Raw genomic sequence first — 57,671 nt, forward strand, 5'->3', positions numbered from 1 at the left:
CCGTACCCGCAGGCCGGGCCAGCCGACCACCTCGACCTTCTCGCCGGCGCCGATGGTGCTGCCGGCACCCAGCGGGCCGCGCACGGTGGCAACCTGCTCGCCGGCCTCGACGAGCGTGTGGACAGCGAGCGCGGCCGCTGTCGAGCGCAGCAACGACCGGGTCACCGCGAACACCCGGTCCAGCTGGACCGGGGTGTTGGCGCCGGGTTGGCCCAGGACGGCACCGACGACGCGGAGCTTCCGGCCGCCCACGGTGACCACCGCCGCGAAGACGAGACAGCCGCCGGCCTCGTCGGTGGAGCCGGTCTTGATGCCCACGACACCGTCGCGGCCGACCAGCTCGTTGTAGTTCCGCACCGTGCCGGCCACCGGAATGGTCGCCTGCTTCTGCTTGACGATCTCGGCGAACGCCGGCAACGCCATCGCCCGGCTCGCCAGGATCACCTGGTCCCGCGCCGTACTCACGGTCTCCGGGTCGAGGCCGGAGGGGTCGGTGTAGTGGGTGTCGGACATGCCGAGGTCGTCCGCCACTGCGTTCATCTTCTCGACGAAGGCGGCGACGCTGCCCGAGTCCCAGGCCGCGAGGATCCGCGCCATGTTGTTCGCCGAGGGCAGGAGCACCGCCTGCAACGCCTGCCGCTCGGTGATCACCTCCCCGGCCCGCACCTCCACGAGCGACTCGCCGCGTGCATTCTCGGCCGGGTACGCGGCCGCCTGCGCGGCACTGACCGTCAGTTTCGGCCCCTGCTCACCGACAGCGAGAGGGTGCTCGGTGAGGATCACGTAGGCCGTCATAACCTTCGTCACGCTCGCGATCGGCAGCCGCTTCGACCCGCCGAAGGCGCCCATCGTCCCGAGCCCGTCCACCGAGATCATCGCCTGGCCCGTACGCGGCCAGGGCAGTCGCGGCGCCGTACCGGGAATGGCCATCGACGCCGGCAGGGTCAGCTCGACCGTCGGGGCGGGCAGCGGGTCGCGCAGCGGCGCGACGGCGTACAGCCCGCCACCGAGGAGCAGCAGCAGGACCAGCAGGCTGCCCAGCGCCCACGGCAGGCGACGCCGGCCGCCCCGGACCGGCGACGCTGCGAGCAGCTCGCTGAGATGCTCGGTCGGCGATTCCGTCGGACCACCCATCGTGTACCTCCCCCGTGATGGAACCCCGGAGGTTAACAGTCCCGGTCGGCCCGTAGCTGGCCGCGCTTCGGCCCGGTGGTCACCGGTCCGGCGCGGCCGCCGGCTCCTCAACGCGTGGCGCCGCCCGGGCGACCCGGGCCGGTCCCGGAGCGCCGGTGACCGACGCGTGGCGCCCGTACCACCGGCGAATTGCCCGCTCCCGGGCGGAAGCTCCGCGCCGCGTCGGCCACCGTCTCGTCAGGGTCACGCCCGAGAGCGTGCCGGATCCGCGACGGGATGACCTCGGACTTCGCCATCGCCAGTCGGACCTGCACCGAACGGTCGTCGACCAGGCGTTCCAGATCCGCCTCGTCCAGCTCGACCGCCCGCACCAGCGCGGCGCGGACGTCGACCACCGGGTCCTGGGCGAGCACGCTGCGCTGCGCGGCGGTGGTCCGCGGGTTGCGGGCGACCCCCTTGCGTACGCGCGCGGTGCGGTCGGCCATCAGGGCGGTGATCACGTCGGGGTCGTGGGTGTGGGTGGCGAGTCGTTCCCGTACCTCGGGTGAGACGTCGTCGATCAACCTTGCGGCCAGGTCGGGCTCCAACCCCCGGGTCTCCGCGAGGAGACCGCGAAGCTCCTTGTCGGGCGCCGCCGCCATCACCTGGCGAACCGACTCATCGCAGGCCGGGTTGCCGGCGACCGCCCAGCGGACCCACCGGTCGGCGTCCTTGACGAGACGCAGGAGATTGCCGACCGAGGTCGACGTGTTTCTCGCAACGGCCTCCCGGACCTGACGATCAGCGTCCCGGGTCAGCGATCGCAGCGCCTGCGCGGGTGCGTCGGTCCGGGACGCGACCGCCTTACGAACCACCGCCGACGGGTCCGACGCCAGATCGATGAGGGTCATCTGTGGCGTGGCGGGGTCCTGCGCGAGCGCGAGCTGCGCGTCCGCGCTGCCACCGGTCACAGGATGGTTGGTGGTGCCTGAACCGCTCTGACGGTCGGGCCCGCCGACGTCCTGCTGCTTACCCATGGGCGCAATCATGTCACGGGCCGACCGGGCCAACACGAGCGTGACCAGCCCGTTCCCGCTCTGCCCGCCGCCGGACCGCGACGACCACCGCCAACGCGGCGCCGACGAGCACGCCGAGGGGCGCCAGGATCGAGGCGGCCAGCCCGGCCAGCGCCTCCGAACGCGCGCCGTAGAAGCGGGGAGGATCGCCGATCGACAGCGACGGCGTCCCGTCCGCCGCCGAGGCCGTGCAGGTCAGGGTGTACGTGCCGGTCGGCCTGGCGCCCACCAGCACCACCGCTTGCCAGCGTTCGCCGTCCGCCTCCAGGGTGAGGTCGTCGAAACGCATCGAGACCATCTGCCACTCCTCGAGCTCCTCGGCCTCCACCCGTGCCGGTGCGCAACTCACACCCGGTGCGTCCGGGCCGCTGGCCTTGGCCCACACCACCTTCCCGCCCTCGGGAAGGTGCACCGTGAACGGCTGTCCGGACGTGACCGGCTGCCCGAGTTCACCCCCGAACGGAACGAGGAACAGCGCCACCGCGGCGGCCAGCACACCGCCGGCGGCGATCAGCGCCGCGACGACGTACCAGATTCGGCGGGGCCGGAGCGGATCGGCGGAGACGGCGCCCGGAGCGGGATTCATGAAGGCATGATCGTCGGTCGCCGATGGCCGGGCCATCCCGTTCATCGTCGGATGTCGGCGGCGTTCGGTGGACGTCACCGGACCGAACCGGGCAGTCGGGCCCGTACCGCCCACCCGGCGCTCGACGTCCGCATTCGCGCGGCGCCACTGGCAGCGAATGCGGCGGGATGACTTGCGTGTGGCCGGGAACCCGGTGCGGTGACGTCAGGCAACCTGAGGAGGTGTGGGTGACCGCGACATCACGGCGGCCGACGCCCGTGGATCCGTGGCCGTACATGTCGGCGGGGCGGGTGTCCAGCGGCGCATCCCGAGACCTGCCTCCGGAGTTGGGCCCCGACGCGGTCGGTGTGCTGGAGGGCCGCACGTTCATGTTCTCCGACGCCGCGGGAAACGTGCCGAGGGGCTCGATCGGCGGTCTCGTCCACGACGACACCCGGTTCCTCAACCAGTGGGAGCTGACGATCGACGACGCACCGCTGCTGGTGCTCTCCTCCGGGACCGTCGACGCCTACTCGGCGGCGTTCTTCCTGGCGAATGCCGACCTGCCCCACCTGCCCGCGAATCGGGTCGGCGTGCGGCGGCAGCGCTTCGTCGGCGACGGCCTCTATGAGCGCGTCGAACTGCGCTATTTCGGCATCGAGCCGACATCGATCCGGCTGCGCCTGGCGGTCGGCACCGACTTCGCCGACCTGTTCGAGATCAAGGAGTCCGGCCGCGACCGCACCCCGGACATCACCCGCCAGGACGGACGGGACGCCTCGGCACTCGGGTTCCACTACCGCAACGGCAGCTACGCCGCCTCGGTGAGCGTCGAAGCCGACCCACCTCCCGACCTGGTCGACGGCGATGCCCTGGTATGGAACCTGCGCCTCGAGCGGGGACAGAAGTGGAGCTGTGAGTTGCGTGTGCCGCTGTGGTGCGGCGGGGAGGACCGCCGGCCCGTGGTGCGCGGGTTCGGCGAGACGTTCGATCATGGGCCGGAGGACCCGTCGACGCGGTGGGCGGCGGAGAAGCCGCGTCTGCACGCGGAGGCGGATCTGTTGCGCGACGTCTACCACAGGTCGGCGATCGACCTGGTGTCCATGCGGCTCGAGAAGACCATCGCCGGCGAATCGGTCGTCCTCTTCTCCGCGGGTCTGCCGTGGTTTCTGACCACCTTCGGCCGCGACACGCTGATCACGGCGTACCAGACCATAACCTGCGGCTCGGAGGTTGCCCGGGGAGCACTCATCGTGCTGGCCGACCACCAGGCCAGAGTGTTCGACGACTTCACCGACCAGGAGCCGGGCAAGATCCTGCACGAGTACCGCTCGGGTGAGCTCAGCCAGCTGGGCATCAAGCCCTACCGTCCCTACTACGGTGCCGCCGACACCACGCCACTCTGGCTGATCCTCCTGTCCGAATACTGGCGATGGACCCGGGACGCCGAGCTGGTGTGCCGGCTGCGCGAGAACGCCGAGGCCGCGCTGCGGTGGATCGACCGTCACGGTGATCGCGATGGCGACGGCTACGTCGAGTACGCCACCCGCTCCACCCAGGGCCTCGGCAACCAGTGCTGGCGAGACTCCCCCGACGGTGTGCAGTACGCCGACGGGACGATTCCCGTCCTGCCGATCGCCACCTGTGAGACACAGGGCTACACCTATGACGCGAAACTGCGCATGGCGGAACTGGCCGACGGGCCATGGCACGACCCCCCGATGGCCCACCGCCTGCGCGCCGAGGCCGCAGGCCTGCGCGAGAGGTTCAACCGGGACTACTGGATCCCCGAACGGGGCGGCCACTACGCCGTCGGCCTGGACGGCGACAAACGGCCCATCGACTCGATGACCTCGAACATGGGTCACCTGCTGTGGAGCGGCATCGTCCCCGAGGATCGAGCCGGACAGGTCGCGCGACAGCTCATGTCTCCGGAGATGTTCTCGGGATGGGGCGTACGCACCCTGTCGGCCCTGGACATCGGCTACAACCCGATCGGCTACCACGTCGGCACGGTGTGGCCGCACGACAACTCCATCATCGCCGCGGGGCTGGCCCGTTACGGCTACCGGAAGGAAGCGAACCGGATCGCGATGGCGATGCTGGAGGCCTCCCGGGACTCCGATCACCGGCTGCCCGAGGCGCTCTCCGGCTACGACCGGTCCTTCGGTCGCCAGCCCGTGCCGTACCCCACCGCCTGCAACCCGCAGGCCTGGGCCAGCGGGGCGCCCCTGCTGTTTCTGCGCACGATGCTCGGCCTCGAGCCGGGCGAGGACGGGCTCCTCGCCGACGCCCACGTCCCCGACGAACTCGGACGGGTCGGCCTGCACCGTGTGGCGGTGGCCGGCCGACACTGGAGTGTCGATGCCACCGGTTCCCACTGCCGCGTCTCGCCCGCCGACTAGGGCCGCGTCGGGCCGGCCACGCGTCTCGGCAAACCGGTAGCCATGACCGGTACGGGGTAGAACAGCGACATGAGCAGTCCCCGCGCGGTGGTGATCGGCCAACTCGCCCGCGATCTCGTCCTCGAGATCGACCACTGGCCGGAGGTCGGCCAGGCGGCCGACGTCCGGGGGCGGCGCGAGATGCTGGGCGGCAAAGGCGCCAACCAGGCGGTAGCGCTCGTCCAGCTCGGCGTGACGGTGGCGCTGGTCGCCGTGGCGGGCGACGACGACATCGGCGACCACCTGCTCGCGCAGGCCACCCGGGACGGGGTGGACGTCACTCAGGTGGCCCGCCGGCCCGACACCTCCACCGGGCTGATCGTGGAGGCGCTCGACGGAGCCGGGCGGTGGCGGTACCTGCAACACCTGACCGACGAGGTACTCCTCACCGCGGCCGACGTCGAAGCCTCCGCGGAGCTGCTGTGCGCCGCGGACGCCGTACTCGTGCAGTTGCAGCAGCCGCCCGTGGCGGCCCTCACCGCCGCGCGCCTGGCCCACGACGCTGGTCGGCTTGTGGTGCTGGACGGTGCACCGGCCAACGACAGCGACGGCCCGGCGTTGCTAGCCGCGGCCGACGTCGTCCGCGCCGACGCGCACGAAGCACGCTTGTGGACGGCAGCGCCGACCGACGACATCGACCGGCTGCTGACCGCCGCCGGCGACATCCTGGCGGCCGGGCCGCGGCTGCTCGCCTTCGGCGTGGACGCCGGGAACCTCTTCGTCTGGCGCGACCAGCAGTGGGGCGACGGGCACCTGCTCGTCCCGCTGGCCGCTCAGAAGGTGGTGGACACCACCGGAGCCGGCGACGCTCTCGTCGCCGCGCTGACCGCGGCGCTACTGCGGGGCGACCCGCCCCCGGTCGCCGCCCGATACGCCGTCGCCGCGGCCGGGGCAACCGTCCGACATCCCGGCGGGCGGCCGAACCTGACGGCAGACGAGCTTCGGGCCGCCCGTGCACCCCTACTCGGGGCCTGATCCCGGTGCTACGCGGACGTGCGCGCGTTCGCCCTGCTTGCCGATGAGGCTGAGGAACTCGACGGGACCGGAGCTGGTGGACCCGAACCAGTGCGGGGTTCGGGTGTCGAACTCCGCGGCCTCCCCCGGTTTGAGGATGAGATGGTGCTCGCCGAGGACCAGGCGCAGCGTGCCGTTGAGGACGTAGACCCAGTCGTAGCCCTCGTGGGTGCGCAGGTCGGGTTCGCGGTCGTCGGCCCCGGTCAGGAGGACGAACTTGTAGGCCTGGATGCCTCCGGGCCTACGGGTCAGGGGCAGGATGGTCGACCCGTCGCCGCCGGCGATGGGGCGCAGGTTGATGCGGGGGTCGCCGGTTGGTGGCGCGTCGACGAGCTCATCGAGAGTGACGCCGTAGGCGCGAGCGAGCGGGAGTAGCTGCTCGAGGGTGGGGCGTCGCAGGCCCGCCTCGAGCCTGGACAGCGTGCTGGCGGAGATGCCGGTCTCCTCCGCGAGGTCGGTGAGCGTGAGGCCGCGGCGGAGCCGCAGGTGCTTCAGCCTCGGCCCGACAGCGTCGAGCGTGCGGTCCAGGTCGTTGCCCATACCCCCATTTTGCCATTTGGCAAGAAGTTTTGCGTATCGCTCGACTGCCGGCCACAGTCGTCAAGGACACGCGAAGACGGTGAAGGGGTGGCCCGATGACGCACGGATTCGACAAGGACTACTGGGAGCGGCACTGGCACCAGGCGCACCGGGACGGACCCGCGGTGATGGCCGGGAGTACGCCGCAGCCGTACCTGGCCCGCGAGACCAGCAGCCTGGTCCCGGGCACGGCGCTGGATGCCGGGTGCGGCACCGGCGCCGGCGCGATGTGGCTCGCCTCGCACGGCTGGCATGTCACCGCGGTCGACATCGCCCCCGAAGCCCTCGCCCGCGCCGCCGAGCGCGCGGCGAACAGCGAGGTGTCCGAGCGCGTGCAGTGGGTCGAAGCGGACCTGACCGTCTGGGACCCGGGCGTGCGGTTCGATCTAGTCACGACGCACTACGCGCACCCGGCGATGCCGCAACTGGCCTTCTACGACCGCCTCTCCGCATGGGTGGCCCCCGGCGGCACCCTGCTGATCGTCGGGCACCTGCACACCCCGGGAGCCACCGGGCACGGGCACCACCCTCCCGCCGAGGCATCGGTCACCCTCGCGGACATCACCGCAGGCCTGGACAGCACCGCGTGGGACATCACCACCGCCGAGGAGCACGTCCGCACGGTCACCGGCCCCGGCGGCCACGCGGGTCCGCTGCACGACGTCGTCGTGCGCGCCACACGACGCCCCTGATCAACACCGCGTCCTCGACGCGGGAACGTCGCACCCCGAATCGGTCCGTGGGCGCCGTCCCGGCGCCATCTCGGCGAGCAGGCAACATGCCGTATCCCGGTGACTTATGGTGAAAAGCCGGCGCGGCCCCTGTCGTCCGAGGTGGTGCGACGCGGGCGTCCAGATCAGGACCATAGAGCTTTCACGTTGTTCAGCCGAAGGACGGACCGATGACCGAGAGAACGTCACGGTGCCGCGTGCCGACGGCTCGGAACCACTGTCCGGCCGTTCAGGCCCGGTCGCACCGCTGAAATGGACTGGGCCGGATGGGGTTTGTTCGGGCTGGTCGCCACCGCGGTGCTCACCGCGGCGCTGACCACTGCCCAACTGGCCGGCCTCACCCGCCTCGACTTTCCGCTGGTCCTCGGGACCCTCGTCACCGAGGATCCCGACCGGGCCCGAGTCGTCGGGTTCTTCATCCACCTCTGCGCCGGTCAGGGCTTCGCCCTCGGCTACGCGGCCACGTTCGCCCTGCTGCACCGCGCCACCTGGTGGATCGGGGCGCTGCTCGGGACCATCCACGTCGGGATCGCGCTGACGGTGCTCCTACCGCTGCTTCCGGGCGTACACCCGCGCATGGCCTCCCAGCGGGCGGGCCTGACCACCACGGCCGTGCTGGAGCCGCCCGGCCTGTTCGCCGTCAACTACGGCATCCAGACTCCCGCGGTCGTGGCCGCCGTCCACGTGCTCTACGGGGTGGTCCTCGGGCTGCTCCTACAGGCCGACTGACCCGCGCCGCACGACCCGTCCGGCGGCGATCTCCATGACCGGCGCGAACGACACGAACTGTCCCCGGGACCCGGCGCCGATCAGCGACTACGGGCTGCTCGGTGACACGCGCACCGCTGCCCTCGTCGCCGGTGACGGCGGGATCGACTGGCTCTGCGTGCCTCGCTTCGACGGCGAGCCCCTGTTCGGCAGGCTGATCGGGGGCGCCGACGCGGGAACGTTCCGGGTCGGCCCGGCCGGGCCAGCCACGGTCATCGAACGGCGCTACCGGCAGTACACCGCCACCCTGGAGACGACATGGGCGGTGGGCAGCGGCCGGCTCACCCTCACCGAGGCCATGGTGACCGAGGTCAGCGGCCGCCTGCTGCCCACGACACTGATCGTGCGGCGTCTGTCGGCCGCTGACGCGGCGGTCGACGCCGTCATCGAGTTCGATCCCCGCTTCGGTGTACGGCACCGTCGGCCCCGGATCCAGCGCCGGCGCGAGGCCCTGGTGTGTGAGTGGGGGTCCCTCGCGGTCTCGCTGGGCAGCACACCCGGGCTCACCATCGAACCAGGCCGGCCTACCCGGATCAGGGTCACGCCGGGCCGTCCGGTCACACTCGTGCTGGCCGTGGCCCATCGCGAACCGCTGATCCACGTCGAGCCGGCATCGGCCTGGGACCTGCTGAGCGAGGACGAAGACCGCTGGCGGTCCTGGACAGCCGACATCGACGGGTCACTGCCTTTCCGGGAACACGTCGTACGAAGTCTGTTGACCCTGCGGCTGCTGACGTACTCGCCCTCGGGGGCCCCAGTGGCCGCACCCACAACGTCTCTGCCCGAGGATCCCGGCGGGATACGGAACTGGGACTACCGCTATGTCTGGCCCCGGGACGCCAGCATCGGCGTCAGTGCCTTCCTCAGCGTGGGCAAACCCGACGAGGCCCACGGTTTCCTCGCGTGGCTGCTGCACGCCAGCCGGCTGGAGCGGCCACGCCTGCCGGCGGTGCTCACCCTGCACGGGCGCCACGTGCCGGCGGAACGGGACCTGGCCGGCTGGCCCGGCTACCTCGGCAGCGTCCCGGTACGGATCGGCAACGGCGCCGCCGGGCAACACCAGCTCGACGGTTACGGCTGGGTGACCGACGCCGCCTGGGCGTTCGCACAGGCAGGGCAGAGGCTCTCCAGCGAGACGTGGCGGGCGGTGCGCGGCTTCGCCGACGTGGTGGCCCGTTGCTGGCAGGATCCCGACGCCGGCATCTGGGAGGTCCGCGAACCTGCCCAACACGTCCATTCCAAGCTCATGGGCTGGCTCGCACTGGACCGCGCGCTGCGCATCGCCGACACGCACGCCCTGCCAGACCGCCAACGTCGACGCTGGCAGAAGGCACGAGACGCCATCGCCGCCGAGGTCCGGGCATCCGGCTTCGACCCCACGGCGGGCAGCTACATGCGCAGATACGGCTCGGAGGACCTCGACGCGGCCCTGCTCGTCCTGCCGCTGCTGAACATGGACAGCGTCGAGTCACCCCACGTGCAGGGCACCATCGACGCCATTCGGGACCAACTCTCCGCCGGCGGCCCGCTGCTCTACCGCTATCCGCCGGGGTCTGACGGCTTTCCGGGCACCGAAGGCGCGTTCCTGCCCTGCTCGTTCTGGCTGGTTCAAGCCCTCGCCCGCACCGGGCGCCGCACCGAGGCGGTCGAGTTGTTCGAGACCATGCTCGGCTACGCCAGCCCACTGGGCCTCTATCCCGAAGAGCTGGACCCGGCAACCGGCACCCATCTTGGCAACTACCCCCAGACGCTGACCCACGCCGCGCTCGTCCAAGCCGCACTCGCCATCCGGGACGCCCCCAACAGCCAGCTACCGCTTTGAGGGTTTTGCCTCGCCGTGCTGCTGACATCTGCTGAAAAGTCTGCACCGTTGGTTCAACGATACCGTTCAAGGCATGACTGCTGGCATCACAGACGCCGTCCACGCCGTCGACGCTTCTTCCGTCATGGCGTTGTTTCCGGCCAGACCACGGCTGCTCGCCCTGGGTGAGCCGACCCACGGCGCGGGAGGTCTGCTCGACCTGCGGAACGATCTTTTCCGGCAACTCGTCGAGCAGGAGGGCTACCGGACGATCGCCATCGAGAGCGACTGCCTGATGGGCCTGATCGTGGACGACTACGTCACCTCGGGCACGGGCAACCTCGACGAGGCCATGGAGCACGGCTTCAGCCACGAATGGGGCGCCTTCGCGGGCAACCGAGAGCTGGTGCGCTGGATGCGCGCGCACAACGACGGCCGGCCCGTGGCAGAGCGGTTGCGCTTCGCCGGTTTCGACGGCCCGCTGGAGATCACCGGCGCCGCGAGCCCCCGGCAGGCCCTCACCGCACTTCACGCCTACGTCACCACCTGGGTCGACGCCGACCTTCTTCCCTGCACCGCGGAGACGCTCGATCGCCTGCTCGGCGCCGACGACCGGTGGACCAACCCCGCCGCGATGATGGACCCGTCCCAGACCGTGGGGCGGACGCCCGACGCCGAACACCTGCGGCTGCTCACCGACGAGCTCGTAGCGCTGCTCGACGCGCAGACGCCCCACCTGATCGCGGCGTCCGCACGCGAGGACTGGCACCGGGCACGCCTGTACGGGCGCACCGCCATCGGCCTGCTGCGCTACCACTTCGCGATGGCCGACACGTCACCCAGCCGCATGGCGAGGCTGCTCGGCGTACGGGATTCCATGATGGCCGCCAACCTGCTCGCCATCGCCGAGCGGGGCCCGGCGCTGGTGAACGCCCACAACGGCCACCTTCAGCGGGACAGGAGCAGCATGCGGATGGGCGACCTGCCGGTCCAATGGTGGGGCGCTGGCGCGATCGTCGACGCCCACCTGGGCCAGGGGTACGCCTTCCTCGCCACAGCACTCGGCACGATCCGCCACCATGGCGTGGACTCCCCGCCCCCGGACACCATCGAGGGACTGCTGTACACGCTGCCGGAGGACCGTCACGTCGTCGACGCCGGCCGACTGGCCTCCGCCCTCGCCACGGTGACGCCCGCTGCCCGGGTGTCCCCCTGGTTCGGCTACTCCCCGCTCGACCCGGCCCACGTGGCCAGCACCGACGGGATCGTCTTCGTCAAGGACGCCTGACGGAGCAGGGCTCGTCGGCGGCGTCCAACGTCGACTACTGGTACGCGCGCCGCCCCGACGACCGCGGCCCGGAGGGCGACGGGTTGTCGGACAGGCGCGCTTGCATCGCCGCGATCGCCAAGAGGGTAGGAGGACGCCATGGCCCGGGACGACGCCGCGACGTTTGTCGACAGGGACCTGCGGGGTTCGAGGTTCACCAGGTCGACGCTGGCCGGCGCCGTGATGCGCGGCGTCGACGTGCGGGGGCTCGACATCGATGCGCCGTGGCTGGCCGACGGTGCGCTCCTGGTCAACGGTGTCGACGTCGCGCCGCTCGTCCAGGCGGAACTCAACCGGCGGTTCCCCGGGCGCGAGCTGAGGCAGGCCACGGACCCGACCAGCCTCCGCGCGGCGCGGGCGGCGACCGAACGGGCCTGGGCGGCCGCAGTCGACCGGGTGATGTCCATGCCCGAGGGTGCCGCCGACGTCTCGATCGGCGGCGAGTGGTCGTTCGCGCAGACGTTGCGCCATCTCGCGTTCGCCACCGACGCGTGGCTGGGCAAGGCGATCCTGCGCCTGCCGCAGCCCTTCCACCCGCTCGGCCAGCCGCACGTCGAGTACGAGACCGACGGCTTCGACATGTCGGTGTTCTCGACGGAGCAGCCGACGTTCGCAGAGCTCCTTGAGGTGCGTGCCGAGCGGCAGGCCAGCGTTCGGGACTTCCTCGCGACCATCACTCCGGAGCTGCTCGCCGAACCACGGCCCACCGCATGGTCACCCGACCACCAGGAGCCGGTCCTGCACTGCCTTCAGGTGATCATCGACGAGGAGTGGGAACACCTCCGCTTCGCGCTGCGTGACCTCGACGCGCAGGACCACGCCCCCGGGTCCACGCGCACACGCGTCCTCGCATGACCTTGCACTGCGCCGGCGCAGCCGAGCCGGCGCAGCCGAGCCGGTGCGGGCGACCTCCGACAGTTTCAGGCCTGGGGCGTGTTCTCAGAGGTGCTCCGGCGGGCCGTCCAACCGGACGCAGCAGGCCCCGGGACGCGGCGCGAGCCGGGGCAGCAGGTCGGTGCGTCCCGCGCCGTCGATCATGCCGGTGAGGAACGCGTGGTTGAGGCCGCACACCAGGGCGGTCTGCCGGGTGGCGAGGGCGTGGAACGGGCAGTTGCGCAGCAGCACATGGTCGCTGAGCGTCTCGGGTTCGAAGCCGAGTCCGGCGAGCACGGGGATGAGATCCTCGCCGGAGTCGCGTACCCGTGCTCCGATGTCCCGGCCGCGTCGCCGTGCGTGCCGTCGCGCCGCCTCGGGGGCGTCGTGCGGGTCGTCGGCGACCGCGTCGGCGAGGATCTCGGCGATGAGCTCGTAGCGGCGTTCGGGAACGGTGATCGCCACGCCGTCGCCGGCCGCCTCGTAGACCTTCGGCGTCCGGCCGCGGCCCCGGGGCTGATCGGTCGGCCCCTGGTAGTGGGCCCGCAGCAGACCGGACTCGACGAGCTTGTCGAGGTGGAACGCGGTGAGGTTGCGGGACATGCCGTGCGCCTCGGCCGCCTCCTCCCGGGTGACGGGGTGGTCGGCCCGGCACACGTAGTCGTACAGCGCCCGTCGGGACCGGTCGACGAGCGAGGCCATCGCGCTCCAGCGCTCGCCCGTGCTCACAGCGCCGAGATTATCACCAGCGAAGGCTATTGAAATTCCTGCCGCGCAGGGGCAGCATGATCGATAACACCAATGAGCGTTGGTGAAAATATCCAGCTTCGCCTTCGACCTTCCGCAAGGCTGACCGTCACCGGTCACCTCGGCGGCGAACTGGTCCACCGGTACGGCGTGCACGTCGCCGACGAGACCATCCGGGCGCAGGGCCACAACAGCACAGACAAGGAGAACTCCTGATGGGCATTGCCGCACTCGGCACCTGGATCACGCACGGCTCCCCGACTGGTCCTGACCGCGCCCGCGGCCCCCGGCGTGGGAGGTCGCTGAGGTGAGTGTCACCGCCCTTCGGGTGCAGCACGAGCGTCCCCGCCGCGACCCGGCCGCCGCCGAACGGGCGGCGGCGGAGTTCCTGACCGCGCTCGGCGTCGACCTGTCCGCCAACGGGCTCGCCGACACCCCGGGCCGGATGGCCCGCGCCTACGCCGAGCTGCTCACCCCGCGCGAGTTCCAGCTGACCACCTTCGACAACGACGAAGGCTACGACGAACTGGTGCTGGCCCGGGCCATCCCGATCCGGTCGGTCTGCGAACACCACCTGCTGCCGTTCGTCGGCGTCGCGCACGTCGGCTACCTGCCCGGCGAACGCATCCTGGGACTGTCCAAACTGGCCCGGGTGGTCGAACTGTTCGCCCACGGCCCGCAGGTCCAGGAACGCCTGACCAAACAGATCGCCGACTGGCTGACCACCCAACTGCGCCCGCGCGGCGTCGGCGTGGTCATCGAAGCCGAACACCTGTGCATGACGTTGCGCGGCGTCCGGGCCGTGGGCAGCAGCACCATCACCTCCACCCTGCTCGGCACCCTGCGCGACGACCACCGCTCGCGCGCCGAGTTCTTCACCCTGGCCGGGGTCGGCCCCCGCTGATCGACGCACCTCGAAAGGAGCTGGACCGATGTCGAAGACCGGCACGTTCGTGATCGTGGGAGCCGGGCTCGCCGCCGCGCGGGCCGCGCAGACGCTGCGGGAGGAGGGCTTCGAGGGCGGGCTCGTCGTGATCGGCGACGAGTCGGAGCGACCGTACGAGCGGCCGCCACTGTCCAAGGGTCTGCTGACCGGAGGCGCCGAACCCGATAGCGTGTACGTGCACGACGCCGGGTGGTACGCGGAGCACGACGTCGACCTGCGCACCGCCGTGCGTGCCGTCGCCGTCGATCGCTCCGACGGGGAGGTCCAGCTCGCCGACGGCCAGCGGATCCGCTACGACAAACTGCTGCTGGCGACCGGCTCCAGACCCCGCGACCTCGCGGCATCCGGCGTCCACCTGGACGGGGTGCTGCGGCTGCGCACCCTCGCCGACAGCCGTCGAATCGCCGCGGCGCTGGTGGACGGCGCGCACGTCGTGATCATCGGAGCGGGGTGGATCGGCCTGGAGGTCGCCGCCGCCGCCCGGCAGCGCGGCGCCACCGTCGACATCGTCGAAACGGCCACGCTGCCGTTGCGCCGGGTGCTGGGCGACGAGATCGCCCAGGTGTTCGCCAACCTGCACCGGGACCACGGCGTCACCTTCCACTTCGGCGCCGAGGTCCGCGAGATCCGCGGCACCGGTCGAGTCTCCTCGGTCCTGCTGGCCGACGGAACCGAGGTGCCCGCCGACTCCGTGGTGGTCGCCGTGGGCGTACAGCCGAACACCGAGCTGGCAACCGCGGCCGGCCTCACCGTCGAGAACGGAATCGTCGTCGACGCGTCCCTGCGCACCGCCGACCCGGAGATCTACGCCGCCGGTGACGTCGCCAACGCCTACCATCCCGTGCTGCGCCGGCGCCTGCGCGTCGAGCACTGGGCCAACGCACTCCACGGCGGCGCCGCGGCGGCCCGCGCCATGCTGGGGCAGCCCGTCAGCTACGACGACCTGCCCTACTTCTACACCGACCAGTACGACCTGGGAATGGAGTACGTCGGACACGCCCCGCCCGAGGCGTTCGACCGGGTCGTCGTCCGGGGCGACGTCGCCAAGCGCGAGTTCATCGCCTTCTGGACCGCCGGCGGGCGGGTGCTCGCCGGCATGAACGTCAACGTGTGGGACGTCGTCCCGTCGATCCGGCGGCTCGTCGCGACAGCCCAGCCGGTCGACCTCGACCGACTGGCCGACCCCGCCGTGCCGCTCGACGAGCTGCAGCCGCCCTCGGCACCCGGGACGCAGCTCGGATAGGCGGCGTTGAGAACGTGCACGACGCTCCGGGTTGGCGTGGTCGGCCTCCTGCTAGCGGACAATCAGCGTCGCGGTGGCCTGGTGGACCAGCGAGCCGCTGGTGCCGGTGATGACCATCGCGAACGTGCCGCGCGGGGTCCGGCTGGCGGTGTTCACCCGCAGGGTGGAGGCGCCGGCGGCGCCGACGGGGTTCGGCGTGAAGCTGGCCGACGAGCCGGTTGGCAGCCCGGTTACCGACAATGCCACGGTGCCAGCGAATCCGCCGATCGCCGAGGTCGACACGGCGTAGGTGGCGGTCTGGCCCCGCTGCACCGTCGCCGCCGACGGCGAGACAGTAAGCGAGAAGTCCGGTGCCGGGGTGACCACCAGCGTGATCCCGGTGGAGTGGCTCTTCGAGCTGCTCGTACCCGTCACCGTCAAGGCGTACGTCCCTGGCGGCGCCGACCCCGACGTCGCGATGCGCAGGCTCGCGCTGCCCGGTCTGACGACGACCGACGGCGAGAAGGATCCCGTGCCGACCGAGGCCGGCAGGCCGCTCAGGCTCAGCCCGACTGTGCCGGTGAACCCGTTCAGGCCGGTGACGCCGATCGTGTAACCGGTGCTGCCGCCCGCGACGACGCCGGCGGAGGTCGGCGCGGCGACGAGGCCGAAGTCGGGCGGCGGGCTCACCACCAGCAGCATCACCGCCGTCCGGCTCAGTCCGCCGCTGGTGGCGGTGAGGGTCAGTGGGTAGGTCCCGGCCGCGATCGTGGACGCCGTGGTGACGGCCACCTGGGCGGAGCCCGTTCCACCCGCGATGACGGCCGGGGTGATCGTCCAGGTGGCCGGTGTGCCGGAGAGGCCGCCGAGCGCGAGCGCCACGTCCCCGGCGAAGCCGTGCACGCCCGAGACGGCGACGGTGTACGTGACCGTGCCGCCCGGGACGGTCGTCGCTTCGGGAGGCGACGCCGCCACGTTGAAGTCGGGCGCCGTGGCGAGCCACTGGTAGGCGGCGAGCGCGTCCACCCTGCCGTGCCCGTACGTGTTGTCCGGTCCGGGCTCCCCCAGATCCACCGCGGCGCTCTCCAGCGCGCTCTGCTGGCGGTCCGCGCCGAGGTCGGGGAACGCGCCGAGCAGCAGGGCGAGCACCCCGGCGACGTGCGGCGCGGCCAGCGACGTGCCGGACACGTCACGATAGCCGCCGTACAGGTCGGTGGTCCGAACGCCGACGCCGGGCGCGCTGAGCCGCGGCGCGATCGCCTGGGCACACGCGGACGGGCCGCGACTGCTCGATGGGTCGATGACCCCGCCGTCGTCGACGGCGCCCACCGAGAGGGCCTCCGGGTTGTTGGCCGGGCTGAGCACGGTGGAGGGATCGGGCCCGTAGTTGCCGGCGGAGAAGACCGGCAGGATGCCGGCCGCCCGCAGGTTGCGCAGGTCCGGCTGGAAGTCGAGATTGCACCCGCCGATGCTGCCGCTCCAGGAGTTGTTGACCACGTCGGGTGCGTCCGGCGTGGCCGGATTGCCGTCGGGGTCGAGCAGCCACTGGAAGCCCAGATGGATCCGCGAGGTGGTGGTGCTGCCGTGGTCGTTGAAGATCTTGACGGCGATCCACTTCGCGCCCGGCGCGACGCCGATCGACGTGCCCCCCGCGGAACCTCCGACCAGCACGCCCATCGTCGCCGTCCCGTGCCCGTTGACGTCGGTCGGCGTCGCCGGGTGTTCGCCGTTCGGGTCGTACCAGCTGTTGCTGCCGCCGCGCCAGCTCGCGGTGAGTTCCGCATGGCTGCCGTCCACTCCGGTGTCCATCGTCGCCACCACCGTTCCCTGGCCGGTGAGGCCGAGGCTCCACAGCGCCGGGGCGTTGACCGCGGCGATGTTCGGCTCCACGGGGGCGGCTGTGGTCGACGGGCCGGCCGTCGACGGCGGGGCCTGGACCGTACGGTCGGGGCGGATCTCGCGCACGTCGGGCCGTGCCGCGAGTTCGGCGATCACCGACGGCTGGGCGACTATCGCGACCGCGTTGACCACCCACAGGGGCAGCACGTCGGCCACCAGGCCCTGCCCGCGTCGCCGGGCGAGCAGGCCGAGCATGCCGGTCTGATCGGCGCCCGCCCGAGCGCGCAGGGCACGTACGAGCGCGACCGTGCGCCGGTGGCGGCTCGGCGCCACGACCGTGTTCGGGTCGACCTGGGACCTGAGCACGACGATGGCCCGCACCATGCCGGCACGTTCCGCGGAGGCCGTCGGGCCGGCATCGGCGGACGCCGTCCCGGCTCTGGGGCTCGCCGTCCCGGAGGCCATCAAGGCCACGGCGAGAGCGGCGGCGACAACGGTTCGCCTCATCGGGCATCCTCCCGGATCCTCTGCGCAACTTCGCCGGTGGGCATGGCTGCCGGCCGGCGGCGCCGCACGGCCGTCAGGCGCCAGCCGGCGAGCACCGCCAGTAGGCCGAGCACGGCGGCCGCGGCAGCGTTGGCGATCGGAGCGAGCCGGTCGCGGGACGGCGGCCGCGCGGCCGCCGGTGCGGATACCGACCATTGGAGGGGCACCGTCAGGCGCGCTCCGCCGCGGTGGATCACCGCTGTGACCTGTACGAGGCCGGGTCCGGACAGGTTGCCGATGCCGAAGTACCGGCCCGGCTCGATATCGCGCAGGGGCACGGCGGTTGATCCGCGGTCGAACTCGACGGTGACGTCCTCGATTTCCGCCGGTGGTGGGCGGCGCGAGCTCGCGGCGAGAACCGTGAACCCGTTGGTGCCGGGCTGATTGGGGGTGACCGTCACCGAGACCACGACGTCGCCGACGGATCCGTTCCGCGTGACGGCGGTGGGGGCGCCGGCGTCGAGGGCCGTGGAATGCCTCGGCGGAGGCGTCTCGACCAGCGCTCCCGCCAGGAGCAGGAGCACGACACCCGCCGTGGCCTCGGCCGCGAGGAGCCGTCGCGACGGCGGTGCGGCGAGCCGGGCCGCTGTCCGCCCGTGCAGTCGGAGGGCGCTGGCCAGGCCGAGGCCGCCCGCCACCGACAGCAGCACGCCCTTGGCGATCAGCAGCCGGCTGTACGTCGTGTCGACCAGCGCGCGCACCGACTCGACCTCGCGCCCGGCGCTGTAGAGTCCGGTCGCCACGACCAGCGCCACGCAGACGGCGGCCAGCACCGTGAAGCGGTGACCGACGGCCTTCAGCAGGTCGCCCCGGCCGGCGGCCGGTCCACCGCGGCGGGCGAGCACCACCGCCAGCGTGACAACGCCGCCCAGCCACAGGCAGGCGGTCAGGGCGTGCACGGCGATCGCGGCGACTGCCACGGTTCGCGTGGCCCCGACCGATGCGGCGTGGCCGCCGAGTGCCTCGACCGTCACGGCGACCGACCCGAGCAACCCGACGGCCACCCACGGTGCCGGGCCGCGAAGGTGCGGCCCTCGGGCCGGGGATCGCAGGGCGGCGGCGACGGCGGCAAGGGCGAGCAGCATCGCCTCACGGGCCAGCCAGAGGTTGCCCCAGCGGGTGCCGGACAGCAGGGTGGCGGCCGTCGAGAAGCCGAGCGGACCCGACCGGTACGTCTGGGCGACCAGGTCGGCACCGCCGACGACCGCCGCCAGCCCGCCCGCGCCGGCCGCGAGCGTGAGCGCCCGCCGACGCGCCTCGTCGACGGCAACGCGGATCGGCTCAGCCGCCGCTGCGCCGACGGGGCGGAGCACGACCGCGGCGACTGCCAGTCCGCCGATCAGCCCGGCGAGCAGGCACAGGCCGAGCCACCGGCGGACGATGTCCGGTGGCGGCGTGCCGTCCCGGAATTCGGCGGCCTGCAGCGCCGGCGCACCGGGCGACGGGCTCCCGACCGTGAAGATCACGACCCCGTCCGTGGTGTGCCCGTCGTCCTCTGCGAGCACGCGCCAGGCGATGCCGTACGTCCCTGGTGCGAGCGTTGGCAGCTCGAGCACGAGCTGGCGAGGGCCCCGGCGGTCGGTCGCGATACGAGTACCCTCGACGGCCCGCCCGGTGCTGTCGAGCAGCGACGCGGCGCTGAACTCGGGCGAGATGTCCTCGCTGAAGCGCAGCAGCGCGACACGGGGCACCGCGGTGACGGTCGTGCCGTTGGCGGGCTGCGACTCGACCAGCACCGCGTGGGCGGCCGCGGGCCGCGCCGGCAGGAGGACGAGCAGGAGCGCACCGGCTGTGCCGAGCAGCCGCAACCAGATGCGGGCATCCGGCCGGCGGGCCGGGTCAGCGGACCGCGACATGCTCCACCTGCGCATTGCCCAGCAGCACGCTGACCCTGCCGCCGCGATGGATCCAGTTTCCGGGGTTCTCGAACACCAGGTAGTAGGTCACGCCGGTCCGGTACGCGCCGGTGTGGGAATGGTTCATCAGCAGCTCGTGGGCCACGAGACCGGTCCGCTCGTCCACCACGGCCGGTGGGGTGCCCGCGTCGTGCAGGGTGTTGGCCAGTTCCGGGTCGACGATCGTGAAGCGCAGGTCGACCAGTCCTCCCCCACCGGTGACCGCCACCCGGGTGATCCGAACGCCGCTGCGCTGGCCGAGACTGTCGGCGTCCACGACCGGCCGCGCCCAGGCCGCCGGGACGGGGTTGTCGGCGGTCTTCGCGTCGTCCGTCGAGGCGCGCCAGGCCGACAGGGCGAACGCGGTCAGCGCGATCGCCAGGACGAAGCCGGTGAGCCCCCCGGCGAGGCGCGCGTGCCGCCCGCCCCAGCGCCACCGGCCCCTTCCCGCAACCGGGGTGCCGCCCCGATCGAGTGGATCGCTCATGGCCGTACCTCACCTCAATGGTGGATGAAAGTCAGCATCCCGCCGCCGGTCGCCGGGGTCGGGCCGGTGCCGGTCTGCACGCCGTTGGTGAGGTGCTGCTGGCGGTTGTACAGCGGGAATCCGTGTGGGCTCGGTCCGGACCCGGCCGGCATCGTGGCGATCGCGTCCTCGGTCGCGCCAGCCGGGATCGTCTCGGCGTTCGCGTCGAAGGGGACGTTCAGCGGCCGGGCGTCGCGGGCGAGCACCCGCTCGTGCATGCCGAGCAGCAGCATCGTCGTGTTGTCGTAGCCGGCGTTCAGATAGCGCAGCAGCACGCGTTGTCCGGCTGCCGCCGTGATGCCCGGTGCCGTGTCCGGGTAGGCCCTGCCGTTGATGAGCCAGTACGTCGCCCGGTAGGCGTGCATGTCGAAGGTCGCGGGTGCGGCGTTGAAGGCGGGGTCGATGGCGCTCAGGACGAGCAAAGCCTCCACGTCGTACGCGGTCGTCGTGGAGTTGTAGGCCTGGTTGGGCGTCGCCGGCCGGACAATGAGCGCACCGGAGAGCCCCATCGCCGCCTGGCGTCCGGCATCGCCGCCGCTGCCGTACAGGTAGGTGCCGGGCGCGTTGGCCGTGAAGGTACGGGTGACCGTCGCGCCGACGGCGGCGTCGGCCGGTCCCGCGTTGAAGGCGATGCCCGGGATCTCGAACGAGAGCGGGTGGCCGGCGGGGAGGTTGTTGGTGACCGCGAGCGTAACGGTGTCCCCGACGTTGACGGTCAGGGGCGGCCCCGGCAGGACCGGCGTGACGCCGGCACAGTTCCCCGGCGTTGCCGTCGTGCCGAAGCCCCAGATCGGGACGTTCACTCCACCGGCCAGGGTGACGCTACCGGCCTTCGCGCACACGTTGATGGACACCGGTGCGGCCGAGACGCTCGGGCTGCCAACCCCGAGCCCGGCGGCGATCAGGACCAGGACGAGCAGACTCCTGGTCGTCGTCTTCCACGCATGTGCGCGCATCGCCGATCTCTCCTTAACCTCGCGGCCGGTCATGGCGCGTCGTAGGTGAGGGCCATGAGGTTGCCCCATGTCGAGAAGGGGGTCGGGTTGGGGGCCGTGTACCGCTGCGTGTGGACGAGCACGCGGACCTGGCCGCCGTTCGCTCCGGTGCCGACGTAGGCGCTGGCGGGTCCGGGCAGCGTCCACGTCGAGGTGAGGTCGCTGGATCCGACGGTCCGCGGCTGCGTCGGCGGTGGCGGAAGGGTCACCCACCCGGCAGAGGTCGCGGACGAGCAGCCCGCCGCACCCGCGATCGTCCAATTGCAGATCTTGACCGTCTGCTGCGGCTGGTTCGAGCTGATCGTCACGCATGTGGTGGCGGTCGTGCTGCCGCAATTCTTGCCCTTATAGGTCACCTTGAGGTTCTGGGCTCCGGCCGGAATGCCGGTGAACGCCGCGTACCAGTCGGTTGCCAGCGGGGTGATCGTGGCGCCGCTCAGGTGGCTCGCCGCCACCGTGCCGAGTTGGCCCCGTGCCACCGTCCAGGTCGTGGTGCCCTGTCCGCCCGTGACCAGCAGAACCTCGTTGTCGATCCGAACGTGGTAGGTGCCCGAGGCGGGGAAGCCGGCGGCCGAGGAGACGGTGATGCTCGCCTGCGTGGCGGTCGTGGCCGTCGGCCGGGTCGTCGTCCTCGGGTTCACCATGTAGTACCTGCTGTCGTCCGCGGCGAGGTCGGAGACGCTGCCACCCTTGAGCGCACCGCCGACGATGGCGCCCGACGTCGGGTAACCCGTGCACCCGCCGGACGGATCGACCCGCAGCAGGGTGGCCATACCGCCGAAGCCTTCGTCGAAGTTGGTGAATTCATTGAGCGCGTGGCTGTGCCACGGGAAGTACCACTCGCCGCAGATGTTCTGCGACACCACCCCCGTCGGCAGGGTGCCCTTGTAGCCCAGGTATGGGCTGCCGCCGTACCAGGTGTTGCCGTCCTTGAACGTGACGTCGCGGTAGTTGGGCGGCGGCACCGGCAACGGGTGGGTGTTGGGATCCCACTGGTCCTGGTCGTCCCAACGCAGGAGGAAGTCCTCGGTCTGCCCGGAGCCGATGGTCTCGCCGAAGTGCTCGGTGGACGCCGAGCCCCCGCCGGGCGCGCGCAGCGGCCGGCCGTCCTGCGCGATCAGGGTGGTGTGGTTGCCGTGCGGGTGGAAGGGATGGTTCAGGGCACCCACGTTGATCATCCTGACCAGAGCGGGCGGAGTGCCGGGCGACGTCGGGCGGATCCGCACCAGTGCCCCGTACGGCTGGTTGGGCAGCAGCCCGGAGCCGTTGTCCTGGATGGTGTCCGGGAAGTCCCGTCCGTTGATGGCGAAGTAGCGATCGCGCCGGGCGTTGACGTCGTACGTCGCGCCGGTCTCCACCGCATGGTGCAGCTCTGGATCGATCTCGCTGAGCAGCAGGAGGTACTCGCGCGAGGGGTCGAACGCCGTCGTGGCGTCGTAGGCGTAGGCGGGGCCGAGGCTCGGCCGCACGACCAGAGCGCCGTAGAGGCCCATCTCGATCTGCTTGGCGATGCCCGAGCCGCTCTCGTACAGGTACGTGCCCGGACTGCCTGCCACGAAGCGGTAGCTGACGGTCCCGTTCGTCGCCGCCGCCTCGGTGGTCAACAGACTCGTGGCGCCGCCGGTGGCGGTCACCGCCGCGTCCTGGCCCGGGAACACGATGGAGGCGGGCTCTGGCAGGTTGTTGGTGAGGTTGACGACGACGGTCTCCCCCTGGGTCACGCACAGCACCGGCCCCGGGCTCTGGAACTGCCCGCTGTCGGGGGCGTCCGCGTTGGCGTAGCTCCACATGAAGACGCTGTTGCCGTCAGGTGTCTCGATGTAGCCGGTCTTCGCCACCAGGTTGAAGGTGTGGGTGCCGCCCGCGACGGTGCCGGGGGTGCAAACCATCCCGACCTTGGGCGCTTCGGTGGGAAGCGCGTCGGCGGGTCCCGGTACAAGCAGCGCCGAGCCGGCGGCGAGCGTGACGACGGTGACCAGCCGTTGGGCTCTCTGCCTCATCATGGCTTTTCCTTCCGCGACGCGCGGCCACGCCCACTCAGACATAGGTCTGGCCCACAACGGTTTGGGCCGGAAGGGGACGGGTCGGCGAGTAGACCCGGACCTCGGTGATCATTCCCCCGGGTCCCGGGGCCGCTGAGCCGAAGTTCGAGAGCTTCCGCCAGTCCCGGTTCTTGAGGTAATAGACGTTGTAGCTTCCCCAACTGTCCGACCCGGAGGGGCGTGCGGTGTCGTACGGGGGCGCGTCGAACAGGACGTCTCGTGCCTCTCCCGGTCCGACGTAGAGGGTGTTCGTCCAGTACGACGTGTCGACGGCGCCGTTGCGCAGCAGCGCCGCGTCCTGCCCGATGACATGCATCGGAATGCCCGGCAGTTGCATGCTGTGCTGCTGGTAACCGAGATTGGCCAGCCGCAGGAGGGCCCGATCACTGGGGTTGACCTGGACGAGCGCGGAGTTCGGCTGGCTGTAGTCCAGGGCGCCGCCGTAGTTCGGGTTCGGCGTGGCGATGCGCATGGCGGTCGGCAGGCTCGGGCTGTCGTTGGGCAGCACGGTCTGCGGGTAGACCCGGCCGTTGATGGTGAACCACTGCGGGTCGTAGTCGGTCGGAATGGACTCCTGGATGTCCCGGTCACCGTCGTGAAAATCTGTCCACAGCTCGTTGAGCAGGAGCGCGAAGTGGCGGTGGTAGCCGGTCGACCCGTCGCCGTCGTTGTACGCGAACCTGGTGAACCCGCCGATCGAGGTGCCGTCCTGCAGGGGCCGGACGAAGACGATCCCCGTCATTCCCATCTCTACGTGCTCGACGTCCTCGAAGTGGCAGTGGTACATGTACGTGCCCTCACGGTGCGGGCGGTAGAAGTAGGTCAGCTGTTTGCCGATGGGCACCGCCACCGACACCTCGGGCACACCGTCGTTCAACGGCGACGGCAGGTCGAAGCCGTGCCAGTGGATGGTGTGGGAGTCCGTCAGGTCGGGGCGCTGCAACAGACCCAGGTTCGTCAGGGTGATCCTGATGTCGTCGTTCTGCAGGAACTCGAGGGTCGGTGCGGTGTGCTTGGTGTGCCCCTTGTAGGTGGAGATGAGCTCCGCCACCGACAGAGAGGGGTCGACGGGAACGAAGCCGAAGATGTAGAGGGGGTTGCCCTCCCGGCCGGGGACGCTGAGGTACCCGTCCGTGGCCACCAGGGACAGCTCGGTCGTTGCCGCCTCCGCGCGGCGGGCGCCGAGGGGACCGTACGCCGCGGTCGTGCCGACGATTCCGCCGGCAGCGACTCCTGCCGCGCCCCAGCCGACCGCTCTGAGGAACGCTCTCCGTGTCGAAGTTCGCGCCATGGCTTTCACATCGGACTCCTCACTGGCCGCTCGGGGGGACGAGCACCGTTATTCCGGCCAGTTCGTCAGCGCCCAGATCCCACGGTGTGGTGTCCCGCCCCGACAGCCGCAGCTGCGGACGGCTCTGCCCGTCGATGTCGCCGGGGGTTCCGGTGGGAGCGCCGATCGCGGTGGCGGAACACGCCGAGATGCTCGCCGGTACCGGGGTGTTGGAGCAGCGCACGCCGCGGTCGATCGCCGGCGAGGTGACCTGGAGGTGGTAGTCACCGGTCAGTCCGACCGGCGGGTCCTGCCCGGTGATCGTCACCGCCGCGGTCTGCGGGTCCAGCCGCGACCCGGACACGGTCAACTCGTTGCCGAACGGCGTCACGAACAGCGGGTTCTCGCCGATCCGGTTCGCCTGGCCACCAGGCAGTGCCCGCAGCACGCCGTCCGGTCCCAGGATCTGGCCGTTGGTGAGCGTGGAGTACCGGGCTGTGAACGTGTCGGCGTTGTTGGTCGTTCCGCGCACCTCGAAGTCGATGAACCCTCGGTCGACCAGGGTGGCTCCCGGGCCGGGCTGGCTCAGGGTGAACGCGTCGTTGTTCCAGAAGATGTTGTTGAACAGCGCCACCGGGTTGGAGAAGCGCGGCGAACCGGCGGGCAGCGTCGCCTGGAACAGCGGGTCGTTCGCCTCGGAGGCCAGGCCGGCGGAGTGCGGGTTGCCGTCCGAGTCCTCCGACGATCCGGTGGAGACGTTGTTGGCCACGGTGTTGTTGACGATCGAAACGTTCGACGAGTCGTCCAGCGTGATGGCCCCGCCGACGTCCGCCGCCCCGTTGTTGTTGATCATGTTGTTGCGGATGTTGATCCGCGCGGTGAGGGCGTCGAGCACGAACATCCCGCCGCCGTCGTCGCCGGAGTAGTTGCTCTGGACCAGGTTGCGGTCGACGTCCACGGTCCCGGTCCCGTCTCCCAGCGCGGCCGGCGAGCCCACCGGCAGCTCGGTCTCGATGGCGATGCCGGCGCCGGAGTCGACGGAGTCGTTGTAGTAGATCTGGTTGTCGTGGATCCTGCCGCCGGGGCTGAGGCCGATGTGGGAGACGCCGGCTCCGTAGTTCACGCTGAAGTTCGAGCAGATTATGTTGCTCGCCAGCTCGTACCCGTTGGAGCCGTAGAACAGCCCCACGGCGCCGGCCTGGGTCAGGCCGCCGTTGCCGGTCAGCCGGTTGTTGGCGATCCGCACGTTGTAGTTGTGGTTGACCCGCGCGCCGGTTCCGCGCGGCCCGGCGTCGAACGGCTGGCCGAGCGCGATCCCACCGGCGACGATCCCGCCGTTGTTCTCCAGCACGTTGTTGGTCAGCTGCATGTTGTTGGCGGAGGCCTGCAGCTGGATGCCGCCCGCCCCGTCGCCCTGACCGGTGGTCAGGCCCAGGCCGTCGATGCGGGCCCGGTTGAACGCCGCGGTGAGGCCGGTGCCGATGTCGTAAGCCGTCGCAGTCTTCGCCAGCACGGTGATGTCCGCGCCGCGCAGCACCGGGTGGTTGCCGACCAGGCCGTTGTTCGTCACTCCCGCGTAGGGCGAGTTCGCGCTGATCGTCGCGTCGTAGTCCGATGCGTTCTGCTGGAAGTACCGGCCGTCGATGACGGTGCCGGGGACGTTGAACCGCGCGTCCTCGGGGTCGCGGGCCTGCAGCTCGTGGGCGCCGATGATGCCGCCGGGGCCCCGTCCCTGCAGCTTGAGCGGCTTCCACAGCAGCACGTTCTCGTTGTAGACGCCGGGCGAGAGCACGAGCAGGCTACCCGGGACGGCGCTGTTGATCGCGTTCTGCAGGGCGTGCACTCCGCCGTTTCCGGTGGCCGGCGGTGGCGGTGGCACGTTCACCACGGTCGGCGTGTAGGTGACGACGTCCGTGCCGGAGCCGTTGCTGCCCAGCACGTGCAGCGTGATGCCGTTGACGCTCGACACGCCACCGTTCGCGTCCGCCGTCGTGATCGTCAGCTGCTTCGGCCCGGGCCGGAAGGTGGAGCTGAGCGCCGGCACATTCAGCACGATGTTGTCGGGCGTGGAGCCGCTGCCCGGGGTCCAGCTGACGATGCCGCCGTTGGCCCGGGTCAGGGTCTGCACCTGGCCGGTGCGGCCGTCGGTCAGTGTCGCCCGGACGCCGGTCGTGCCCGTGGCCGTGCCGGGTGCGCCGATGAAGTCGGCCTGGACGGTGATCTGCCGGCTGCCGGCGGCCGGCACGACCGGGGTGGAGATCTGCAGCAGCTCGGGCCGTGCCGGGACGGCGGGGTCCTCGCATGCGGTGCCGGAGATCGGGTCCAGCGGCAGGTCGAGCTGCGTGGTCAGGCCGGGCCACGCCTCGGCCGGCGTAGTGGCGACAAGCAGGTTCGGGTTGAAGTTGGTGTTCGGGTGTTCCTTGGTCCCGGGGTCGTCGACCTTGACCAGGTACATGCCGGGGCACGGGCCCTGTGGGATCGGGCAGTTGAACGTCTCGGTGGAGGGCACGAGCACCTCGAACGAGCCGTCGGCGCTGGTGGTCACGGTCGTCAACAGCCGCCAGGTGTTCGCGTCGTACGGCTGGTTGACGTTCGGCACGGTGTCCACCCGGGCGTAGATGCCGACCGGAATGCCGGCGATCGGCCGCGGCTCGCCGTACCACGGGGACAGCTTGTTGCGCTCGAAGTAGATGTCGTTGAAGACCTGTCCGACCAGGCGGCCGGGCAGCTGCACGTCGCCGGTCCGGTGGTCAGCGGCGTTCGTGCCGTTGGGGTCGGTCCGGAAGTTCGTCATGAGGAAGAAGTCGGCGTTGGCGTTCTGGCCGTTCTCGAGAACGACCAGGCGCTTGTCGCACATCGGCCGGGACGTGCTGGTGGCCTGGTTCCCGGTGTAGTAAACGCTCCGGGGGGTCAGCGTCGACTGGTCGATGACGTGGCTGTCGCCGGCGCACGGCGGCGGTGGGATCTGCGGAGCGAACTGGTTGCCGAGGTCGACGTTGACGTCTTCCTCCCGGACGATGTGGTACAGGCATCCCTGGCCGCCGCCGGGGACGGCGCCCTTCGGGTTGCTGATCCGCTGGGTGGCGCCCGACGGGTTGCAGGCACGGGTGTCTGCCGCGTCCTTCGGCATGACCACATGGGTGATGTACGTGCCGGCCACGAGCGGGTGATCGGACGGATCCGAGCCGTCCGTGCACAGGTCCGTTCCCAGGTTCAGGCCGCTCGGGCAGTAGTCGGCGAAGGCGTAGCCGCCGTCGAAGGCCCCGTCCTTGGTCTGCTCGCCGGTCAGCGGCACCTCGAGGCAGTTCGGCCCGATCTTGGGGTTGAACTGGGCGGTGATGTCCGCGCCGCTGATGTCCCGGATGGGGTTGCAGCTCTGCGTGAAGTTGTTGCCGTCGGGCTGCGGGTCCTGGCTGGCGTTTGGCTGCTGCCAGTGGTCGGTGACGTACCGGTTGAGGACCACGTCGTCGGCCGTGTTCGGCTGGCGGTCGGGCCCGGGGCCTTCGAGCAGAACGGTGACGTTGGGAATGCCCGGCTCGTAGTCCTCGGCGGCCTGGAACCGCGCGTCGAACTCGTTGCGCGTGGTGGCGTTGAAGGTGATGCCGACGATCTGGCCGGGCGTACCGGCAGGGTAGTCGCGCTTGCCGAAGTCGACCGTCGCGCGGTGTCCCTCGAGCAGGAGCTGGTTGTGCAGCAGACCGCCACCCTGGTTGGTCGGCACGCACGGGTTGGCCGGTACGGCCGGGGGCGCCACGCTGCAGGACGGGGTGACCGCTCCGGTGTGCTCGTCGTGCACGGAGGGGCCGGGGTAGGCGGTGAAGCGGGCGAAGCCCTGCTCGTTGACGATCCACCGGCCGAGTGGGCCGCCCTCCGCCGTCGGGTACTCGTAGTGCCCACGGGCGTCGGTGAACGTCGATTCCTTGATGGAGCCGTCCCGCCACCGCTGGTCCACGTCGGTGGTCGGGATCGGCGCGTCGAGGCCCGCGTCGTACTTGCCGTTGTTGTTCAGGTCCTTGTAGACGTGCCCGTCCAGCCAGCCGAACCAGCGGGACACACCCAGGCCGACCTCACCGTCGTCGCCGGTGTCGTTGACGTCGACGGTCTGTCCTGCGCCCACGGTGAGGGGTTTGAAGCGCATGATGTAGCTGAGCTGCTCATCCCAGACCGACAGGTTGTAGGTCCCCGCCGGGACGTGCGGGATGTCGAAGTTACCGTCCTCGTCGCCCCGGCCGATGTAGACGGTCTGGTCGGTGGTGCTGTCGGACAGCGCGACGAACGGGTTCTCCACCGGCTCGTTGTAGGTGCCGGTCGTGTAGGGCGCCCATTCCACCCAGTTGCGCGCCCTGCCCGTGATCTCGCCCGTGCCGCTGGTGGCGAACGGGGTGGGAGAGCACACGAAGCCGAACCAGTACGCGGTGCGGTTGTTCGGCGGTTCCCACAACTGCTCGCCCGGAGCGCCGGTGCCGTCGCTGCCCTCCTCGACGGGGGCCAGCAGCTGCAGCCCACCGTCGATGGTCGTGGTCTGGTACCACCGGCTGTCAGGGTCGCTGTTGCAGGGCTGGTCCGGCGGATGCACGTCGATGAAGTACGTCGCCGGCCCGAGGTCGTCGAGCTGGGTGAACCCGGTGTCGTCGGTCAGGCAGTTCCCGCCGCAGAGCGGATTGTTGTTGTAGTCGACGGTGACCGCGTTGCCGGTCTGCTCCTCGAGCCCGACCTTGAAGCCCTCCAGACCCGCCTCTTCGGTGTCCGGAGCGCCGTTGGCCCACGTGTTGTCCTCGAACACGAAGACCCGGATCTTCCCCAGCGGCAGCGGGTGGTCCTCGCTCTGCTCGGTCAGATCGATCCGCGCGGTCAGCGTTCCGTCAGTAGCGGCATCGATGGGCAGCGTGATGTGCTTGCCCCACATCTTGTGATCCAGCGAGCGGACCGAGATCAGGTAACGTCCCGCGGGCAGCTTGACCGTCGGACGGCTCTGGTCGCCTTCGGCCACGATCGGACTGTTGCTCTCGGTGTTCAGGACGAGCGGATCGCTGGCCAGCTTGGTGTTGTCCGCGTTGATGATGTACGTGAAGTTCGCCAGCTGCCCGGCGGCCGGGTTGTCTCGAGCGGTCGCGAAGTCGCGCGCGTCCACGGTGACCGTGCAGCCCCCGGCCGGACACGCGGTGGCCGCCAGCGCCGACGAGGCGCCGGTGAATCCCATCACCGGTGGGAGAAGAGCGGCGACCATGAGGACGACCGTCGACGGTGCGATCACGCGGCGAGGTCGCCGGAATCGCCGGCGTACCGCAGGGAGAAGGATTGGCCCCGACCGTGGATCGACTCGGCCCGGACGGCGATTGTCCGGGGTCGCAGCCGATCGTCTGCTCGAAGGCCGTGGACACCACGTCTTCCATGCTGTCCGCAGCGCGCTCGTCATCGTCGCCCTCGACCGATCTGGTCGCATCGGCTCCACCTCCCGGCGCGACGCTCGGCACGGATCCCCAGATCAGGGCACAGGTCGTGCGTCACACTGATGATGGAGCCCGGAGGTCGGCCCGCGGCGTTCGTGACAGGTTTGTCATCTGGCTGTCATGCCGGAGGTCCGTCGGCCCGGATCTCGCGCAGTTGTCCTGCGCCGGGCGTTCGGGCCGCCTCAACCGCCTGGGGCGGAACCCCGCTGCTGGGGCGCGGGCGCCGCATCCGTAGGCGCCTGCTGCGCGACGAAGCGTGGGAAGACCATTGAGATCCTCGTACCTACGTCGGGCTCGCTCTCCACCCGCAGCGAACCGCCCCACGAACCGACGACGGCTCTTACGATCGCCAAGCCGAGTCCCGTGCCGGAGTACATGCCCGGGGGGGCCGGTGACGCACCCGCGTTGCTCAGCGCCTCGACCTGCTCCGGATACATTCCCTTGCCCGAGTCGGCGACCACCATGGTCCAGCTGTTTCGCGTGCCGATTCCTTCGACCTCGATCCGGTCACCGGTTTCGGTGAACTTGACCGCATTGTCAAGAAGGCAGTCGAGAGCCATCTCCAGACGGTCCTGATTGATCGACGCCATCTCGACCGTGGAGCACACGCCCCACTGGCGATCCGCAGCGGGCCGCCACCGCCGCACGATGCCAGCCAGCAGCAGGTCGACGTCTCGCATCTCGCGGACGTACGGCCCGTCCAACTGCATGAGGGTCACCAGCCGGTGGGTTATGCCGGCCAGCCGGTCCAACTCCTCCAGCACGATTCTAGTGTCCTCCCGGATCACGGGATCGGAAGTGGCAGCAGACACCAGCTCGGTGTGCCCACGGGCGATCGTGATCGGGGTTCGCAATTCATGTGACGCAAGCCGTACGAAGCGGTCCTGGGACTCGGCGCGCCGGCGCTCGACATCGGCAAGTCGGGCGACCTCGGCCACCATCTGCTGGCGTCGCCGCACATGCCAGACCATGACGCCGAACACCGCAGCCATCAGTGGCACCTCGGTGACTTCCTCCCACCCGATGGCGGCCGCGGCGGCATGGTGGACGAGGATGTATCCCGTGGTGAGCGTGACGGCGGCGAGCACGACGACCATGACAACCGGGCGCCAGGTGGTCAGTCCGTACACGACCGACAGCCCGATCCACACGAGATGGAAGGGAACTGTCTCCTTTCCGGGTAAGACGTACATCAGGCAGCTGTTGACCATCGCCGTGGCGGCCCAGGCGGCGAGGAGAAGGCGGTCATTCCGCGATGAATCGATACCCGACATTGCGTACTGTCTCCACCCGCTCGGGGGTGTCCAGCTTTGCTCTGAGCCGGCGAACGTACACGTCGACCACGTTGCTGCCTGGGTCGAACAATAGCCCCCAGACGTCGGCCAACAACTCGGCCCGGCTGCACGCCTGCCCGGCCCGCTCCATCAGGTGCTGAAGCAGAAGGAACTCCCGCAGCGACAGCTCGACCGGCCGGCCGGCCACCGAGGCGCGGCGCAGCCGAAGATCCAGGCGGACCGGCCCCACGGACAGGGAACGCTGCGCCGGACCGGGGGCGGGGCCGCGCATCCTCGCCCGTACCCGGGCCACCAGCTCCGCCACCGCGAACGGCTTGACGAGAAAGTCGGCCGCTCCCGCCTCCAGGCAGGCGACCCTGATGCCGATCTCCGGCACCGCGGACACGACGAAGACCCGTTGGTCGGGGCGGGAGCCAACGAGCCGGTCGAGGATCTCGACACCGCTGATGCCCGGCAACATCAGATCCAGCACCACAAGATCGAACTCGGTGGCGAGGGCCGCGTCCAGACCGTCCCGCCCGGTTCCGGCCCGCTCGACGACGTGCCCGTCGTCACGCAGCGCCCGCGACACGAGCCGAGCTATTCGGTCGTCGTCCTCCACGACAAGTACCAGCCCCACCGGACACCTCCGTCGGCGCCCGCAACATAACCGCCCTACCCTGGGTAGCCAAGACTTCTGTCGTAAGTCAGGCGCGGGTTGCGCCAATACCGGCACGGTCCACCGCTGCAGCGCCCGAGGGGCGGCGTGGGCTGCGGGTACGCGGTCGCGATCTCGGCAGGGCGCGCCGAAGGGCACGCCGCCCACGATTACCCCGTTGCCATCGACCGGTTGCCGTCGACGCGGAAGCACCCCGGTCGAGCACGTGCCCTCGTTTACTGGGTCGCAGCGGCTTGGGCGGCGCGTTACCTCGGGGGCCGCCGGGAGATACTCGCGAGCGGGGTGGAGTTGCCCGCCGTGCGTCGCGGCCGGCGTGCCGCAAGGCTTGCGCGCCTGTAGACGCTGACCTGCGTTGAACGCACCGAGGCCCCGCTCCCGGGTCGGCACGGGGCGATGCGCGGGCCACGAGAGCGGGGTCGGGTAGTGCGATCAGCGCTACTCAGGGGTAGCAGACACCCCCGTCGTCGAAGTGGCTCTTGCCGCCGCTGGCGTCACGGGCGTTAAGGGCGCCCGTGGGCTTATTCTGCGGGTTGATCTTGGCCGGCCCAAACTTGCCAAGATGAGGTTCTACCTGGCCCGTGCGGACGCAGTCATGCCCGTAGTTGAGGCCGGGGCTGGCCTGGGCGGGTGCCGCGAAGCCGATTACGGCAATCCCGCCCGCCGCCAACGCGGCTGCAAGTCTCCGCATGGTTCCCCCGTTCTGCTGCCTTCGGCCGGGCCTGGTCGGCCCAGGGAAGCCTGGGCAGCAGCTATAAGTTATGGGTTCACTACGGTGTGTATCGGGGTTATGCCGAGTTTGGGGTGAAGCGCAAGGGGACGGGCCACGCCCATCGCCTCGGGACCACCACGCCGTGGTGGTGGAGATGCGGTCCGTCGCGCCGCGGCACGACAGAGGTCACGCGTAGCCGACGAGTGTCGCCGAGCTGCTCACGGACAGCTACTAAGTCCTGGCGTCGAATAGCCTGGCCACCTTGGTGACCCGGCCGTGCGAGCTCGAACCGTACGTCACGCTAACGCTGCGTAGTGCAACGTCATTGCCGAGACAACCATCGGCAAGCGAGGAGCCGCAGGGGCGGCCGGACGACGGCGAAGTGGTGGCGCGAGGCTCCCTACCTCTTCCGTAACCGCTCAGGCAACGGCCTCGTGTGCACGACGGCCAGCTCACGGTTCTGCCGGGTGAGTGCCGTGTAGAGCGGCCCCTGACGGCCGAGGTCCTGCGGGAAGTCGGCGGGTTCGACCACGACGACGCCATCGAACTCCAACCCAGGGGCGGTGTCCGGGTGGGCCACCGTCACCTCGCGGCCCGAGTCGACGCCGCGGGCGGCGAACCAGCCGACGGCGTTGCGTAACACCTCGATAGCCGTGGCGGCTTTCTCGTCGTCACGGATCTCGGCGTAGGCGACCCGGGAGTGATCATCGACGACGGTGTGCACGAACGCCGTACCCATCTGAGGTTCGTAGACGCCGTTACGTGCCCCGGTCCGCCGTGCGGTGGCCTGGCGGTTGCGCCCGCCCTTGCTGGCGGCCGACGAAACGCCACCCGCCGCCGTCGGGGATGTTGCCGTACTTGGTGACATCCACCTGCAGCATCGCGCCCGGATGCGGGTGTTCGTAGCGGCGGATCGGTTCCCCGGTGACCCGGTCGATGTGTGACAGCCGGTGGAGTCGGCAACGCGTCAGCACCGCGTGCACGGTCGAGGCCGGCATGCCCAGGCGGCCGCCGATCTGCACGGGTCCGAGGCGCTGTTTCCACCGCAGGTGCACGATCTTGCGTACCAGCGGACGCGTGGTCCGGGCCGGGCTGCGGTGCGGCCGCGACGAACGGTCCTGCATGCCCTCGGCGCCCTGCTGCCGGTATCGCTGCGCCCAGCGGTTCGCGGTCGGCCAGGACACGTCATAGCGTTCGGCTGCTCGGGCGACCGACCAGCCCTCATCCACGATCAGACGCGCCAGGCGCACACGTGCGCGAGGGGTCAGGGCAGCGTTAGCGTGGGACACGAAGGCCTCCTGTTGCCAGAGCGGTTCCTAGACAGCTCCACTCCACAACCGGAGGCCTTCACCTATTTCAAGATCCCAGCCGTGTCACCAACGTCCATGGACAGAACACCTAGTTGCTGCCCTGGTCGTGCGGGACGGTGACGGTGACGGTGCAGCCCACCGGCCGTCCGATCTCGTCGTGACCGTCATACGTGAGGTGGTACATCCGGTCCCCGCCATTCCCGGCGCGTTCGGCCCGTAGCTTGCCACTCGCGTCCGGCGTGCCGACGGCGAAGCCACTCACGTCCGCGGCCTCACCACCGGTCACGCCGGTCAGGGTGAACGCGTTCGGGCCGAGGACGCCGTCGTGCAGGTCGACTGTGACGTTGACGTCGACCAGCTCATGGTTCGGCGGCCACAGGACCGGCCGGTCCACGGCACAGTCCAGCTGCCGTACCGGCAACGGGTTTGCCAGGGTGGCGGTGGCGTGCCCGATGGTCGCGGTGAGCCGGCCGCCGGCCTCGTAGTACATGTGCGCGGTACGCCCATCGAAGTAGAACGTCGGCGCGGCCGAGCGGCCGAGGTCGGGCGCTGCGGACATCGAGTCGTGCACGATGCCGAGGTGGATCTCCTGGTCGAAGTCCTGCCCGACGTCCACCGCGTGCATGTTGCCATCGGCTGCGTGGTAGATCACCAGGTTGCGGTCGTTCCAGCGCAGGAAGAACGGTCCCGAGGCGTTCGGCCCTTCGATGCCCTGCGGGGTCACGATCGGTTCGGGTTGCATGGTCCAGGTCCGCGCGTCGTTGGAGACCGCCCAGCGGATCCGCCGCGACACGGGCCCGGTCGGTCCGGGCAGTGCAGCGGTCGGATTGTCCATGAAGAGCATCAGGTACCGGGTGCCCAGGCGGGGCACGGACTGCTCGAACACCCGGGCGTAGGAGGTCTCGCCACCGGTCGTGTCGTTCCGGCTGACCGCCGTCCCGCCGTAGCTGAAGTGGATGCCGTCGTCGGAGGTGGCGTACCGGGTGATGGAGTTCTCGCCGTGGAAGTAGAGGAAGAGCTTGCCCTCGCCCTCGATCCACACCGCGTGCGGCGAGGAGATGTGGCTGACCGTCGCGTAGTACGGCAGCCAGGTGTTGCTGATCAGGGGGTTGGCGACGTACTCCGTCCACGGACCGTTGATCGAGTCGGAGTACGCGAGGGCGATCCCGCCGGGACGCTCGTGCGGCGCGTAGTACAGGTAGTAGGCGCCGAGCGGGTTGGGGAAGTAGTCGGCGGCCCGGATGACGCTCGGGAAGATGAACTCGTTCGTCGGGTTGTAGGTGAGGGTGCCCTTGTCGAACGCGGTGCCCTGGTAGGTGAACTGGGGGAAGCCGAGCCCGGGTTCGGCGGCTGCCGGCCGGGCGCCGGCTACTGCGGCGAGGAGCAGGCCGGCACTGGCGGCCGCCAGGACAGCGCGTCGGGACGGGGCGGATGGTCTCGTCATGCGGCTTCCTCTTCGGTCGGTCGGATCGGCGGCACGAACGGCGCGGCGCGGCGCGGTGTGACGCTCAGTAAGAACACAGGGGACACCGATCGGCTGGCAGCCCTTGGCACCACCCGAGCTAATACGTATTAGCATCTATGTTTCTCGAATATTGCGCGCCCGGCGGCGACTCTGTCAAGAGCCGGCTCGCGGCCCGGGCCAGACAGCGACCCGCCGCGAACCTCGACGGCTAATGCGCATTACTCCAGCAAGTTCACCGTGCCGAAATCTTGCGTCCACCCCTTGACACACGCCGGGCCACCGGCCAAGCTCCTTCCCAACGCCGACCGCTAATACGCATTAGCAACACCGGAAGGACCCGACGTGACCGCTCCCCCCAGACGTGTCACCCAGCGTGACATCGCGCGGATGGCCGGCGTCAGTCAGGCGACGGTGTCGCTGGTGCTCAACAATCGGACCGACGCCGACGTCCGCATCGCCCCGGAGACCCGGGACCGGGTGTTGCGGGTCATCGCCGAGACCGGCTACGCCGCCGACCCCGTGGCCCGCCGCCTCGCCTCGCGGTTCAACCGGATCATCGGCGTCTTCACGTACGAGCCCGCCTTTCCCAGCGGCAGCCGGGACTTCTTCCACCCGTTCCTGCTCGGCATCGAGGAGTACGCCGAGCGGGTCGGCTGCGACCTGCTGCTGCTCACCAGCGCACCGGTGGTGGACGGCCGGCGACGCATCTTCCACCAGGACAACCGGCTACGTCTGGCCGACGGGTGCATCCTGCTCGGGCGCGAGATCGACGGCGCGGAGCTGCACCGGCTCAACCGTGACGGATATCCGTACGTCGCCGTCGGGCGCCGCGACGACGCCGGCGGGCCGGTCCCCTACGTCGGCGCCGACTACGCCTCGGCGGTGGCCCAGCTCGTCGAGACGGCGCTGCGGCACGGTCACCGCCGCCTGACGTACGTCAGCATGGGCACCGCCGCGGAATCCTCCGAAGACCGGCTCCGTGGGTTCCACGCCGCCGCGGCGACCGCGGAGAGCGCCGGGCAGATGTCGGCAGTGGCCGCGGAGGCCGAAACAACCGTCGACACCCTGCTGGCCGACGGGACCACCGTCGTCTTCGTGGAGGACTTCGCCACGGCGGTCGCGCTGGAGTCGGCCACCCGTCGGCGTGGCCTGACCGTGCCCGGCGACCTGTCGATCGTGACCCTCGGCGACCCGACGGCCCCGGTCCCCACCGACATCGCGTTCACCGGGTTCCGCATCCCCCGCGAGGAGATGGGCCGACAGTCGGTCGAGGTGCTGACGGGCGTCATCGATGGCAGCGCGGCCGGCGTCCAGCAGCGACTTCTCCCCTGCGAACTCGTCGAGGGCGTCACCCTCGGCACCCCCGATCCGGCGGTCGACCGGCGCTGAGCGGTCGGCCGCGCAACTGGAAGGAAACACGTGGTACTCATGCGTACGGACGTCCTCGTCGTCGGGGGCGGACTGGGCGGCGTCGCCGCGGCGCTCGCCGCGGCCCGGGCCGGCCGGTCCGTCATCCTGACCGAGGAGTTCGACTGGCTCGGCGGGCAACTCACCAGCCAGGCCGTCCCGCCGGACGAACACTCCTGGATCGAGCAGTTCGGCGCCACCGCCAGCTACCGGGCGCTGCGCAACGGCATCCGCGACTACTACCGTCGCCACTACCCGTTGACCGAACGGACCCGGGCCTGGACCGACCTCAACCCCGGTGCGGGTTGGGTGAGCCGGCTCTGCCACGAGCCGCGGGTGGCCGTCGCCGTCCTCGAACAGATGCTCGCCCCGTACCTCGGTTCGGGCCGGCTTCGGGTGCTGCAGCCGTACCGGCCGGTCGCCGCGGAGACCGACGGGGACCGGGTGACCGGCGTGACGCTGGCGCACCGCGACCGGGACGAGCGGATCGACGTGGTCGCGCCGTACGTCCTGGACGCCACCGAGACCGGCGAGTTGCTGCCGTTGACGGGCACCGAGTACGTCACCGGGTTCGAGTCGCAGGCGGACACCGGTGAGCCGAGCGCCCCGGCCGAGGCCCAGCCGATGAACATGCAGGCGGTGTCCGTCTGCTTCGCCCTCGACCACGTCGACGGTGACCACACCATCGACCGTCCCGCGGGGTACGACTTCTGGCGCGACTACAAGCCCGACTTCTGGGGTGACCGCCTGCTGTCCTGGAAGTCACCGCACCCGCGGACGTTGGAGATCGTCGAGCGCAGCTTCACCCCCAACCCGGACGACGACCCGCTGAGCGTCAACGCCGATCAACGCGTCAACCCGGGCGATGGCAACCTGTGGACGTTTCGGCGGATCGCCGCACGGCGCAACTTCACCGACGGCGCGTACGGCAGCGACATCACCCTGGTCAACTGGCCAATGATCGACTACTTCGAGGGTCCGGTCATCGACGTGCCGAACGCGTCGTGGCACCTGACCAAGGCCCGCGAGCTGTCGTACTCGGTGCTCTACTGGCTGCAGACGGAGGCGCCCCGGCCGGACGGCGGCACCGGCTTCCCGGGCCTGCGGCTGCGCGGCGACGTGACCGGCAGCTCGGACGGCCTGGCCCAGGCCCCGTACATCCGCGAGTCCCGCCGGATCCAGGCCGAGTACACCGTGGTCGAGCAGGACCTGTCCCTGGCGGTCCGGGGCGACCACGGCGCGGTCAGCTACCCGGACGCGGTGGGCGTGGGCATGTACCGGATCGACCTGCACCCGTCGACCGGTGGTGACAACTACATCGACGTCGGCTCCTGCCCGTTCGAGATCCCGCTCGGCGCGCTGATCCCGAGCCGGATGGAGAACCTGCTGCCGGCCGGCAAGAACATCGGCACCACCCACGTCACCAACGGCAGCTACCGGCTGCATCCGGTCGAGTGGAACGTCGGCGAGGTCGCCGGCCTGCTCGCCGACTTCTGTCTGGCGCGGGGCGAGTCCCCGCGTGCGGTCCGCAACACCCCCCGTCTGCTGGCCGACTTCCAGGACCGCCTGACCGCGGCCGGCGTGGAACAGCGCTGGCCGCAGATCGCGGGCTACTGAAAACACCCCCGGTGAGGAGAAGATTGTGAGAGCAGGAAAGGCCCTGCGCGGCGTCGCCGTCGCATTGACCGGTGCGCTCGCCCTGACCGCCTGCGGCGGCGGTGGCGAGGCCGACGACAGCGGTCCGGCGAAGCTGCGGATGACCGTCTGGTCGGCCAACGAGGCGCACCTCAAGCTGTTCAACGAGATCGCCGACGAGTACCGCAAAAGCCACCCGGACGTGGCCGAGATCAAGTTCGACCCGCTGCCGTTCGACACCTACACCACGACCCTGACCACCCAGATCGCGGGCGGGAACGCGCCCGACCTCGCGTGGGTGTTCGAGAACTCCGCCCCCGACTTCGTCTCCTCGGGCGCGTTGCTGCCCCTCGACGACACGCTCAAGAAGGCCGAGGGTTACCAGTACGAGGACATCTCCCCCGCCACCCTCAAGCTCTGGCAGGACGACGGGAAGCTGTACGCGTACCCCTTCTCCACCTCGCCGTTCGGGGTCTTCGTCAACACCGACCTGCTCACGAAGGCCAAGCAGAAGACCCCGGCCGAGCTGATCGCGGCCGGTCAGTGGACCTGGGACAACGCTCTGGCCACCGCCGCGGCGACGGCGGCGAATTCCGGCAAGGCCGGCCTGGTAATTCGGGACTTCGACTACAAGGGCTGGGACAACCTGTCCACCTTCTGGACCGGGTGGGGAGCCCAGGCATGGAGCGAGGACGGCAAGGCCTGCGGCTTCAACAGCCCGGAGATGGTCGACGCGATGACCTCCCTGCACAAGGCCACCTTCACCCAGAAGGCGCTGCCCGGCCCGGGCACGACCGCCGACTTCTTCGCCGGTGACTCGGCCATGACGATCACCCAGATCTCCCGCGCTTCGCTGCTGAAGGACGGCGGCTTCGGGTGGGACCTGGTGCCGCTGCCGGCCGGGCCGAAGGGGAACTACGCGGTGGTCGGCCAGGCCGGCCTCGGGGTGATGAAGAAGAGCCCGCACGCCAAGCAGGCGGCCGACTTCCTGGCCTTCTTCACCAACCCCACGAACTCGGCCAAGCTCGCCCAGTTCTTCCCGGCGCCCCGACAGTCGCAGCTGACCGCCGAGACGCTCGCCAAGACGAACCCGAAGCTCAAGCCGGAGCAGCTGCAGAAGGTCGTCATCGACGGCATCACCAACGGCGTGGTCAAGCCCAGCCACTCCGGGCAGGCCGAGCTGAGCCAGCAGGTCCGCGCCGGCCTCGACCCGCTGTGGCAGCCGAACGCGGACGTCAAGGCCGTACTCGACGGCGTCTGCGCCAAGATCCAGCCGCTGCTGGCGAAGTAAGGCCAACGATCATGACCCAGACGGACACCAGGGTGGGCTCGGCTGTTGCCGGGCCCGCCCCGGGCCCGGCCCGGCCGTTCTGGACCAGCCGCCGCCGGGACCAGCTCACCGGTTACCTGTTCATCGCCCCGCAACTGCTCGGCAGCGCCGTCTTCGTGATCCTGCCGCTGATTCTCGTGCTCTGGTACAGCCTGCACGAGTGGAACGTGCTCGCCGGGACCTTCGACTTCGTCGGCACCGACAACTACACGGCTCTCGCCGATGATCCCAACCTCGGCGCGGTGCTGCGCGCCACCGGGCTCTTCTCGGTCGGCCTGGTGATGCTCAATCTCAGCCTGGCACTGCTGCTGGCCGTCCTGCTGAACCAGAGGCTGCGGGGCACGATCGTGTTCCGCACGCTGTTCTTCTCCCCGGTGGTGGTCTCGCTGGTGGCCTGGACCATCGTCTGGGGCTTCCTGCTTCAGGACAACGGCGGGATCAACGGGCTGCTCGACACCGTCGGCGTGGACGGGCCGAACTGGCTGCGCGGCGAGGGCACCGCGATGGTGTCCGTGATCGTCGTGCAGGTGTTCAAGAACGTCGGCCTGAACATGGTGCTGTTCCTGGCCGCCCTGCAGGGCGTGCCGGCCGAGCTGTACGAGGCTGCGGAAGTCGACGGGGCGAGCCGGATGCGCCAGTTCTGGCGGATCACCGTACCGCTGATCAGCCCGACGATCCTGCTGACCTCGATCATCACCGTGGTCGGGTCGCTGCAGGTCTTCGCGCAGATCGCGGTGCTCACCCAGGGCGGACCCGGCACATCGACGACGGTGCTCGTCTACTACCTGTACCAGCAGGCCTTCCAGTTCCATCACTTCGGCTACGGCGCCACGCTGTCGATCGTGCTGTTCGCCATCGTGCTCGCCCTCACTGTGCTGCAGTGGCAGATGCGCAAGAGGTGGGTCTTCCATGAATCGTGACCTGTCCCGGCGGACCAAGCTGGTGCTCTACGGGGTGCTGCTGGTCCTGGCGATCCCGTTCGTCTTCCCGACCTGGTGGATGGTCACGTCGTCGCTGAAGCCGGTGGCGGACATCTTCGCCTTCCCGCCGCAGCTCCTGCCGACCAACCCGCGGTTCGACGCCTACCAGCGGGTGTTCGAGTTGCAGCCGTTCGGGCAGCAGTACCTGAACAGCCTCTACATCGCGCTGGTCGTCACGGTCGGCACCATGGCCGTTGCGGCGCTGGCCGGGTACGCCTTCGCGCGCATCCGGTTCCGGGGCCAGAACGTGTTGTTCCTGGTCGTCCTCGCGGGCCTGCTCATTCCGAGCGAGGTGACCATCGTTCCGCTGTTCCAGATGTTCTTCAAACTCGGCCTGGTCAACACCCACTGGCCGCTGATCCTGGTGCCGATCTTCGGCGCGCCGAGCGTCCTGGCGACGTTCATCATGCGGCAGTTCTTCATCAGCCTCCCCGGAGAGCTGGAGGAGGCGGCCCGGGTCGACGGGCTGGGCCGCTTCGCCACCTTCTGGCGGATCGCCCTGCCGCTGTCGCGGCCGGCACTGGGCGCGGTGGCCATCTTCACCTTCCTGCACAGCTGGAACCTCTACCTGGAACCGATCGTGTTCCTCTCCTCTCCGGAGAAGTTCACCCTGCCCCAGGCGCTCACCCAGTTCGTCGACGCGTACGGCGGGCCCATGTGGGACGTCCAGATGGCCGCGGCGTCGATGACGGCGCTGCCCGTCCTGGTGGTCTTCGTCATCGCGCAGAAGCAGTTCGTCGAGGGCCTCGCGCACACCGGCCTCAAGGGATGACGACACCAATCGTCGGCATCGACATCGGCGGCACCAAGACGGCGGCCGCGCTGGTCGACCGGGCCGGACAGGTGCTGGAGCGCCGCGAGGTGCCCACGCCCGCCCGGTCCGGGCCCGGGGCCGTGCTGGACTCCGCCGCCCGGCTGGCCACCGACCTGCTCGGCGCGGCCGCCGGGCCGGTAGGGGTGGGCACCGCCGGCACGGTCGACCCCGCAACCGGCGGCATCCGGTACGCCACTGACAGCCTGCCCGGCTGGGCCGGCACCCCGGTCGCCGACGCGCTGGCCGCCCGGCTGGGTCGACCCGTGCGGGTCACCAACGACGTGAACGCCGCCGCGCTGGGCGAGTGCTGGGCCGGCGCCGGACGGGACCGCGCTCATGTGCTGCTGGTGGCCGTCGGCACCGGGCTGGGCGGGGCGGTCGTCCGCAACGGCCGCGTCGAGGCCGGTGCGCGCGGCGCCGCCGGCGAGGTCGGACATCTGCCGGCCCCGGGCGCCGAACTACTGCGGTGCGGGTGCGGCCGGTACGGGCATCTGGAGGCGATCGCCTCCGGCAGCGGGCTGGCCGCCGCGTACGCCATCGAGACCGGCACCCACGTCACCGGGCGGGCCGTGGCGGACCGCGCCGCAGCCGGAGACGGGGTCGCCCAGCGGGTCGTGGAGCGGGCCGGAACCGTCCTCGGCGCGGCCCTGGCGGGGTTGGTGGCCCTGCTCGATCCGGAAGCTGTCCTGGTGGCCGGCGGAGCGGCCGGTCCCCTGCTGCCCACCGCGTCGGCCGCCTACTCGGCCGAGTTGCCCGCGGGCTGGGCCGACGTTCCGCTGCTGTCCGCCACGTTGGGCGCTGACGCGGTCGTGGTCGGCGCGGCCCGACTGGCCATCGACACACAGGAGTGAGCGGTGCTGACACACGCCGGCACTCGGATCAGTGAGAGGACCAGCGGGTGAGCGTGCTTGACGACCTGGCCGGCGGGCTGGTGGTGTCCTGCCAACCGCTGCCCGACGATCCTGACGACCCGATGCGGGACCCGTACGTCCAGGCCCGGGTGGCGGCCGCGGTGGTACGCGGCGGCGCGGTGGCGGTCCGGGTCAACGGACCGGACGACGTCAGAGCGGTACGCGCCGCCGTCGACGTTCCGGTGATCGGGTTGTACAAGCACGGCACCGAGGACGTCTTCATCACCCCGACCGCGGCCCACGCGCTCGAGGTGGCGCTGGCCGGGGCGGACATCGTCGCGATCGACGCCACCGACCGCCCCCGACCGGACGGACGCCCCTTCGCCGACACGGTCCGGGTGATCCGCGAACGGACCGACGCACTGGTCCTGGCCGACGTCTCCACCACGGCTGAGGGCGTCGCCGCCGTCGAGGCCGGCGCGGACGCCGTCGCCACCACGCTGTCCGGCTACACCCCGGCCAGCCCACCGACTGACGGGCCCGACCTCGGGCTCGTGGAGCGACTCGTCGCACTGCTGTCCGTGCCGGTGATCGCCGAAGGGCGGTACCGCACCACGGAACAGATCCGCCGGGCCTTCGAGGCGGGTGCGCACGCGGTGGTGATGGGCAACGCCGTCACCTCACCGCTGTGGATCACCCGCCGGCTCGTGCCGGCCGTCCCCCGCGCGGCGAGCGCCCCGAGGAAGAAGGAGTGAGCATGAGAAGACGTACCCTGCTGGCCACCGGCGTGGCCGGGCTGACCACCGTGGCCATCGGCCGACCCGCATTCGCCGGGCCCGCCAACCGGCGGCTGACCGTGGCACTGGTCCCGCTGGACGACCGGCCGGTCAACACCTACGCCCCGCAGATGACCGCGGCGAGCGCCGGCGCTCAGGTGCAGCTGCCGCCACGGGAACTGCTGGGCCGCTTCTTCACCCCCGGCGACGGGGCCGCCATCGCCCGCTGGCTCGGCACCACCAACGGCGTCGACGGGTACGTGATCTCGGTCAGCATGCTCGCCTACGGCGGCCTGATCGCCTCCCGCACCGCCGCCCCAACCCTGGCGGCCGCCCTGGAGAACCTGGCCGCGATCCGAAACCTGCGCTCGACCCGGCCGGGGGCGGTGATCGAGGTGCACGACACCATCCAGCGCCTCGCCATCACCAGCACGGGCACCGAGCTGGACCAGTACCGCGACCTGCTGGTCAGCTGGGCGAAGCTCTACGACCAGGTGGTGAACCTCGGGCAGGAGGAGCTGCGGGCCCAGCTCGACGCCGTCCGGGCGCGGATCCCCGACCAGGTCGTCGAGGACTATCTCGCCGCTCGGGCCCGCAACCACCAGGTCAACCGGCTGATGGTCGAGTGGGTCGCCGACGGCACCATCAGCCACCTCGTGCTCTCCGAGGACGACACCGCGCCGGTCGGTCTGGCCCGAGCCGAGCGGGTGGAACTGGAGGCGCTTGTCGCTCAACTCGGCGTCGACGACCGGGTGGAGATCTTCCCCGGCGCCGACGAGGTCGACGCGTTGCTGATCGCGCGGGTGATCGCGGCCGGCACGGCGCCCACCTACCGCGTGGAGTACGCCGGCGTCTCCGGCGAGGACTGGACCGCTCAACTGGAGGGCATCCCGTTCGCGGAGAACATCCGCCGGCACGTGGCCGCCGTGGGGGGACGGGTCGTCAGCGGCGACACGGACATCGTGCTCGCCGTGAACACCCCCTCGTCGGCACCCGGGCAGCGGGCCGCTGACCTGGACGCCTTCGTCGCGCGGATCGGCAAGCTGCTGGCGGCCGGCACCCCGGTCATCGTGGTGGACCCGCTCATCGTGAACAAGGCGGACCACGAACTGGTCGCGCGGATGGAGAGCGGCCTGGATCTCGCGGCGCTGCTGTCGTACTCGGGGTGGAACACCGGCGGCAACGCACTCGGCCTGGCGCTCGGCCACGGCACCGCCCGGTGGGCGTACCTTCGCTCCTCCGGCAGCGGATTCGGCGTGCCCGACCTGCGCGGGCCCGGCCAGGCGCACGCCGAGTACCTGCTCTACCGGCTCGTCAAGGACGACCCGTGGAAGAACATCGTGCAGGTCGAGGCGTACGCGCACGCACGGGCGCAGGGCTGGGACCCACTCGCGCTCACCCCCGAGCAGAAGACCTACTTCGACGGCTGGGTGAGCGAACGGCTGGTGCCGCTGACCGAGCGGTACTTCGCCGACCACTTCGCCGGGCACCGCATCGTGCTGGGCCAGCGAGGCGCAAAGACGTTCACGGCGACCCTGGCTCGCTTCGAGTCGGCGCGTGTCGAGCTGCCGTGGGACCGGCTCTTCGAGGTGATCCTCGAGCCTCGGCTGCGACTGTCCTGACCGGACGGCCGGTCGCGCCGGGGGTTGACCCGCCGGCGCGACCGGTCCGGTGCCGTCGTCAGCCCGCGCGCTCGCGGTGCTGGCGCGCCTAGTGGTGCGGGCGGTTCGGGTCCGTCGCCGTTCCCCGTGCCGTCCGTCCCGGCCGCCCGGGTGTGCCCGTCGGCCGGCGTCAGGGCGTCGCTTCGATGATGCGCAGGTCGGGGTCGGCGCCGTCGCCGAGCGCCCGCAGCGCCTCCTGGTAGGCGGGTGTCTCGTGGGCGGCGAGCGCCGCGTCGACGCTGACGCCGCTTTGCGCTCAGGAGGGCACGGCAGCCCGTGTGGCGTCGAGGACCCGGCGTACCTCGTCGCCGTCCGTGGCCTCGCGCCCGTCGCGCCGCACCGGTGCCCGCAGGTGCACCTCCCGCGCGCCGGTCTCCGCGAGCACCTGCCGGACGTTGTGCGACCGGATGCCGCCGCCGGCGATGACCCGCAACCGGTCGCCGGCCCGATGCCGCAGCGCGGCGATCCGTGGGGCACCGGCCAGCGCGCTCGGCGCCCCGCCCGAGGTGAGCACCGCGTCGGCCCCGAGGTCGATGAGTTCCTCGATCGCCCTCAGCTGGTCGCCGACCTCGTCGAAGGCCTTGTGCACCGTCACCGGCAGCGGTCCCGCAGCCTCGATCAGGCGCCGCAGCACGGCCAGGTCGAGGCCGCCCGCGGCGGTGAGGGCGCCGACCACCACCCCGACCGCGAGACCGTGCGGATTGGGCAGGCCGCGGATGGCCTCGATGTCGGCGAGCATGACCTGCTCCTCGATCTCGTTCACCCGGAAGTCACCGCCACGGGGACGGACCATGACCCGTACGCCCACCCGGCGCAAAGTCCGCAGCGCGACCCGGACCGTCCCCAGGCTCGGGGTGGTGCCGCCCTGGCCGAGGTCGGCGCACAGCTCCAGGCGGTCGGCTCCGGCCGCCTCGGCCACCAGCGCCGTCGGCACGTCGCTCACGCAGATCTCGACCGTGGTCATGTGGCCGCCCCGGCCCGAGCGGACGCCGCGGTCGACTCCGGACGCAGCGGGAAGTGGCACGCCACCTGGTGCGTGTCGCCGGCCAGCGGCGGCTCGGTCTCGCAGACGTCCTGGGCCAGGGGGCAACGGGTCCGGAACCGGCACCCGGTGGGCGGGTTGAGCGCGCTGGGCAGCTCGCCCCGGATGGTCACCCCTTCGCGCGCGGTCTCGGCGTTCGGCGTGACGGAGGGGACGGCGTCGATGAGCGCCTGCGTGTACGGATGCCGGGCGGCTCGGACCACGTCCCGCGCGGGCCCGACCTCGACGAGCTTGCCGAGGTACATGACGCCGATCCGGTCGGCCATGTAGTCGACGACGGACAGGTCGTGGCTGATGAAGACGTACGCCAGGCCGAGCTCGCGCTGCAGGTCCCGCATGAGGTTGAGGACCTGCGCCTGGATGGACACGTCCAGCGCGCTCACCGGCTCGTCGCCGACGATCAGCCGGGGTTGCAGGGCCAGCGAGCGGGCCAGCCCGATGCGCTGCAGCTGACCGCCGGAGAACTCGTGCGGATAGCGCTCCAGGACGCGCCGCGACAGCCCGACCTGGTCGAGCAGCGTCGCGATCCGCGCCCGCCGCGCCGCCGGGCCGCCCACCTTCTGGATCTCGAGGGGTTCGGCGAGGATGGCGTCGACGCGCATCCGCGGGTTCATCGCGGCGTAGCTGTCCTGGAACATCAGTTGGACCTGCCGGTGCATCCGGCGGCGCTCCCGTCCGGCCAGGCCGGCGATGTCTGTGCCGTCCAGCATGATCTGCCCGGCGGTCGCCTGCTCCAGCCCGACGGCGAGCCGGCCCACGGTGGACTTGCCGCAGCCGGACTCGCCGACCAGCCCGAACGTCTCGCCCGGGCCGACGTCGAACGACACACCCGCTACGGCGCTCACCTGTCCGGCGGTCCGGCGCAGCAGCCCACGGCCGTGCGCCGCGTAGTTCTTGACCAGGTCCCGCACCGACAGGATGGGCTCGGCCGCCAGCTCACCGGACGCGGCCGCCGCGTCCGCCGGCTCCGGCACCGGCTCGACCCGTGCCGGGGCGGGCAGGCTCACCGGCGCGGCGGGCCCCGCCGGCACGGGGTGCAGACAGGTGTGCTGGTGCGCGCCGGCCGACAGGGTCACCTCGCTGGTCCGGCACTCGTTGGTGACGTGCCGGCAGCGTGGCGCGAAGCGGCAGCCGGTCAGGGGCCGGGACAGGTCCGGCGGCAGGCCCTGGATGCTGTAGAGCCGGGCGTGTTCACCGGACTCCCGGATCGCCGACTCGGGAAGCGCCTCCATCAGCGCCTCCGTGTATCGGTGCCGAGGCGAGCGGAACAGCTCTCCGGTCGCGGCGGTCTCGACGACCCGTCCGGCGTACATGACGGCGACCCGGTCGGCGCGGCCGGCGATCACCCCGAGGTCGTGGGTCACCAGGATGACGGCCATCCCGAACTCTTCCCGCAGGTCGTCGATGAGTTCGAGGATCTGCCGTTGGGTGGTGACGTCGAGCGCCGTGGTCGGCTCGTCGGCGATGAGCAGGCGGGGGGAGCAGATCAGTGCCATCGCGATGGCGACCCGTTGCCGCATCCCGCCGGACAGCTCGTGCGGGTAGTTGTCGACAATCCGCTCCGGGCGCGGCATCCCGACCCGGCGCAGGATCTCGATGGTCCGCTCCCGGGCCTCCGCCCGGCCGACCCGCTCGTGCACCCGCAGCGGTTCGCCGACCTGGACGCCGATCCGCATGGTCGGGTTGAGCGAGGTGAGCGGGTCCTGGAAGACCATGCCCATCCGGACCCCACGGATCCGGCGTACCTCGTCGGCGGACAGCGATCGCAGATCCCGGCCCTCGAAGAGGATCTGTCCCCCGGACACCTGGCCGCCGGGCGGCAGCAAGCCCATGATCGACAGCGCGGTCATGGTCTTGCCGCTGCCCGACTCCCCCACGACGCCGAGGGTCTCCCCCGGCATGACCTGGAGACTGACCCCGTCCAGGGCGTGCACCGTACCGCGGCGCAGCGCGATGTCGGTGTCGAGATCGCGCAGTTCCAGCAGGGGCTGGACCACTGCCGGCCCGCCGGCCGCCGGGACGTGTCGGACGGTCGATTCGCTCATTTTCTGCTCCTGCTCAGCGTCGCCGGAGGCGGACCTCGAAGGCGTCCCTCAGACCGTCGCCGATGAAGTTGAAGGCGAGGACGATGAGGATGATGGCGATGCCGGGCGGGTACAGCAGCCACCAGTGGCCGCTGTAGGTGTCCGCCAGGCCGTCGGAGAGCATCCCGCCCCAGTTCGCCGCCGGCGGGGGGACGCCGAGGCCGAGGAAGGACAGGTACGCGACGTAGAGGATCGCGTCGGCGACCTGGAAGGTCGCGTTGACGATCACGGTCCCGATGGCGTTCGGCACGATGTGCCGCCGCACGGCCCGGCCGCCGGTGCCGCCCATCCCCCGCATGGCCTGGACGTACTCGCGGGAGCGCAGGGTCAGTGCATCACCCCGGACCAGCCGGGCCGGTCCCAGCCAGGCGAAGGCGCCGATGATGACGATGAGCATGGACACGCTCGGTGTGACGATGGCGGCGAGCAGCATGAAGAGGAACAGCGACGGGATCGACATCATCGCGTCGACGACCCGCATCATCGCCGAGTCCACCCAGCCGCCCGCGAACCCGGCGACGGCGCCCCAGATCGTGCCCACGGCGGTGGCGAGGATCCCGGCGGCGAGCCCGACGATGATCGAGGTCTGCCCGCCGAGCATGAGCCGCCCCAACTGGTCGTAGCCGACCCCGTCGGTGCCGAGCGGATGCCCCTGCTCACCGGGGCCCAGGTGGACGGCGGTGAGATCCGTGTGCACCTGGTCGGTGTGGTAGAAGACCGGACCGAGGAAGCAGATCCCGGCCAGCAGGACGAACAGGCCCAGGCCCACCAGGGCGAGCCGGTTCTCGCAGAAGACGGCCAGACCCTGCCGCCAGAGGCCGCGCACCGGCGCCTCGGCGTCGGCCGGCTGGTCGGGGGCGGCACCTGGGCCGACCGCCTCGGAGGGTGTGGTCATGACGCGCTCCGCTGGAGTCGGACCCGGGGATCGACGGCGGCGTAGAGCAGGTCGGCGACGAGCGCGCCGACCACCGTCGCGATCGAGATGATGACGGTGACCCCGAGCAGGATCGGGAAGTCACGCTTGAGCGCCGCCTGCCAGAACAGCTGTCCCATGCCGGGGAAGTTGAACAGCGACTCGACGACCAGCGCCCCGCTGAACAGCGCGGGCAGGTACATCCCGAGCAGCGCGATGACCGGGAACAGCCCGTTGCGCAGCGTGTGCCGCAGCACCACCCGCCGCTCGGAGAGGCCCTTGCTGCGGGCCGTGCGGACGTAGTTCTCGTTGAGGTTGTCGACCATGGCGGAGCGGACGTACCGCGAGTAGACCGCGATGGTGACGATGGCGAGGGTGATCGTGGGCAGGACCAGCCCGGCCGGATCGGCGAGCACCTCCGCCACGGTGAACCCCTGCGGGGCCTCGGGCGGCAGGATCGGCCAGATCTGCGAGAAAAGGATGATCATCATGAGGCCCATGAAGAAGATGGGCGTGGCGTACGCCAGCAGCGACAGCGAGGTGATGGCGTAGTCGGGCCAGCGGTTGCGGCGTACGGCCTGGATCACCCCGAGCGGGATCGCCAGGACGATGGCGAGCACGGTCGACAACAGCGACAGCACCATGGTCTTCGGCAGCCGCTGGGTGATCGCCTCGACGACCGACTGGTTGAGCTGGTACGAGTAGCCCAGATCGCCCCGCAGCAGACGGTGCACGTACATGCCGTATTGCTGGATCCAGGGCCGGTCGTAGCCCATGTCGTGGTTGAACGCCGCCAACTGCTCCAGCGTCGCCTCCTTGCCGAGGGTGGCGCGTGCCGCGCCGCCGGGCAGCAGGTGCAGGATGAGGAACGCGATCACCGTGACGAGCACGACGACGACGAGGGCCTGACCCAAGCGCGTGATGAGGTACCGGACCACCTGGGCCGTGCCTCCTCCCTGGTCGGGGCCCGGCGGCGCGGTGGGCGCCGCCGGGGCCGGGTCGATCAGTGGTCGGTCACTTCCAGGACCAGTCCTGGAAGTACATGAAGTTCATCGGGTCCTGCGGCTCGACCCCCTGCAGACCGGACCGGTAGGCCGAGACCTGGAACACCGGGTTCGGCATCCAGAGCACCGGCAGGTCCTTGGCGAGGAAGTCGTTGTACGCCTTGAGCGTGCTCTCGTCGCCGGAGAACTGCGTGGCTTCGATGAGCTTGTCGGCCTCCGGGTTGCTGTAGCTGCCCAGGTTCACCGGGGCGCCGGTGGCGAAGAGCCGTTCGCCGCTGGCGAAGGCCGGGTAGTACCAGCTGCCCTGCGAGCCGAAGAAGGACATGTCCCACGAGCAGGTGGCGTCCGCCGGCTTGCAGGCCGGGGTGACCGCGACCGAGTCGGGCACCTCCTTGATGGTCAGCTGGATGCCCAGCTTTGACATCTGCGACTTGATCTCGGCGAACATCTTGGTCGTGGCCGCGAAACCGGTCTGGCTGGTCACGGTGAGGTTCAGCGCCGTGCCGGCGGCGATGCCGTCGCCGCACTGGTTTGGCCCGGTGCCCGGCGTCTGGCAGGTGGTCTGCCCGTCCGGGGTCACCTTCCAGCCGTGGCTCTCCAGCAGTTCCTTCGCCTTGGCCGGATCGAAGGAGTACGCGCAGCCGGCGGCGTCGGTGCCGTTGGTGCCCGGCTTGGCCGGCACCGGGCCGCAGGTCGGCGCGGCCGTGCCGGACCAGACCACCTTGCTGATCGTCGGCTGGTCGATGAGCATCTGCAGCGACTGCCGCAGGTACGGCTGCTTGAACAGCACCCCGGTCTTCGGGTTGTTGAAGTTCAGCTGGAGGTAGGTGACGGACCAGCCGTACCACGGAGAGACCGTGTAGCCCTTGGACTTGAGGTAGCCCTCCTGGGAGAGGTTGGCCGCGGGCACGTATCCGTAGTCGATGTCACCGGCGCGCAGCACGTTGAACTCGGCGTCGTCGCCGGTGAACGGACGAAGGACGACCTTGGCGAGCTTCGGCTTGTCCACACCGGAGTAGTTCGGCTGGGCCGCGAGGGTGACCTCGCCGCTCGGCACGTACTTCGTCAGCTTCCAGGGGCCGCTGGTGACCTTCCACAGCTCGTTGGAGTCGTAGGTCTTGGGGTCCTTGGCGGCCGCGGTGAGGAAGTCGAAGACCTTCTTCGCGCCCGCCGGCGTGCTGGCCAGGTCGCTCACCGCCGCGGTGGCGGAGTCCTTGTCCCAGGCGTGCTGCGGCATCGGGGTGATCTTGTTGAGCTGGTTGTCGACGAACCACGCGGTGTTGAAGACCTTGGTGGTGGTGATCGAGAAGGTCTTGTCGTCCTTGACCGACCACTGCGCGATGTTGTCCGGGAGGCCGCCGGCCCGGTAGGACGCCCACTTGTCCTTGTTCGCGCTGACCAGGTCGTACCAGAACTGGATGTCCCTGGTGGTGACGGGCTTGCCGTCGGACCAGGTGTTGTCCTTCAGCGTGATGGTCAGCGTCCTGCCGCCGTCACTCACCACCGGCGCCTCGGCCATCGAGCGCTGCGGGTCGATGTTGTACTGCGCCGAGCCGTCCAGCTTGTACTGGTAGAGGGACCGGTACAGCGCCTGGCCGAAGATCGCGTTCTCGCCCTGGGTGAAGCCGGGTGCCGAGATCGGCAGGATCCAGTTGGGGGTACGGAAGGCGACGGTCACGGTGTCCTTGCCCCGACTCCCGCCCTCCTTCGATGAACCGCTGCCAGCGCCGCAGGCGACCAGACCCGCCCCGAGGGCGACCGCGCTGGCTACCGCCATCGCGCCGCGGAGGGCTCGCCGGGGAAATCTGCTCCTCATGAATCTCCTCGATTGATGTGCACTGCCCCGCGTCTCCGGGCGCTACCGGCGATGCCACGCGTTCGGCCGCCTGGTGCTGCTCCTCGACGTTCGACGCGGAGAATGTATCCGGGTCGAAGTCGTGAGTCAACGAAACTTACCCCATTTATTCGCCTACTTCGGCTAGGGTACGGTCGAAGTCGGCGAAGCATGGACCGATACTCTTCGCGTGGGCTCCGGAGCGCACCCTCCCGGGCACTGCGACACTGAGGCGGTGCCGGCGGAACGCCCGAACAAGGAGAGGCACCCCTTGGAACCATCGATCTCCGCCACGCTGCGAGACCAGACCCTGAGCCTGCTGGCCAGCGGTACGGTCACCTCGCGCGCCGACCTCATCGAGGCGTTGCAGGTCGCCCCCTCGACGGTCACGAGCGTGGTACGCCGGCTGCTGGAGGAGGGCGTCATCCTCGAGGAGGGGGTGGGCCGGTCCACCGGGGGACGACGCCCCCGGATCCTGCGCCTGCGGGAGACCAAGGGGATCCTCGCCGTCGCGGAGCTGGGCGGCCGGCACGCCCGGGTGGGGTTGTGCGCGCCCGACGGAGGGCTGCGTACCACTGAGGAGGTGGCGATCGACATCGCCGCCGGGCCGGCGGAGGTGTTCGAGGTCGTCGGGGCGACGGTCGACCGACTCCAGGCCGCGACCGCGCCCGGCCAGGAGTTGCTCGGGGTCGGCGTGGCCCTGCCGGGTCCGGTCGAATTCCCCGGCGGGCGGCTGATCGGCCCGGCCCGGATGCCCGGCTGGAGCGGTGTCGACGCGAGGGCGCGCCTCGCCGAGCGCTTCCCGGTGCCGGTGGTCGTCGACAACGACGCGAAGGCGGCGGCGATCGGCGAGTACGTCACCCGGCGAGACGAGTTCGGCGACATGATCTACGTCAAGGCCGGCACCGGTATCGGCGCCTGCCTGGTCAGCGGCGGTCAGATCTATCGCGGCGGGCGCGGCCTTAGCGGCGACGTCACCCACGTCCGCGTGGCGGACAGCGGCGAGCGGGAGTGCTCCTGCGGCAGCCGGGGCTGCCTGGAGACCGTGGCCAGCGGCGCCGCCCTGGCCCGCCAGTTGGCCGAGCAGGGCTCGTCGGCGACCACGATCCGGGAGATCATGGCAGCCGTCAGCGACGCCGACCCGACCGTGGTGACCATGGTGCGCCACGCCGGCCGGCTGCTCGGCGTCGCCCTCTCCGGCCTGGTCAACTTCCTCAACCCCGACGCCGTCGTCATCGGCGGCGCACTGTCCAGCCTCGACGTCTACGTGGCCGCGACCCGGGGGATGCTCTACGAGCGCTGCCTTCCGTCCGTGACCCAGTCCCTGACCATCCAAGCCAGCGTCGCGGGCCCGGATGCGGCCCTGGTCGGCCTCGGGCACCTGCTGCGCACGACGACCGACGTACGACCCTCCTGAGGAGCAACACCCGTGTCCCGTCCCCTCCGCGTCGCCATCGGCGGCATCCACATCGAGTCCAGCACCTTCTCGCCGCACCTGAGCACCGCCGACGACTTCGAGGTCACCCGGGGCGACGCGCTGCTGGCGCGATACGACTGGCTCTCCCCCGCCCAGCCCTGGGCCGCCGACGTCGAGTGGATCCCGCTCGTGCACGCCCGGGCCCTGCCCGGCGGAGCGGTGGACCCGGCGACGTACGAGGTCTGGGCCACCGAGCTGGTGGAGAAGCTGGCCGCCGCCGGCCCCCTGGACGGCATGCTACTGGACATCCACGGCGCGATGACCGTCGTCGGAAGCGACGACGCGGAGGGCGAACTCGTCACCGCCATCCGGTCGGTGATCGGGCCGGAGCCGTTCGTCTCCGCCGCGATGGACCTGCACGGCAACGTCTCGCGGGTGCTCTTCGACGCCTGCGACCTGCTCACCTGCTACCGCACCGCCCCGCACGTCGACGTGTGGGAGACCCGTGAGCGCGCCGCCCGGAACCTGGTCGAGGCGCTGCGCCGGCAGCAGCGCCCGCACAAGGCGCTGGTCCACGTGCCGATCCTGCTGCCGGGCGAGATGACCAGCACCCGCGAGGAGCCGGCCCGGGGGCTCTACGCGCGGATCGGTGAGGTCGAGGCCCGGGACGGCGTCGTCGACGCGGCGATCTGGATCGGGTTCGCCTGGGCCGACCAGCCGCGCTGCCGCGGCGCGGTCGTCGTCACCGGCACCAACGCCGCCGCCACCACCGAGGCGGCCCGCGAACTCGGCGGGCACTTCTGGGCGGCCCGCGACGAGTTCGCCTTCGTCGCCCCCACCGGCTCGATGGACGAGTGCCTCGACACCGCCCTGGCCGCGGTCGCCGATCCGGCCCGGCGACCGTTCTTCATCAGCGACTCCGGCGACAACCCGGGCGCCGGCGGCGCCGACGACGTCACCTTCGCCCCCGAACGGATGCTGGCCCGTCCCGAGATCCGCGACGACTCCCGTCGTGCCGTGTTCGCCTCGCTGGTCGACCCGCAGGCCGTGGCACAGATCGCCGACCAGCCGCTCGGCTCCCCGGTCCGGGTGACCGTCGGCGGGCGGATCGACTCCCGGGACCCAGGGCCGCTCTCGCTCGACGGCACCCTGGAGGCGGTCGCCGACGATCCCGACGGCGGGCGGTGCGTCAGCGTACGCGTCGGCGGGCTCAGCGTCCTCGTCACCTCCCGCCGGATGCAGTACCGCCTCCTGGACTCCTACGCACGGCTGGGCATCAAGGTCGACGAGATGGACCTCGTCGTGGTGAAGATCGGTTATCTCGAACCCGAACTGTTCGACGCGGCCGGAGACTGGCTCCTCGCCCTGACGCCGGGCGGCGTAGACCAGGACCTCGCACGACTGCCGTACCAGAACGTGGTGCGACCGGTGTTTCCCCTGGACCGCGACTTCACCGCGGACCTCGCCGTGGTGACCGGGTGATCGCGTGACCCAGCCCGAAGGCCAGTGCGTCCTCGCCGTCGACGTCGGCGGAACGACCATCAAGGGGGCCGTGGTCGGCGAGGACGGCCGGCTCCGGCACCTGCTGACCGTGCCGTCGCAAGCGGACGACGACCCGGTCAAGGCCGTCCGGTCCCTGTGCCTGCAACTGCGCGACGACGCGCTCGATCTCGGCACCACACCCGCCGCGATCGGCGTGGTCACGCCGGGCCTCGTCGACGAGAGGAACGGGGTGGTGCGGTACGCCGCCAACCTCCGGTTCCGGAACGTGCCGCTGCGCGCCCTCGTCGGGGACGACCTCAGACTCCCGGTGGCGGTCGGGCACGACGCGCGGGCGGCCGGCGTCGCCGAGGCGGCGGCCGGGGCGGCCCGTGGGCTGGACAACTTCCTGCTGCTGCCGCTGGGCACCGGCATCGCCGCGGCGGTGGTGGTGCACGGCGAGCCGGTGCCGGGCGCGACCGGCTCGGCCGGCGAGGTCGGCCACATGCCGGTCCACCCCGGCGGCGAGCCGTGCAGTTGCGGGCAGCGGGGATGCCTGGAGGTCTACGCCTCCGCCGGCGGGCTGGCCCGCCGCTACGCCCGACTCGGCGGAACCCCGGACGCCGACAGCCGAGCCATCGCCGACGCGGTGGGCACCGACCCGGTCGCCGCCGCCGTCTGGAACGACGCGACCCAGGCGCTGGGGATCGCCCTGGCCACCCTCACCCTGACCCTCGACCCGGCCCGCATCGTTCTCGGCGGCGGGCTGGCGGACGCGGGCGCGCTGTTCTTCGACCCGGTACGCGACGCCCTGCGTGCGGCCCTCGCCTGGCGGACCCCGCCCCCGGTGCTGCGCTCCGCCTTCGGTCCGCAGGCCGCGCAGATCGGCGCCGCCATCCTGGCCCGACGGCTCGCCGGCCTGTCCGTTCCCGACGGCTGGGGCGCACCGGCCCTCGGTGACCACGACCACGACGAGGGTGGAGTGGCCTCGACACCTTGACGATGCCCGTCCGGCGCGAGTGGATTGGGCGTACACGGCCGGCGGGCAGCGAAGCCGCGGCCGTCCAAGGGAGAGGATCTACACGACACTCCTCTCGAAGGAGACGCGGGACGGCTGGACCACCTTCAGACGCTAGACCTGAACCGCGTGCAGGCGGAGACCGATACACGCAACGTGGCATCTGCCCGCGTGCTGGAGAAGCTCGGGTTCGTGCGTGAAGGGACGTTGCGCGAAGACTGCGTCGTGAACGGCGAGGTCTCGGACTCGTGGGTCTACGGGCTGATCAGGCGAGAGTGGCCGACGAGGAAGGGACACGGTACGGACATGACGCTTCCCTCGCGCAGGCGGCCATACTGACCGTGCGGGCCGGGGCCCGACCACGAAGGAGGTGACCGCTGTGCCGATCGGTCGGCTCCACCATCTGATCGTCGACTGCCTGGATCCGACGGTCGAGGCGCGTTTCTGGAGCGCGGTCCTCGGCGACCCGATCACCTACGCGGACGAGGACTTCGCCGTCGTGTCGGCCAGCACGTCGGCGTCCGGGCTGGCGTTTCAGCGCGCCGCCGACCTGACGCAGCCGACGTGGCCGGAGCCGGCGGTGCCGCAGCAGATGCACCTCGACGTGATGGTTGACGATCAGGCCGCGGCAGGCGAGGCAGTGCTCGCGCTGGGTGCGCGGCGGTTGCCCGGCGAGCACGTGTACGCCGATCCGGCCGGCCACCCGTTCTGCCTGATCAGACGCCCCACCTGGGCGCCGCCCGTGAACTGAGCTCAGCCCTGGCTGTTACGGCTGGTAGAACTTGCACCGGCTGCACGGCAGCCTGGGCCACCGCAGTCCCGCCGACAACGAGGCCGCCCTGGCGGCCTGACCACCACACCGGTGGTTTCCGCCGCAGCGGAACGAGTCAGACCACAGGAGTGTCACAACGTATGGACGGAACCGCAGGCAGCCCGTGGGCGGTAACCGGTCTGGATCCACTGGCCGGACGGGTGTTGGAGCACCTGGTAGCCGTGCCGTCGGCGGACGCCACCGAGGTGGCGGCCGCTGTCGGGGTGTCCTCGGCGGAGGCGGAACGAGCACTGCGGCACCTGGCGGACTCCGCACTGGCGCTGCAGATCGACGGCACGACACCGCGATGGGCGGCCGGCCCCCCACGGTCATCGCTCAGCGCCCTGCTGGCCCGGCGGCGGGCCGAACTGGCCCATGTTGACGGCATCGTGGAGCGGCTTCACGAGGTGTACGAGGCGGTGTCCGGGCCGCGCACTGCGCACCTGGTGGAGGTGCTGGAGCGCGAGGACGAGGTGCCGGCGCGCTACGGTCAGCTGCTGAAGGGGAGTTCGGTCGAGGTACTGCATCTGGCCAAGCCGCCGTATGTGACGGCCGCGCAGCCGTCCGTCGGGGAGTCGGGCGTGGCGCCCGGGGTGCGGATGCGGTCGGTGTACGAGACGGAGGGCTTCACCGACGCGGTGTCGCTCACGACGGCGCGGCGCGGGACGGGTCAGGGCGGGGAACTGCGGCTGGCGGCACGGCTGCCGGTGAAGTTGGTGGTGTTCGACCGGGCGGCGGCTCTGCTGCCGGTGCGCGGGGACCGCCCGGCGGCGGGTTCCTTGGTGGTGCACTCCCCCGCGCTGGTGGTGGCGCTGGTGGCGCTGTTCGAGAGCGTGTGGGAGCGCGCCGAGCCGGTGTCGCTGGCGAGCCGACATGACGGGCCGGCTCCGAAGGGCGGTCCGGCGACCGAGGGGCCGGACGGGCGAACACGGGAGATCCTGCACATGATGGCGACCGGGATGAAGGACGAGGCGATCGCCCGCGTGCTCCAGGTCAGCCGCCGTACGGTGCAGAAACATGTCAGCGAGGCGGGTTCCCTGCTCGGCGCCCGGACCCGGTTCCAGATCGCGCTGCTGGCGGCGGAGCGGGGGTGGCTCAAAGGCCCGGTGGGGAATTGACCAGGCCATGTCCTGAACGCGACGCCGCGCCGGGACCGCCCTGAGGGGTCCCGGCGCTTCGTCGTGGAGCGCGCCTCCTAGTAGGGGCTCACTTGCAGGACTTGGCTCCCTTCGCGTACGCCAGGCCGAAACCGCCGGCCGACGAGTCCATGAAGATCACCTCGCGCCCCGTGCCCGCCGTCGCGAACATCTGGGCGCCCGGGCTGCACGACGCCGGGCCGACGTACTTTCCGTTGAGCGTGTACTGCTTGAGCTTCGGGTTGAGCGAGTTGTCCGGGTAGCCGCCGGTCG

General features: G+C 70.9%; 45 protein-coding genes and 1 pseudogene (2 of these 46 cut by a window edge). 24 read left to right on the forward strand and 22 right to left on the reverse strand.

The features are described from left to right. The 3 genes from ACWD5O_RS08585 to ACWD5O_RS08595 all read right to left on the reverse strand — a co-directional run. Nucleotides 1–1,134, reverse strand: the 5' portion of a protein-coding gene (locus tag ACWD5O_RS08585; protein ID WP_450084936.1) for a D-alanyl-D-alanine carboxypeptidase family protein. Its footprint begins 165 nt before the window's first position; 1,134 of the gene's 1,299 nt are visible here — the first part of the coding sequence; the start codon lies at nucleotides 1,132–1,134; its stop codon lies off the left edge, out of view. A gap of 107 nt (nucleotides 1,135–1,241) precedes the next feature. Continuing rightward, nucleotides 1,242–2,150, reverse strand: a complete 909-nt coding sequence (locus ACWD5O_RS08590; protein WP_354966820.1) for a hypothetical protein — start codon at nucleotides 2,148–2,150, stop codon at nucleotides 1,242–1,244. Nucleotides 2,151–2,163: 13 nt separating this feature from the next. After that, a complete protein-coding gene (locus ACWD5O_RS08595; RefSeq protein ID WP_450084935.1) occupies nucleotides 2,164–2,775 on the reverse strand; it encodes a hypothetical protein in 612 nt (203 codons plus the stop codon). Between the two features lie 227 nt (nucleotides 2,776–3,002). Here ACWD5O_RS08595 and ACWD5O_RS08600 point away from each other — a divergent pair, with 227 nt between their 5' ends. Both ACWD5O_RS08600 and ACWD5O_RS08605 read left to right on the forward strand, forming a co-directional pair. Continuing rightward, entirely contained in the window at nucleotides 3,003–5,159 is a 2,157-nt protein-coding gene (locus ACWD5O_RS08600; protein ID WP_450084934.1) for an amylo-alpha-1,6-glucosidase, read from the forward strand. A 69-nt stretch (nucleotides 5,160–5,228) separates the two neighbouring features. Further along, nucleotides 5,229–6,173, forward strand: coding sequence for a PfkB family carbohydrate kinase (locus ACWD5O_RS08605; RefSeq protein WP_450084933.1), 945 nt, complete (start codon nucleotides 5,229–5,231; stop codon nucleotides 6,171–6,173). On the opposite strand, the gene ACWD5O_RS08610 is transcribed toward ACWD5O_RS08605, so the two are convergent. Continuing rightward, nucleotides 6,159–6,752, reverse strand: a complete 594-nt coding sequence (locus ACWD5O_RS08610; protein WP_450084932.1) for a helix-turn-helix domain-containing protein — start codon at nucleotides 6,750–6,752, stop codon at nucleotides 6,159–6,161. The genes ACWD5O_RS08605 and ACWD5O_RS08610 overlap by 15 nt on opposite strands. A 95-nt stretch (nucleotides 6,753–6,847) precedes the next feature. Here ACWD5O_RS08610 and ACWD5O_RS08615 point away from each other — a divergent pair, with 95 nt between their 5' ends. The 5 genes from ACWD5O_RS08615 (at nucleotide 6,848) to ACWD5O_RS08635 (ending at nucleotide 12,273) form a co-directional block, all read left to right on the forward strand. Then, the gene (locus ACWD5O_RS08615; RefSeq protein ID WP_450084931.1) at nucleotides 6,848–7,483 is read left to right on the forward strand and encodes a class I SAM-dependent methyltransferase; all 636 of its coding nucleotides are present in this window, start codon (nucleotides 6,848–6,850) and stop codon (nucleotides 7,481–7,483) included. A gap of 291 nt (nucleotides 7,484–7,774) precedes the next feature. Continuing rightward, the gene (locus ACWD5O_RS08620; RefSeq protein ID WP_450084930.1) at nucleotides 7,775–8,251 is read left to right on the forward strand and encodes a hypothetical protein; all 477 of its coding nucleotides are present in this window, start codon (nucleotides 7,775–7,777) and stop codon (nucleotides 8,249–8,251) included. 34 nt (nucleotides 8,252–8,285) lie between these two features. Beyond that, nucleotides 8,286–10,112, forward strand: coding sequence for a glycoside hydrolase family 15 protein (locus tag ACWD5O_RS08625; protein WP_450084929.1), 1,827 nt, complete (start codon nucleotides 8,286–8,288; stop codon nucleotides 10,110–10,112). Nucleotides 10,113–10,185: 73 nt separating this feature from the next. After that, nucleotides 10,186–11,379, forward strand: coding sequence for an erythromycin esterase family protein (locus tag ACWD5O_RS08630; protein WP_450084928.1), 1,194 nt, complete (start codon nucleotides 10,186–10,188; stop codon nucleotides 11,377–11,379). A 138-nt stretch (nucleotides 11,380–11,517) separates the two neighbouring features. Continuing rightward, nucleotides 11,518–12,273: a DinB family protein gene (locus tag ACWD5O_RS08635; protein ID WP_450084927.1), complete on the forward strand. Its 756-nt coding sequence runs from the start codon at nucleotides 11,518–11,520 to the stop codon at nucleotides 12,271–12,273. A gap of 84 nt (nucleotides 12,274–12,357) precedes the next feature. On the opposite strand, the gene ACWD5O_RS08640 is transcribed toward ACWD5O_RS08635, so the two are convergent. Beyond that, nucleotides 12,358–13,020 (reverse strand): helix-turn-helix transcriptional regulator, encoded by a 663-nt coding sequence (locus ACWD5O_RS08640; protein WP_354966830.1) that lies wholly within the window; start codon nucleotides 13,018–13,020, stop codon nucleotides 12,358–12,360. Between the two features lie 72 nt (nucleotides 13,021–13,092). Between ACWD5O_RS08640 and ACWD5O_RS08645 the strand changes: the two genes are divergently transcribed. The 3 genes from ACWD5O_RS08645 (at nucleotide 13,093) to ACWD5O_RS08655 (ending at nucleotide 15,227) form a co-directional block, all read left to right on the forward strand. Continuing rightward, nucleotides 13,093–13,254, forward strand: coding sequence for a hypothetical protein (locus ACWD5O_RS08645; protein WP_450084926.1), 162 nt, complete (start codon nucleotides 13,093–13,095; stop codon nucleotides 13,252–13,254). A gap of 91 nt (nucleotides 13,255–13,345) precedes the next feature. After that, nucleotides 13,346–13,942: a GTP cyclohydrolase I FolE gene (gene folE / locus ACWD5O_RS08650; RefSeq protein WP_450084925.1), complete on the forward strand. Its 597-nt coding sequence runs from the start codon at nucleotides 13,346–13,348 to the stop codon at nucleotides 13,940–13,942. A 28-nt stretch (nucleotides 13,943–13,970) separates the two neighbouring features. Further along, the gene (locus ACWD5O_RS08655; protein ID WP_450084924.1) at nucleotides 13,971–15,227 is read left to right on the forward strand and encodes an NAD(P)/FAD-dependent oxidoreductase; all 1,257 of its coding nucleotides are present in this window, start codon (nucleotides 13,971–13,973) and stop codon (nucleotides 15,225–15,227) included. A 51-nt stretch (nucleotides 15,228–15,278) separates the two neighbouring features. Here ACWD5O_RS08655 and ACWD5O_RS08660 read toward each other — a convergent pair whose 3' ends face one another. The 11 genes and pseudogenes from ACWD5O_RS08660 to ACWD5O_RS08710 form a co-directional block, all read right to left on the reverse strand. Continuing rightward, nucleotides 15,279–17,552 (reverse strand): S8 family serine peptidase, encoded by a 2,274-nt coding sequence (locus ACWD5O_RS08660; protein WP_450084923.1) that lies wholly within the window; start codon nucleotides 17,550–17,552, stop codon nucleotides 15,279–15,281. Then, on the reverse strand, nucleotides 17,549–19,447 hold the full coding sequence (locus tag ACWD5O_RS08665) for a copper resistance CopC/CopD family protein (protein ID WP_450084922.1): 1,899 nt from the start codon (nucleotides 19,445–19,447) through the stop codon (nucleotides 17,549–17,551). The genes ACWD5O_RS08660 and ACWD5O_RS08665 overlap by 4 nt, the downstream gene beginning before the upstream one ends. Beyond that, nucleotides 19,431–19,973: a hypothetical protein gene (locus ACWD5O_RS08670; protein ID WP_354966836.1), complete on the reverse strand. Its 543-nt coding sequence runs from the start codon at nucleotides 19,971–19,973 to the stop codon at nucleotides 19,431–19,433. Before ACWD5O_RS08670 ends, ACWD5O_RS08665 begins: the two co-directional genes overlap by 17 nt. A gap of 14 nt (nucleotides 19,974–19,987) precedes the next feature. Continuing rightward, nucleotides 19,988–20,968 (reverse strand): multicopper oxidase domain-containing protein, encoded by a 981-nt coding sequence (locus tag ACWD5O_RS08675; protein WP_354966837.1) that lies wholly within the window; start codon nucleotides 20,966–20,968, stop codon nucleotides 19,988–19,990. 29 nt (nucleotides 20,969–20,997) lie between these two features. Then, complete coding sequence (locus tag ACWD5O_RS08680) at nucleotides 20,998–23,010, reverse strand: multicopper oxidase domain-containing protein (protein WP_450084921.1); 2,013 nt, start codon at nucleotides 23,008–23,010, stop codon at nucleotides 20,998–21,000. Between the two features lie 34 nt (nucleotides 23,011–23,044). Further along, nucleotides 23,045–24,190, reverse strand: a complete 1,146-nt coding sequence (locus ACWD5O_RS08685; RefSeq protein ID WP_354966839.1) for a multicopper oxidase domain-containing protein — start codon at nucleotides 24,188–24,190, stop codon at nucleotides 23,045–23,047. 169 nt (nucleotides 24,191–24,359) lie between these two features. Next, complete coding sequence (locus tag ACWD5O_RS08690; protein ID WP_450084920.1) at nucleotides 24,360–29,546, reverse strand: hypothetical protein; 5,187 nt, start codon at nucleotides 29,544–29,546, stop codon at nucleotides 24,360–24,362. A gap of 405 nt (nucleotides 29,547–29,951) precedes the next feature. Continuing rightward, nucleotides 29,952–31,043, reverse strand: coding sequence for a sensor histidine kinase (locus ACWD5O_RS08695; RefSeq protein ID WP_354966841.1), 1,092 nt, complete (start codon nucleotides 31,041–31,043; stop codon nucleotides 29,952–29,954). Then, nucleotides 31,015–31,683, reverse strand: coding sequence for a response regulator transcription factor (locus ACWD5O_RS08700; RefSeq protein WP_354966842.1), 669 nt, complete (start codon nucleotides 31,681–31,683; stop codon nucleotides 31,015–31,017). The genes ACWD5O_RS08695 and ACWD5O_RS08700 overlap by 29 nt, the downstream gene beginning before the upstream one ends. Before the next feature lie 1,349 nt (nucleotides 31,684–33,032). Continuing rightward, nucleotides 33,033–33,720, reverse strand: a pseudogene (locus tag ACWD5O_RS08705) (helix-turn-helix domain-containing protein); the annotation flags it as partial. Between the two features lie 109 nt (nucleotides 33,721–33,829). Continuing rightward, a complete protein-coding gene (locus ACWD5O_RS08710) occupies nucleotides 33,830–35,185 on the reverse strand; it encodes a glycoside hydrolase family protein (protein ID WP_354966844.1) in 1,356 nt (451 codons plus the stop codon). Nucleotides 35,186–35,548: 363 nt separating this feature from the next. Between ACWD5O_RS08710 and ACWD5O_RS08715 the strand changes: the two genes are divergently transcribed. From ACWD5O_RS08715 to ACWD5O_RS08750, 8 genes are read left to right on the forward strand one after another with little or no spacing between them, the layout of a single operon-like run. Beyond that, nucleotides 35,549–36,595, forward strand: coding sequence for a LacI family DNA-binding transcriptional regulator (locus ACWD5O_RS08715; RefSeq protein WP_354966845.1), 1,047 nt, complete (start codon nucleotides 35,549–35,551; stop codon nucleotides 36,593–36,595). A 39-nt stretch (nucleotides 36,596–36,634) separates the two neighbouring features. Then, nucleotides 36,635–38,230 (forward strand): FAD-dependent oxidoreductase, encoded by a 1,596-nt coding sequence (locus ACWD5O_RS08720; RefSeq protein WP_450084919.1) that lies wholly within the window; start codon nucleotides 36,635–36,637, stop codon nucleotides 38,228–38,230. A 25-nt stretch (nucleotides 38,231–38,255) separates the two neighbouring features. Then, nucleotides 38,256–39,539: an ABC transporter substrate-binding protein gene (locus ACWD5O_RS08725; protein ID WP_354966847.1), complete on the forward strand. Its 1,284-nt coding sequence runs from the start codon at nucleotides 38,256–38,258 to the stop codon at nucleotides 39,537–39,539. An 11-nt stretch (nucleotides 39,540–39,550) separates the two neighbouring features. Further along, nucleotides 39,551–40,498 (forward strand): carbohydrate ABC transporter permease, encoded by a 948-nt coding sequence (locus ACWD5O_RS08730; protein WP_354966848.1) that lies wholly within the window; start codon nucleotides 39,551–39,553, stop codon nucleotides 40,496–40,498. Beyond that, a complete protein-coding gene (locus tag ACWD5O_RS08735; RefSeq protein WP_354966849.1) occupies nucleotides 40,488–41,330 on the forward strand; it encodes a carbohydrate ABC transporter permease in 843 nt (280 codons plus the stop codon). The genes ACWD5O_RS08730 and ACWD5O_RS08735 overlap by 11 nt, the downstream gene beginning before the upstream one ends. Next, nucleotides 41,327–42,223, forward strand: coding sequence for an ROK family protein (locus tag ACWD5O_RS08740; RefSeq protein ID WP_450084918.1), 897 nt, complete (start codon nucleotides 41,327–41,329; stop codon nucleotides 42,221–42,223). Before ACWD5O_RS08735 ends, ACWD5O_RS08740 begins: the two co-directional genes overlap by 4 nt. 47 nt (nucleotides 42,224–42,270) lie before the next feature. Next, nucleotides 42,271–42,978 carry an N-acetylmannosamine-6-phosphate 2-epimerase gene (locus tag ACWD5O_RS08745; RefSeq protein WP_354966851.1) on the forward strand — a complete coding sequence of 236 codons (708 nt, stop codon included), beginning with the start codon at nucleotides 42,271–42,273 and terminating at the stop codon, nucleotides 42,976–42,978. Between the two features lie 2 nt (nucleotides 42,979–42,980). Next, nucleotides 42,981–44,621 carry a DUF4127 family protein gene (locus tag ACWD5O_RS08750; protein ID WP_450084917.1) on the forward strand — a complete coding sequence of 547 codons (1,641 nt, stop codon included), beginning with the start codon at nucleotides 42,981–42,983 and terminating at the stop codon, nucleotides 44,619–44,621. Between the two features lie 295 nt (nucleotides 44,622–44,916). Here the strand turns inward: ACWD5O_RS08750 and ACWD5O_RS08755 are convergent, their stop codons facing one another. The 5 genes from ACWD5O_RS08755 to ACWD5O_RS08775 all read right to left on the reverse strand — a co-directional run bounded on the left by ACWD5O_RS08755 (nucleotide 44,917) and on the right by ACWD5O_RS08775 (nucleotide 51,519). Further along, nucleotides 44,917–45,624: a copper homeostasis protein CutC gene (locus tag ACWD5O_RS08755; RefSeq protein WP_450084916.1), complete on the reverse strand. Its 708-nt coding sequence runs from the start codon at nucleotides 45,622–45,624 to the stop codon at nucleotides 44,917–44,919. Next, a complete protein-coding gene (locus tag ACWD5O_RS08760; RefSeq protein ID WP_450084915.1) occupies nucleotides 45,621–47,747 on the reverse strand; it encodes an ABC transporter ATP-binding protein in 2,127 nt (708 codons plus the stop codon). The genes ACWD5O_RS08755 and ACWD5O_RS08760 overlap by 4 nt, the downstream gene beginning before the upstream one ends. A gap of 13 nt (nucleotides 47,748–47,760) precedes the next feature. Then, nucleotides 47,761–48,681: an ABC transporter permease gene (locus ACWD5O_RS08765; RefSeq protein WP_450084914.1), complete on the reverse strand. Its 921-nt coding sequence runs from the start codon at nucleotides 48,679–48,681 to the stop codon at nucleotides 47,761–47,763. Further along, nucleotides 48,678–49,637, reverse strand: a complete 960-nt coding sequence (locus ACWD5O_RS08770; protein WP_450084913.1) for an ABC transporter permease — start codon at nucleotides 49,635–49,637, stop codon at nucleotides 48,678–48,680. Before ACWD5O_RS08770 ends, ACWD5O_RS08765 begins: the two co-directional genes overlap by 4 nt. Nucleotides 49,638–49,713: 76 nt before the next feature. Next, entirely contained in the window at nucleotides 49,714–51,519 is a 1,806-nt protein-coding gene (locus ACWD5O_RS08775) for a peptide ABC transporter substrate-binding protein (RefSeq protein WP_450084912.1), read from the reverse strand. A 289-nt stretch (nucleotides 51,520–51,808) separates the two neighbouring features. On the opposite strand from ACWD5O_RS08775, the gene ACWD5O_RS08780 reads away from it, so the two are divergent. The 6 genes from ACWD5O_RS08780 (at nucleotide 51,809) to ACWD5O_RS08805 (ending at nucleotide 57,380) form a co-directional block, all read left to right on the forward strand. After that, on the forward strand, nucleotides 51,809–52,954 hold the full coding sequence (locus ACWD5O_RS08780) for an ROK family transcriptional regulator (protein WP_450084911.1): 1,146 nt from the start codon (nucleotides 51,809–51,811) through the stop codon (nucleotides 52,952–52,954). Nucleotides 52,955–52,966: 12 nt separating this feature from the next. After that, complete coding sequence (locus ACWD5O_RS08785; RefSeq protein WP_450084910.1) at nucleotides 52,967–54,436, forward strand: M81 family metallopeptidase; 1,470 nt, start codon at nucleotides 52,967–52,969, stop codon at nucleotides 54,434–54,436. A 4-nt stretch (nucleotides 54,437–54,440) separates the two neighbouring features. Beyond that, nucleotides 54,441–55,433 (forward strand): ROK family protein, encoded by a 993-nt coding sequence (locus tag ACWD5O_RS08790; RefSeq protein WP_450084909.1) that lies wholly within the window; start codon nucleotides 54,441–54,443, stop codon nucleotides 55,431–55,433. 24 nt (nucleotides 55,434–55,457) lie between these two features. Further along, the gene (locus ACWD5O_RS08795) at nucleotides 55,458–55,790 is read left to right on the forward strand and encodes a GNAT family N-acetyltransferase (protein ID WP_450084908.1); all 333 of its coding nucleotides are present in this window, start codon (nucleotides 55,458–55,460) and stop codon (nucleotides 55,788–55,790) included. Nucleotides 55,791–55,821: 31 nt separating this feature from the next. Then, nucleotides 55,822–56,202 carry a VOC family protein gene (locus tag ACWD5O_RS08800; protein ID WP_354966854.1) on the forward strand — a complete coding sequence of 127 codons (381 nt, stop codon included), beginning with the start codon at nucleotides 55,822–55,824 and terminating at the stop codon, nucleotides 56,200–56,202. A gap of 161 nt (nucleotides 56,203–56,363) precedes the next feature. Then, nucleotides 56,364–57,380, forward strand: a complete 1,017-nt coding sequence (locus ACWD5O_RS08805) for a helix-turn-helix transcriptional regulator (RefSeq protein WP_450084907.1) — start codon at nucleotides 56,364–56,366, stop codon at nucleotides 57,378–57,380. 88 nt (nucleotides 57,381–57,468) lie between these two features. On the opposite strand, the gene ACWD5O_RS08810 is transcribed toward ACWD5O_RS08805, so the two are convergent. Beyond that, nucleotides 57,469–57,671, reverse strand: the end of a protein-coding gene (locus ACWD5O_RS08810) for a M4 family metallopeptidase (RefSeq protein ID WP_450084906.1). The gene runs 2,755 nt beyond the window's last position; only the last 203 of its 2,958 coding nucleotides appear in the window; its start codon lies beyond the right edge, outside the window; its stop codon occupies nucleotides 57,469–57,471.

It is taken from the genome of Micromonospora sp. NPDC005161 (genome assembly GCF_053599855.1).

Excerpts from the sequence above, each read along its gene's own strand:
- ACWD5O_RS08590 (WP_354966820.1), bottom strand. The coding sequence starts at position 2,150 with ATGGGTAAGCAGCAGGACGTCGGCGGGCCCGACCGTCAGAGCGGTTCA.
- ACWD5O_RS08595 (WP_450084935.1), bottom strand. The coding sequence starts at position 2,775 with ATGAATCCCGCTCCGGGCGCCGTCTCCGCCGATCCGCTCCGGCCCCGC.
- ACWD5O_RS08605 (WP_450084933.1), top strand. The coding sequence starts at position 5,229 with ATGAGCAGTCCCCGCGCGGTGGTGATCGGCCAACTCGCCCGCGATCTC.
- ACWD5O_RS08610 (WP_450084932.1), bottom strand. The coding sequence starts at position 6,752 with ATGGGCAACGACCTGGACCGCACGCTCGACGCTGTCGGGCCGAGGCTG.
- ACWD5O_RS08615 (WP_450084931.1), top strand. The coding sequence starts at position 6,848 with ATGACGCACGGATTCGACAAGGACTACTGGGAGCGGCACTGGCACCAG.
- ACWD5O_RS08620 (WP_450084930.1), top strand. The coding sequence starts at position 7,775 with ATGGACTGGGCCGGATGGGGTTTGTTCGGGCTGGTCGCCACCGCGGTG.
- ACWD5O_RS08625 (WP_450084929.1), top strand. The coding sequence starts at position 8,286 with ATGACCGGCGCGAACGACACGAACTGTCCCCGGGACCCGGCGCCGATC.
- ACWD5O_RS08630 (WP_450084928.1), top strand. The coding sequence starts at position 10,186 with ATGACTGCTGGCATCACAGACGCCGTCCACGCCGTCGACGCTTCTTCC.
- ACWD5O_RS08635 (WP_450084927.1), top strand. The coding sequence starts at position 11,518 with ATGGCCCGGGACGACGCCGCGACGTTTGTCGACAGGGACCTGCGGGGT.
- ACWD5O_RS08645 (WP_450084926.1), top strand. The coding sequence starts at position 13,093 with ATGAGCGTTGGTGAAAATATCCAGCTTCGCCTTCGACCTTCCGCAAGG.
- ACWD5O_RS08655 (WP_450084924.1), top strand. The coding sequence starts at position 13,971 with ATGTCGAAGACCGGCACGTTCGTGATCGTGGGAGCCGGGCTCGCCGCC.
- ACWD5O_RS08660 (WP_450084923.1), bottom strand. The coding sequence starts at position 17,552 with ATGAGGCGAACCGTTGTCGCCGCCGCTCTCGCCGTGGCCTTGATGGCC.
- ACWD5O_RS08665 (WP_450084922.1), bottom strand. The coding sequence starts at position 19,447 with ATGTCGCGGTCCGCTGACCCGGCCCGCCGGCCGGATGCCCGCATCTGG.
- ACWD5O_RS08670 (WP_354966836.1), bottom strand. The coding sequence starts at position 19,973 with ATGAGCGATCCACTCGATCGGGGCGGCACCCCGGTTGCGGGAAGGGGC.
- ACWD5O_RS08675 (WP_354966837.1), bottom strand. The coding sequence starts at position 20,968 with ATGCGCGCACATGCGTGGAAGACGACGACCAGGAGTCTGCTCGTCCTG.
- ACWD5O_RS08680 (WP_450084921.1), bottom strand. The coding sequence starts at position 23,010 with ATGATGAGGCAGAGAGCCCAACGGCTGGTCACCGTCGTCACGCTCGCC.
- ACWD5O_RS08690 (WP_450084920.1), bottom strand. The coding sequence starts at position 29,546 with ATGGTCGCCGCTCTTCTCCCACCGGTGATGGGATTCACCGGCGCCTCG.
- ACWD5O_RS08695 (WP_354966841.1), bottom strand. The coding sequence starts at position 31,043 with ATGTCGGGTATCGATTCATCGCGGAATGACCGCCTTCTCCTCGCCGCC.
- ACWD5O_RS08710 (WP_354966844.1), bottom strand. The coding sequence starts at position 35,185 with ATGACGAGACCATCCGCCCCGTCCCGACGCGCTGTCCTGGCGGCCGCC.
- ACWD5O_RS08720 (WP_450084919.1), top strand. The coding sequence starts at position 36,635 with ATGCGTACGGACGTCCTCGTCGTCGGGGGCGGACTGGGCGGCGTCGCC.
- ACWD5O_RS08730 (WP_354966848.1), top strand. The coding sequence starts at position 39,551 with ATGACCCAGACGGACACCAGGGTGGGCTCGGCTGTTGCCGGGCCCGCC.
- ACWD5O_RS08735 (WP_354966849.1), top strand. The coding sequence starts at position 40,488 with ATGAATCGTGACCTGTCCCGGCGGACCAAGCTGGTGCTCTACGGGGTG.
- ACWD5O_RS08740 (WP_450084918.1), top strand. The coding sequence starts at position 41,327 with ATGACGACACCAATCGTCGGCATCGACATCGGCGGCACCAAGACGGCG.
- ACWD5O_RS08750 (WP_450084917.1), top strand. The coding sequence starts at position 42,981 with ATGAGAAGACGTACCCTGCTGGCCACCGGCGTGGCCGGGCTGACCACC.
- ACWD5O_RS08755 (WP_450084916.1), bottom strand. The coding sequence starts at position 45,624 with ATGACCACGGTCGAGATCTGCGTGAGCGACGTGCCGACGGCGCTGGTG.
- ACWD5O_RS08760 (WP_450084915.1), bottom strand. The coding sequence starts at position 47,747 with ATGAGCGAATCGACCGTCCGACACGTCCCGGCGGCCGGCGGGCCGGCA.
- ACWD5O_RS08765 (WP_450084914.1), bottom strand. The coding sequence starts at position 48,681 with ATGACCACACCCTCCGAGGCGGTCGGCCCAGGTGCCGCCCCCGACCAG.
- ACWD5O_RS08775 (WP_450084912.1), bottom strand. The coding sequence starts at position 51,519 with ATGAGGAGCAGATTTCCCCGGCGAGCCCTCCGCGGCGCGATGGCGGTA.
- ACWD5O_RS08805 (WP_450084907.1), top strand. The coding sequence starts at position 56,364 with ATGGACGGAACCGCAGGCAGCCCGTGGGCGGTAACCGGTCTGGATCCA.